Annotated in this window: 38 protein-coding genes, 2 tRNA genes and 1 other RNA gene (1 of these 41 running past the window's edge); 17 read left to right on the top strand and 24 right to left on the bottom strand. The window is 66.2% G+C overall.

Annotation, left to right across the window (positions count from 1 at the left end; genetic code table 11):
* Positions 1-253 precede the first annotated feature (253 nt).
* From Q0082_RS03410 to Q0082_RS03420, 3 genes are all read right to left on the bottom strand, one after another.
* Complete coding sequence (locus Q0082_RS03410; RefSeq protein WP_366522492.1) at positions 254-1375, bottom strand: VacJ family lipoprotein; 1122 nt, start codon at positions 1373-1375, stop codon at positions 254-256.
* Between the two features lie 96 nt (positions 1376-1471).
* Positions 1472-1807, bottom strand: coding sequence for a YbaB/EbfC family nucleoid-associated protein (locus Q0082_RS03415; protein WP_298189909.1), 336 nt, complete (start codon positions 1805-1807; stop codon positions 1472-1474).
* A complete protein-coding gene (locus tag Q0082_RS03420) occupies positions 1804-3639 on the bottom strand; it encodes a DNA polymerase III subunit gamma/tau (protein WP_298189912.1) in 1836 nt (611 codons plus the stop codon). Before Q0082_RS03420 ends, Q0082_RS03415 begins: the two co-directional genes overlap by 4 nt.
* Positions 3640-3759: 120 nt before the next feature.
* Between Q0082_RS03420 and Q0082_RS03425 the strand changes: the two genes are divergently transcribed.
* Positions 3760-4227 carry a DUF4188 domain-containing protein gene (locus tag Q0082_RS03425; protein WP_298189915.1) on the top strand — a complete coding sequence of 156 codons (468 nt, stop codon included), beginning with the start codon at positions 3760-3762 and terminating at the stop codon, positions 4225-4227.
* Here the strand turns inward: Q0082_RS03425 and ffs are convergent.
* The 3 genes from ffs to hrpB form a co-directional block, all read right to left on the bottom strand.
* Positions 4223-4317, bottom strand: an RNA gene (ffs, locus tag Q0082_RS03430) — signal recognition particle sRNA small type. The two genes, Q0082_RS03425 and ffs, sit on opposite strands and share 5 nt — an antisense overlap.
* A 55-nt stretch (positions 4318-4372) precedes the next feature.
* Positions 4373-4651 carry an ETC complex I subunit gene (locus Q0082_RS03435; protein ID WP_298189916.1) on the bottom strand — a complete coding sequence of 93 codons (279 nt, stop codon included), beginning with the start codon at positions 4649-4651 and terminating at the stop codon, positions 4373-4375.
* 182 nt (positions 4652-4833) lie between these two features.
* A complete protein-coding gene (gene hrpB / locus Q0082_RS03440; RefSeq protein ID WP_298189918.1) occupies positions 4834-7290 on the bottom strand; it encodes an ATP-dependent helicase HrpB in 2457 nt (818 codons plus the stop codon).
* A gap of 56 nt (positions 7291-7346) precedes the next feature.
* On the opposite strand from hrpB, the gene Q0082_RS03445 reads away from it, so the two are divergent.
* Both Q0082_RS03445 and Q0082_RS03450 read left to right on the top strand, forming a co-directional pair.
* A complete protein-coding gene (locus Q0082_RS03445; protein ID WP_298189920.1) occupies positions 7347-7487 on the top strand; it encodes a hypothetical protein in 141 nt (46 codons plus the stop codon).
* A 93-nt stretch (positions 7488-7580) separates the two neighbouring features.
* Positions 7581-8597 carry an aldo/keto reductase gene (locus Q0082_RS03450; protein ID WP_298189923.1) on the top strand — a complete coding sequence of 339 codons (1017 nt, stop codon included), beginning with the start codon at positions 7581-7583 and terminating at the stop codon, positions 8595-8597.
* Positions 8598-8648: 51 nt separating this feature from the next.
* Here the strand turns inward: Q0082_RS03450 and Q0082_RS03455 are convergent, their stop codons facing one another.
* Positions 8649-12458, bottom strand: a complete 3810-nt coding sequence (locus Q0082_RS03455; RefSeq protein WP_298189926.1) for a pre-peptidase C-terminal domain-containing protein — start codon at positions 12456-12458, stop codon at positions 8649-8651.
* A gap of 486 nt (positions 12459-12944) precedes the next feature.
* A complete protein-coding gene (locus Q0082_RS03460; protein WP_298189928.1) occupies positions 12945-13958 on the bottom strand; it encodes a polyprenyl synthetase family protein in 1014 nt (337 codons plus the stop codon).
* A 111-nt stretch (positions 13959-14069) separates the two neighbouring features.
* Here Q0082_RS03460 and Q0082_RS03465 point away from each other — a divergent pair, with 111 nt between their 5' ends.
* Both Q0082_RS03465 and Q0082_RS03470 read left to right on the top strand, forming a co-directional pair.
* Positions 14070-14360 (top strand): chorismate mutase, encoded by a 291-nt coding sequence (locus Q0082_RS03465; RefSeq protein WP_298189930.1) that lies wholly within the window; start codon positions 14070-14072, stop codon positions 14358-14360.
* The gene (locus Q0082_RS03470; RefSeq protein ID WP_298189934.1) at positions 14357-15394 is read left to right on the top strand and encodes an aromatic ring-hydroxylating dioxygenase subunit alpha; all 1038 of its coding nucleotides are present in this window, start codon (positions 14357-14359) and stop codon (positions 15392-15394) included. The genes Q0082_RS03465 and Q0082_RS03470 overlap by 4 nt, the downstream gene beginning before the upstream one ends.
* A gap of 12 nt (positions 15395-15406) precedes the next feature.
* Here Q0082_RS03470 and Q0082_RS03475 read toward each other — a convergent pair whose 3' ends face one another.
* The 6 genes from Q0082_RS03475 to Q0082_RS03500 all read right to left on the bottom strand — a co-directional run bounded on the left by Q0082_RS03475 (position 15407) and on the right by Q0082_RS03500 (position 28537).
* Positions 15407-19777 (bottom strand): calcium-binding protein, encoded by a 4371-nt coding sequence (locus Q0082_RS03475; RefSeq protein ID WP_298189936.1) that lies wholly within the window; start codon positions 19775-19777, stop codon positions 15407-15409.
* A gap of 254 nt (positions 19778-20031) precedes the next feature.
* Complete coding sequence (locus tag Q0082_RS03480) at positions 20032-23376, bottom strand: S41 family peptidase (RefSeq protein ID WP_298189937.1); 3345 nt, start codon at positions 23374-23376, stop codon at positions 20032-20034.
* 113 nt (positions 23377-23489) lie between these two features.
* Positions 23490-25133, bottom strand: a complete 1644-nt coding sequence (locus Q0082_RS03485; RefSeq protein WP_298189939.1) for a calcium-binding protein — start codon at positions 25131-25133, stop codon at positions 23490-23492.
* 82 nt (positions 25134-25215) lie between these two features.
* A complete protein-coding gene (locus Q0082_RS03490; protein ID WP_298189941.1) occupies positions 25216-27522 on the bottom strand; it encodes a serine/threonine-protein kinase in 2307 nt (768 codons plus the stop codon).
* The gene (locus Q0082_RS03495) at positions 27519-28037 is read right to left on the bottom strand and encodes an ECF-type sigma factor (protein ID WP_298189943.1); all 519 of its coding nucleotides are present in this window, start codon (positions 28035-28037) and stop codon (positions 27519-27521) included. Before Q0082_RS03495 ends, Q0082_RS03490 begins: the two co-directional genes overlap by 4 nt.
* Before the next feature lie 32 nt (positions 28038-28069).
* Positions 28070-28537: an Lrp/AsnC family transcriptional regulator gene (locus Q0082_RS03500; RefSeq protein ID WP_298189945.1), complete on the bottom strand. Its 468-nt coding sequence runs from the start codon at positions 28535-28537 to the stop codon at positions 28070-28072.
* A gap of 289 nt (positions 28538-28826) precedes the next feature.
* On the opposite strand from Q0082_RS03500, the gene Q0082_RS03505 reads away from it, so the two are divergent.
* The 3 genes from Q0082_RS03505 to Q0082_RS03515 all read left to right on the top strand — a co-directional run bounded on the left by Q0082_RS03505 (position 28827) and on the right by Q0082_RS03515 (position 31774).
* On the top strand, positions 28827-30632 hold the full coding sequence (locus Q0082_RS03505) for a histidine kinase dimerization/phospho-acceptor domain-containing protein (RefSeq protein ID WP_298189947.1): 1806 nt from the start codon (positions 28827-28829) through the stop codon (positions 30630-30632).
* Positions 30633-30648: 16 nt separating this feature from the next.
* Entirely contained in the window at positions 30649-31650 is a 1002-nt protein-coding gene (locus Q0082_RS03510) for a polysaccharide deacetylase family protein (protein WP_298189949.1), read from the top strand.
* 48 nt (positions 31651-31698) lie between these two features.
* Positions 31699-31774: transfer RNA gene (locus Q0082_RS03515), tRNA-Ile, on the top strand.
* A gap of 57 nt (positions 31775-31831) precedes the next feature.
* On the opposite strand, the gene astD is transcribed toward Q0082_RS03515, so the two are convergent.
* A complete protein-coding gene (gene astD, locus Q0082_RS03520; RefSeq protein WP_298189951.1) occupies positions 31832-33235 on the bottom strand; it encodes a succinylglutamate-semialdehyde dehydrogenase in 1404 nt (467 codons plus the stop codon).
* Between the two features lie 428 nt (positions 33236-33663).
* Here astD and Q0082_RS03525 point away from each other — a divergent pair.
* Positions 33664-33740 (top strand) — tRNA-Pro (locus Q0082_RS03525).
* 73 nt (positions 33741-33813) lie between these two features.
* Here Q0082_RS03525 and Q0082_RS03530 read toward each other — a convergent pair.
* Positions 33814-34809, bottom strand: coding sequence for an alpha/beta hydrolase (locus Q0082_RS03530; RefSeq protein ID WP_298189952.1), 996 nt, complete (start codon positions 34807-34809; stop codon positions 33814-33816).
* 292 nt (positions 34810-35101) lie between these two features.
* On the opposite strand from Q0082_RS03530, the gene Q0082_RS03535 reads away from it, so the two are divergent.
* Positions 35102-36280, top strand: a complete 1179-nt coding sequence (locus Q0082_RS03535; RefSeq protein WP_298189953.1) for a glycoside hydrolase family 68 protein — start codon at positions 35102-35104, stop codon at positions 36278-36280.
* Positions 36281-36327: 47 nt separating this feature from the next.
* Here the strand turns inward: Q0082_RS03535 and Q0082_RS03540 are convergent, their stop codons facing one another.
* The 4 genes from Q0082_RS03540 to Q0082_RS03555 all read right to left on the bottom strand — a co-directional run bounded on the left by Q0082_RS03540 (position 36328) and on the right by Q0082_RS03555 (position 42480).
* Positions 36328-37329 (bottom strand): LacI family DNA-binding transcriptional regulator, encoded by a 1002-nt coding sequence (locus Q0082_RS03540; RefSeq protein WP_298189955.1) that lies wholly within the window; start codon positions 37327-37329, stop codon positions 36328-36330.
* Positions 37330-37399: 70 nt separating this feature from the next.
* The gene (locus Q0082_RS03545) at positions 37400-39076 is read right to left on the bottom strand and encodes a carboxylesterase family protein (RefSeq protein ID WP_298189957.1); all 1677 of its coding nucleotides are present in this window, start codon (positions 39074-39076) and stop codon (positions 37400-37402) included.
* A 90-nt stretch (positions 39077-39166) separates the two neighbouring features.
* Positions 39167-41320 (bottom strand): TonB-dependent receptor, encoded by a 2154-nt coding sequence (locus Q0082_RS03550; protein ID WP_298189960.1) that lies wholly within the window; start codon positions 41318-41320, stop codon positions 39167-39169.
* Between the two features lie 92 nt (positions 41321-41412).
* Entirely contained in the window at positions 41413-42480 is a 1068-nt protein-coding gene (locus tag Q0082_RS03555) for an alpha/beta hydrolase (RefSeq protein WP_298189962.1), read from the bottom strand.
* A 176-nt stretch (positions 42481-42656) separates the two neighbouring features.
* Here Q0082_RS03555 and Q0082_RS03560 point away from each other — a divergent pair, with 176 nt between their 5' ends.
* Complete coding sequence (locus Q0082_RS03560; RefSeq protein ID WP_298189964.1) at positions 42657-43775, top strand: alpha/beta hydrolase fold domain-containing protein; 1119 nt, start codon at positions 42657-42659, stop codon at positions 43773-43775.
* Here Q0082_RS03560 and Q0082_RS03565 read toward each other — a convergent pair.
* The gene (locus tag Q0082_RS03565; RefSeq protein ID WP_298189965.1) at positions 43772-44830 is read right to left on the bottom strand and encodes an alpha/beta hydrolase; all 1059 of its coding nucleotides are present in this window, start codon (positions 44828-44830) and stop codon (positions 43772-43774) included. The genes Q0082_RS03560 and Q0082_RS03565 overlap by 4 nt on opposite strands.
* A gap of 201 nt (positions 44831-45031) precedes the next feature.
* On the opposite strand from Q0082_RS03565, the gene Q0082_RS03570 reads away from it, so the two are divergent.
* Entirely contained in the window at positions 45032-46192 is a 1161-nt protein-coding gene (locus Q0082_RS03570; protein WP_298189967.1) for a hypothetical protein, read from the top strand.
* Here the strand turns inward: Q0082_RS03570 and Q0082_RS03575 are convergent.
* A complete protein-coding gene (locus Q0082_RS03575; protein ID WP_298189969.1) occupies positions 46177-47916 on the bottom strand; it encodes an NAD(P)/FAD-dependent oxidoreductase in 1740 nt (579 codons plus the stop codon). The genes Q0082_RS03570 and Q0082_RS03575 overlap by 16 nt on opposite strands.
* Before the next feature lie 36 nt (positions 47917-47952).
* Positions 47953-50226 carry a TonB-dependent receptor gene (locus Q0082_RS03580; RefSeq protein ID WP_298189971.1) on the bottom strand — a complete coding sequence of 758 codons (2274 nt, stop codon included), beginning with the start codon at positions 50224-50226 and terminating at the stop codon, positions 47953-47955.
* Between the two features lie 159 nt (positions 50227-50385).
* Between Q0082_RS03580 and Q0082_RS03585 the strand changes: the two genes are divergently transcribed.
* From Q0082_RS03585 to acs, 4 genes are all read left to right on the top strand, one after another.
* Positions 50386-51048, top strand: a complete 663-nt coding sequence (locus Q0082_RS03585; protein WP_298189973.1) for a TetR/AcrR family transcriptional regulator — start codon at positions 50386-50388, stop codon at positions 51046-51048.
* 20 nt (positions 51049-51068) lie between these two features.
* Positions 51069-52352: an aminotransferase class III-fold pyridoxal phosphate-dependent enzyme gene (locus Q0082_RS03590; RefSeq protein WP_298189998.1), complete on the top strand. Its 1284-nt coding sequence runs from the start codon at positions 51069-51071 to the stop codon at positions 52350-52352.
* 14 nt (positions 52353-52366) lie between these two features.
* On the top strand, positions 52367-52714 hold the full coding sequence (locus Q0082_RS03595) for a hypothetical protein (RefSeq protein ID WP_298190000.1): 348 nt from the start codon (positions 52367-52369) through the stop codon (positions 52712-52714).
* Positions 52715-52797: 83 nt separating this feature from the next.
* On the top strand, positions 52798-54738 hold the full coding sequence (acs, locus tag Q0082_RS03600) for an acetate--CoA ligase (RefSeq protein WP_298190002.1): 1941 nt from the start codon (positions 52798-52800) through the stop codon (positions 54736-54738).
* Positions 54739-54810: 72 nt separating this feature from the next.
* Here the strand turns inward: acs and katG are convergent, their stop codons facing one another.
* Positions 54811-57060, bottom strand: coding sequence for a catalase/peroxidase HPI (gene katG, locus Q0082_RS03605; RefSeq protein WP_298190004.1), 2250 nt, complete (start codon positions 57058-57060; stop codon positions 54811-54813).
* 556 nt (positions 57061-57616) lie between these two features.
* Here katG and Q0082_RS03610 point away from each other — a divergent pair.
* Positions 57617-57671, top strand: the start of a protein-coding gene (locus Q0082_RS03610; protein WP_298190006.1) for a carbohydrate porin. 1079 nt of this gene lie beyond the right edge of the window; the window shows 55 of its 1134 coding nt (coding positions 1-55); its start codon is at positions 57617-57619; its stop codon lies off the right edge, out of view.

A 57671-nucleotide genomic window follows, 5' to 3' on the forward strand; every position in this document is an offset into this window, starting at 1 on the left:
CGAAGAGCGGCACGACCATGCCGGGGAACACGACAATGTCGCGCAGGGGAAGCAAGGGATACTGTGTCATAGCTTCAATTCCATTCGCCCTGCCGCCGGGAGAGAGAACGGCAGGTTCTGTTGAAACTGAATATGGGAGCCCGCCCCCCTGCCCGCAATGGCCCGTTGTACCGGGGTTGTGGATGAGGGGGCGCGCCCAGCCACCATGCCGCCTTTCCGGACAGGCGGCAGGTTAAGCAGGCCGTACCCCGGCTCAGGGGATCGGCTGGACCACCGGCTGCGAGATGAACACTGGTGGCGGAGGCGGAGCCGGCGCGGTCGGCGCAGGCGGTGTCGGCTCTGCCGCTGGCGTTTCCACCATTGGCGCGGGCCCGGCAGCTGCATCTGCTGCCTCGTCCTCTTTCTCGATAACCCGCTTCTCGGCCGCCGAAACCGGGTCAGCCGCAGCGCCGATCGGCCGCGCGAACGGGCCGTAGCGGGTCTGGCCCTTCGCGAGCGGTCCGCGCCCATGCAGCGCCTCGATCTGATCGAAACGCGATTGCAGGTAGACCCGGCGATAGGTCGAATAGGGATCGGCCGCCTTGCGCAAACGCTGGAAGTCCTCGTCCGCCTCGTTGCGATAATCGAGCGAGTCGACGATATTGATCGGGATCGCGTACCAGGCCTTGTTGAACGGCGCGCCCACCGCGAGCGGCAGCGCCAGCCGGTCCACCACCAGGCCAAACAGATCGCGCACGGTCGTCGGCCCCACCAGCGGCAGGAACAGATAGGGCCCCGGCCCCACGCCATAGTAGCCAAGCACATTGGCAAGGCCGTTCTGCCGATAAGGCAGGTTGAAGGGTTTGCTGCGGGCGACGTCGATCGTTCCGGCAAGCCCGATGGTCGAATTGATGCCGAAGCGCCCCACCGTCTCGAACGCCTTGCCGGGCTTGAGTTCGAGCAGGTACGCCACTGCAACGACCGGCTCGCGCAAGTTGCGGATGAAATTGCGCAGCGCCATCCGTGCCGGGCGCGGCACCGCCTTCTGATAGCCAGACGCGATCGGGCCGACGAAGGCGTCGTCCACCGATTGCAGCACGTCGTAGCTCTTCTCGTTCACCTTCGCGAGCGGGTCTTCGACCGGCGCCTTGACCGTGCCGGAGACGACGATCTCGCCAGCAAGCGGCGGCAGCGCGTCCTGCGTCGGTGCAGCAGGCGCCGCAGCCGCGCTCTGGGCAGGCGCCGGGGCAGCAGGCGTGACCGAGGCGGAGGCAACCTCCGGCGCGGCAGGTGCCGTCGCTCCATCGGCAGGCGGGGCACTGGCCAGGGCGGCTGCGGCAAGCAGGACAAATGCGCTCAGGGGGAAACGACCTTCATGGGGCGCGCCAACCGGAATCCGGCGGCTCGTTCAACTTTTGTGACATTTGGATATAGCGCCTGTGTCCCCCCGGCGCCAGCCTGTCACGCGCACCGGGTGCGCCAGACGGACCGATCAGAACGGCAGCTTGAAGCCCGGCGGGATGCCTGCCGCCATCTGCACCTTCTGCATTTCCTCCGCCGCCGCTGCATCGGCGCGCTGGCGGCAATCGTTGAAGGCAGCGGCGATCAGGTCTTCGAGAATGCCCTTCTCGGCCTTGTCCATCAGGCTGTCGTCGATCGAAACACCGATCACGCGGCCCTTGGCCGAAGCCTTGATCCTCACGAGCCCGCCGCCTGCCACGCCTTCGACCTCAATCTGGTCAAGCTTGCCTTGCGCGTCCTCCATCTGCTTCTGGATGGTCTGGGCGGCGGCCTGCGCGGCCTGGATCATCTCTTCCATCGACTTCATGCGCGTTTGCTCCAAGGTTTCCGTTCGGTGGCGGATATAGTGCTTTCGTCGATCATTTCAGCCCCTGGAAACGCGGCAAAGGCCGCGCGCACCAAGGGATCCTCGCGCAAAGCCGCCTCTTCGCGTGCAGCAGCTGCCGCACGCGCCTCCTCAAGGCTGGGCATCGCGCTGGCAAGGTCGGCGCTGCGCTCGACACGCCACGATCCGCCAGTCGCGCCTTCAAGGCCGCGCCGCATGTCCGCCGTGGGATCGCCCGGAATGCCCGGCGCCAGCGCATAGACCAGTTGCCCCGGCGTGAGAGAGATCACCCGCACCGAAAGCCGCATGGCAGAGCCGATCAGCGGCGAAACCTGCTCGACCTGCTCGACAAGCTGCGCCCATTGCGCGGACGCTCGCGCGGCAACCGCCTCCGGGCTCGGCGCCATAGCAGCCACCGGCGCAGCGCCATCTGCAGGCGGCGCAGACTGCATTGTCGGCGGGTTCGCCGCAAAGGCCTCAAGCTGCTTGATCAGCCCGCCCGGGTCCGGCAGGTCCGCCGCGTGCATCACGCGCAGCAGCGCCATCTGCGCCGCCACCAGCGGATCAGGCGCGCCGCGCACCTCTTCATAGCCCTTGAGCAGCAGTTGCCACAGCCGGTGCAGCGCGCCCGCGCCCAGCTTCTTCGCCCAGCCCTCCAGCGCTTCGCGCTCCTCGGCCGAGCGCGCGTCCGCCGTGCCTGAAATCTGCGTGACGGTCACCTTGTGGACGAGATCGAGCTGCGCGCGCATCATCGCGGTCGGTTCGATCCCCAGCGCAAACTGGCTCGCCACTTCCTGCAGCACGCCGTCGCCCTTGCCGCCGATCACCGCGCTGAACAGGCGGCGCTGCATGGTCTTGTCGGCAAGGCCCAGCATCTCGCGGACCTGCTCGGCCGTAACTTCACCCCCGCCCGCCATATCGGCATGGCTGATCGCCTGATCGAGGATCGAGAGACCATCGCGCACCGAGCCCTCGGCCGCCGCCGCGATCATCGCCAGCGCCTCATCCTCGGCATGGACGCTTTCTGCCTCGCACACCTTGCCGAAATGCGCGGCAAGCACCGGCGTCTGGATCCGCCGCAAGTCGAACCGCTGGCAGCGCGAAAGCACCGTCACCGGCAACTTGTCGACTTCCGTTGTCGCGAAGAGGAACTTCACATGCGCCGGCGGCTCTTCCAGCGTTTTCAGCAGCGCGTTGAACGCGTTGCGGGAAAGCATGTGCACTTCGTCGATGATGTAGATCTTGTAGCGCGCCGAAACCGCCGCATAGCGCACCGCCTCGATGATCTCGCGCACGTCGTCGACGCCGGTGTGGCTCGCCGCGTCCATCTCGATCACGTCGATATGCCGCCCTTCGGCAATCGCGACGCAGGGCTCGCACACCCCGCAGGGGTCGATTGTCGGCCCGCCCTGCCCATCCGGTCCGATGCAGTTGAGCGCCTTGGCAATGAGGCGCGCGGTCGAGGTCTTGCCCACCCCGCGCACGCCGGTCATCAGGAAGGCATGCGCCAGCCGCCCGCGCCGGATCGCGTTGCCCAGCGTCTGGACCATCGCGTCCTGCCCGATCAGTTCGCCAAAGGTCTGCGGGCGATACTTGCGCGCCAGCACGCGGTAGGGCTGGCCAGGAGGCGCGGGCATGGGAGCGGCAACCGGTGGCGCCGCCCGCTCTTCCTGCACCACGCTGGCAACCGCAGCAGGCGCGGGATCGCCAAACATCGAGGCTTGCCCCGCGGCCTCAAGCTCCGCCGCCGATGGACCGTCGTCCTCGGGTTCATCAGCGATGGGCGCGCCAAACATGTCGGTGGAATCGACCATGAACCCTGATTAGGCCCTCCCGCGCCAATTGTCGAAGCCCCCTGACCCAACTCGCCGGGGATTGACAGACAGGTTGCAAAGCGCAACCTTCCTGCCATGAGCACGATAACGCCCGGCCGGATGACCGCCGCCCATCAAGGATCCCTCGTGGTGTTCGTGATCGGCATGCGGATCAATCACTTCCACAAGGTGGGCAAGTGGTGGCCAGTGTTTCAGGCGATGGGCCCGATGCTCGGAGAAGTCTCGCGCGATCCGCAAAGCGGCTTTCTCGGCTACGAATTTCTCCTGCGCAGCCTGCGCACGGTCGTCCTGCTGCAATACTGGCGCGATTTTGACAGCCTCGAGGCCTATGCCCGCGCCCGCGAGAAACAGCACTGGCCCGCCTGGACCGCGTTCAACAAGGCCATAGGCAACGACGGCACCGTGGGAATCTTCCATGAGACCTACGTCGTCCCCGAACACGGCAGCGAGACGATCTACGGCAACATGGTTCCCTTCGGCCTCGGCAAGGTTAGCGGCGTCGTCCCGGCTACGGGTTCACGCAACGAGGCGCGTTCCAGAATGCGGGGCATTTCTGAGGGGGATTGAAGGAGCCGGGCGACCCGCCGCACATCGTTGTGGCTGCTTCCTTCCGGACCTGACCAGGTTGGCGACAGCAAACGTCCGCCCGACTCCCGCGGCGCATATGGCGGCGCCTGCCGGAAAATGCAATCCCGTGCGGACGCGGCGGAACCTACCGGAAGTTGTCGGCGTAGCTCTGCAGCTTGAGGCGCTTCGGCGGCACCGGGCTGACATGTGCGGCGATGCCATACTTGTCGGCATAGGCCTTCGCTTCGTCCGCCGAACCGAAGGTCAGCACGACCTGCACTTGCGTATCGCCAGAGCCGGCCCAGCCCATCAGCGGATCGGGCTTGCGCGCCTCTGCCGGAGCGAATTCGAGAACCCACTGATCGGTGCGTGACTTGCCCGATTGCATGGCGTTTTTCGGGCGCTGGTAGATGCGTGCAGTCATACGCGCCCCTTGCCCACGAATCGGCTTTGAAATCAAGTGCGGGTTGGGTCGGAATGCAGTGTTTCCCGCTCTGGATCTCGGCCTGCGCGGGGATGACGAAGGAAGCAGGACTCCATCATCCAAACCAGGCATCATTCCCGCGCAGGCGGAAATTCAGAGCGACACGGCGCAACGCCGGGGATCTAACGTTTCCCCGCCTGAAACGCGTTCTTGGTCCGGAGGCTTGCTTCCTCTTCCCACGGCGCTTCTGGCCACCGGTGCTTGGGATAACGGCCCTTCATGTCCTTCACCACGTCGCGCCATGAACCGCGCCAGAAGCCCGGCAGATCGGCCGTCGTCTGGATCGGCTTCTGCCCCGGCGAAGTGAGCGAGAGCAACAGCGGCCGAGGCGGATCGCCGATCGTCGGATGCCGGTCGAGCCCGAACAGTGCCTGCACGCGCAGCTCCACCATCGGGCCGCCCTCATGCGCATAGTCGATCGCGTGGTTGGTCCCGGCGGGCGACGTAAACTCGGCCGGCGCCAACCGGTCGAGCGTGCTCCGCGCATTCCAGTCAAGCCGCCCCAGCAGCGCCTCATGCAGCTTGCCCGCCCCGATCTCGAATTCGCGCCGACCTGCCAGCAGCGGCCCCAGCCAGTCCTCCGCCTCGGCTAGCAAAGCCTCCGGTGAAAGCGCGGCAAGCCCCGCGTATCGCGCGCGCTCGATCAGCGCCAAGGCCTTCTCACCCAGCGGCAGCAGAGCGAGGCCCTCGGCTCGCAGCCGCTCGATCAGCAAGGCCTCGACCGCCTCTCTTGGCGGTGAAGGATCGGGCACCCGCGCCAGCACAACAGCGCCGAGCCGCCGCTCCAGCCGCGCTTCGACCCGCGCCTCGGCCGCGTTCCAGCTCAGCGCATGCCGCGCCTCGATCCGGTGCGTGAGGTGGCGGGTGACCTCTGCCTCCTCCAGCGCCAGGGCCGCGGTGATCCTAGCGCCCTTGGCCTCACCCTGCGCATCGCCGATCACCAGCCATGGGGCGCGGACCAGCGAACTCGCCGGGTCGAGCCGGTAGCCGCGCCCGCCAGAGGCCAGCCATTCCTCGCCGCTCGCGGCGCGCGCGCGCGCAATCCGGTCTGGAAAGGCCTCCGCGAGTAGCACGCCAAGCGGCACTTGCGGTCCCTGCTGCCCGCCAAAGTCCCGTGCAGCGCGCTCCGCAGCCTTGGCCCAGCGCGCCGCTAGCGCGCGCGAAGCCTCGGCCCGCCCGCCGCGCTCACGCCCCGAGCGTTCCAGCCGCGCGGCAAGGTCCTCGCCGCGCCCGCCAAGGCCGCGCTCCTGCAGCAGCAGCGCCAGGCGCGCCGCCTCCTCCGCCTGCCCCCGCGCCGCCGCATAGAGCAGCATATGCGCCAGCGCCGGCTCCATCGGCAGCGATGCCATCGCGCGCCCATGCGCGGTAATCCGACCCTCATCGTCCAGCGCGCCCAGCGCAGCGAGCGCCCCGCGCGCCGCTGCCATCGCAGCTGCGGGCGGCGGATCGATCCACGCCATCTCAGCCGGATCGCCTGCGCCCCATTGCGCCAAGGTCAGCGCCAGCGGGGTGAGATCACTTGTGAGGATTTCCGGCGGATCGAAGGCCTCACGGCCCGCGTGTGCGGCTTCCTCCCACAATCGGTAGGCCACGCCCGGCCCCTGCCGCGCCGCACGCCCCGCGCGCTGCGCGGCAGAGGCCTGGCTCGCCCGCACCGTCACCAGCCGCGAGACGCCCGCTGCCTTGTCGAACTCCGATCGCCGCGAGAGGCCGGCATCGACCACGATCCGCACGCCGTCCAGCGTCAGCGAGGTTTCGGCAATGCTCGTCGCCAGCACCACGCGCCGCCGCCCATCGGGCGCGCGCCGGATCGCCGCGCGCTGCCCCGCCGGCTCCACTTGCCCGTGCAGCGGCAGCACCAGTGCCTTCGGCAGGCGCTCGGCCAAGAGGTCCGCGCATCGCTCGATCTGCGCAACACCTGGCAGGAACGCCAGAATATCGCCCTCTTCCTCGCCCCACGCCTGGATCACCGCGCTCGCTACCGCCTGTTCGGGCTTCAGATCGGGCCGCGCGCCGAGCCATCGAATGCCAAGCGGATGCGCCTTGCCCTCGCTTTCCACCACCGCGCAATTCCCCAGCAGCCGGGCAAACCGGGCACCATCGAGCGTGGCGGACATGACCACCAGCCGCAGATCACCGCGCAGCACGCCCTGCGCCTCGATCGCCAGCGCCAGCGCCAGATCGCTCCCCAGCCCGCGCTCGTGCGCTTCGTCGAACAGCACCGCCGAGACGCCCGCCAGTTCGGGATCGGCGAGCAGCGCCGAGACAAAGATCGCCTCGGTCATCACCACGATCCGCGTGCGCGGCCCCCGCTTGGCATCAAGCCGGGTCACATAGCCGACCGTCTCGCCAGCTTGCTCCCCCATGAGCTCGGCCATGCGCTCCGCCGCCGCGCGCGCCGCCACGCGCCGGGGCGAAAGCACCACGACCTGGCCTTTGCACCACGCCTCGCCGATTAGCGCGGGCGCCACCGCCGTCGTCTTGCCTGCCCCCGGCGGCGCGATCAGCACCGCCGCAGGGCCAGCACGCAGTGCGGCCAGCAACTGTGGCAAAACGGCATGGATCGGAAGCACGCTCACACCTTTCGCCCTAAGCACCCTCTGCGCCCCCTGCAATCCATGCTAGGGCGGCCCACATGAGGACCAGCATCGAAATTCTCGTCGCGCTCCTCACGAGCATTCTCGCTGGCGGAACGGTGATCGCGGTCTTGATCGCCGCCGCCGCGCTGCTCGCCGTCAGCGCGCTGTGGTGGCTGATCGGCAAGCGTCCCGGCTGACCCATCCGCACTTTCGCTAGCGCGCCCCCGCCTTGACCGGCCCGCGCCGCCGCGCCACCCTATGTCGCAAACTTACCGGGAGAATTCCACGTCATGCAGCACCGCCGCCTCGGCACTTCCGCCATCGTCGTTTCCGATATCTGCATGGGGACGATGACCTTCGGCAGCCAGGCCGATGAAGCAGCCTCGCTGCGCATCCTCGACATGAGCTACGACGCCGGCATCAACTTCTACGACACGGCCGAGGGCTACCCCGTGCCGCCCGATGTAAAGTGGGTCGGCCGCACCGAAGAGATCGTCGGCAAGTGGCTGAAAACCAAGCCGCGCGATGCAATCATCCTTGCCACCAAGGTCTCCGGCCCCAGCCACGTCTGGTTCAAGAGCCCCAAGCGCAATGGCATGACCGCGCTCGATCGGCACAATATCATCAAGGCGGTCGAGGAAAGCCTCCAGAAGCTCGGCACCGACTACATCGACCTCTACCAGACCCACTGGCCCGATCACGACACACCCTATGAAGAGACGATGGAAGTGCTCGACGAGCTCGTCCGCGCCGGCAAGGTGCGCGTGCTCGGCTGCTCGAACGAAACCTCGTGGGGCCTGATGAAGTCGATCGAGGCAGCGAAAGCCGTCGGCGCTGCGCGCTACCAGACGATCCAGAACAACTTCAGCCTCAATAACCGCCGCTTCGAGGACGAACTGGCACAAGTCTGCCGCAAGGAGGGTGTGAGCCTCATCCCCTACTCACCGATTGGTGGCGGCGTGCTCGCCGGCAAGTACAACGGCGGCGCCCGCCCCGAAGGCGCTCGCTTCTCGAAATACCTCGAAATGGGTGGCCGCCAGGCCGGCATGGCCCGCCGCTTTGTCAACGAGAAGTCGACCGCATCGGCCGAACGCTTTGCCGCGATCGCCGCTGAACACGGGCTCGACCCCGTCACCTTCGCGGTCGCCTGGTCGAAGCAGCACGATTTCGTCGCCTCGACCATCGTCGGCGTGACCACCGAGGCTCAATGCGCCCCGATCTTCGCCGCCGCCGATCTGGTCCTGCCGGAAGAGGCGATGAAGGCAGTCAACGCGGTGAGCCGCGAGATCATGTACCCGATGGGGTGAAATCGCGCCCGGTCCGCGCCCAAATGCTGACCGGGCAGCTTCCCTCCAGCCTCACGCCACGATCAGGATGTCCGAGAAGGCCAGATCGGGCCCTCCGGCAAGCGTGGCGACCTTGACCGCCTTGATCGTGCCCGTGCCATCGGCATCGTACCACAGTGCGCCGCTTGCCGAATTGTAGATCAGCCGATCATCGGCATCGTGGGCAAAATTCACGCCGTCGCCCGACCAGAACGCCGCACTGGAGAGCGCCCCGCTTGCTGCGAAACCCGTGAACACGCCCCTCGCGAACACCAGCTTGTCCGTTCCCGAAACAAAGTCCGTGATCAGGTCCGCATTGAGGCGCGTGTTGCCCGGCGTATCGAAGATGAACCGGTCCGCACCGGCCCCACCGGTGAGCACGTCGCGCCCCAGATTGCCGTAGAGGGCATCATTGTCGTTGCCGCCCATGATCCGGTCGGCGCCAAGCCCGCCAATCAGGGTATCGTTCCCCGCGCCGCCGACAAGCCGGTTGTCCCCGTCGTTGCCGGTCATGGTATTATTCAGCGCATTGCCGCTGCCCTTGAGGTTGGCCGTCCCGGCCAGAGTCAGGTTCTCGACAAGACGCAGCCCGGCCGAGACATCGAGGTTGTACGAAACCGAGGTCAGGACCGTGTCGAGCCCGCCCGCATCGACGAGGCCCGATGTTGTGGTCGTCTCATAGACCCGGTCGCTGGTGGCATCGACGATATAGGTATCGTTGCCCGCACCACCGAGCATCTTGTCGCTGCCCGCACCGCCGTTCAACGTATCGTCGCCTGCACCGCCCACAAGCCGGTTGTTAGCCGAATTGCCGGTGATCACGTTGTCCAGGGCGTTCCCGGTCCCGTTGATCCTGGCGCTCCCGGTCAGCGTCAGGTTCTCGACAAAGCGCAGCCCAGCCCTCACCCCGAGATCCAGCGTGATCGCGCTCTCGATCCGATCGGTGCCTCCCGCATCGATCTGGCTCGCCGTGGTGGTGGTTTCAAACACCCGGTCGCCGATCGAATCGACGACATAGGTGTCGTTGCCCGCACCTCCCACCATCCGGTCCTTGCCAACACCGCCATCGAGCACATCGTCGCCGGCCTCGCCGAACAGCTTGTCGTTGCCGACCTCGCCAAACATCGTGTCATTGCCCGCCCCGCCGAGCATGGTGTCGCCGTTCGGATTGGGATCGACCGGCTTGGGAACGTGTAGGGTGTCAAGACTGATCGCGAGCCGCGCCGTCGTGCCGGCCACGAAGCTGGACGATCCGTAGGGGCGCAGCGCGATCGTGTAGGTCCCGTCGGCGAGGAAGGTGAAGGTCAAGTAGGGATCGCGGCTGCTGGTCGAGCCTCCTGCGCCGTCGCTCGTGCTGGAATCGTCATCAGTGGCGACGATTGTACCGGTCGAATCAAAGAGTTCCAGATAACTGTCGACGCTGGAACCCCCATTGCTGACCCCGTCGACATCGAAGACAAAGGTCTGCCCTTTGCGCGCCGTGAACGAGAAGGTCTCGTAGCGTTCTCCGGATGCGGTGATCTCCACCGTGAGGTGGGGATGGGTCGTGGCTTCGGCAATGTTGGGATCATCGGCAAGGCTCCAGGCCGTGTCGAGCACGACCGGCGCATCGAGCTGGTTGACCACGGACTGCGCAATGATCTGCACCCCCGTGCCGCCCGTCGTTATGTCCACCAGCGCGTCGAGCGGGTCGACCGGGCGCGGCACAGTGAAGCCGTCGCCATGCAGGGTGTCGTTGCCCTTCCCGCCCAACAACTGATCGGAGCCGTCGCCGCCATTGAGCGCGTCGCTGCCGTCGCCGCCCGACAGGACGTCCTTGGCCCCGCGCCCCCACAGCTGGTCATCGCCGGCGAGGCCGTTGATCTGGTCGCGCCCCTCGCCGCCGCGGATATCGTTGCCACTGGCATCGCCATTCTGGCGCAGGATCGATTGATCGGTGGCGATGCCGTCATCGGCCAGCACTTCGGTGCTGACAAGGAACACCCAGAGGCCGCCGATCTGGGCCACCCCGATCGATCTGCTATCGATCCCGACCAGTGCGCTTGAAGCGCTGATGTTCCGCGCGAGATCGGCATAGACCTCCTCGGGGGTGTCACCCCCGTTCCAACTGGCGAAGACCATGGTCTTGGAAAGGTCGATCCCGGCACCAGCGGCAAGATCCGCAAACACCGTGCGGAAGTCCTCGCCATTGCTCAGCGTCTCCGCCCAGTTGGCGCCGCCATTGAGGATGACGACAGGCACAGCGTCCCCGCGATTGTGCGTCACGTCTAGTGCGATGCGGTTCGCGATCGCTGAGAGCGCGGCGTTGACCGCAAGCTCGGTCCCGTCGGTGCGGATGGCGTCGTTAATGTACGCGGTCTGCACGATCTCACCATCGTTGAGCAGATCGCCCGCGCGTTCGCCCAGCGCGCGGTTGGCGATGAACGGATCGGGCAGCGCTGCAGGATCGATGATCTTGATGCCCGTCGCGACGTCGGACGGATTCACCACGGTTCCGCCGGCATTGATGGCATGGCCAAGCTTGATGCCCGTGGTGAGATAATAGGCGAAGCCCGACGCGGCCTCTCCGGAGGAGACAGCCGCCGCCGCGTCGGCATAGTGCGAGACGTACCAGGCTTCGTCGAAGATCAGGTTGGCAAAGTTGGGCTCCGGAGCCGCCGCCTGGAGATCAGGGTGCAGCATCGGCCCCGGCGCGCTGCGATAGGCGTCGAAAGCCTCGCCCAGTTCGGAGCGAACGCTCTCGCTGATCCCGAAGGTATAGACGAGCCCGGTCACCAGACCAGCAACGAGCCCGGCAATCGGCGTCCCCACGAAGGTCACGCCTGCCCCGACGCCGGTCGACAGAGCAATGCCGAGGACAAAGTCCCCGAGCTCGATCGCAGTCTGCTTCTGCCAGTTGCTGGCAGAGCGGATATTGTCGAGACGATTGCCGATATCGATCGTGTAGCCGAGGATCGAGAATGCCTTGGCCATCTTGCCCATCAAGGCTACGCCCTTGTCGGCAGTGTCGATATTCTCGATGATGTGCTTGAATATTTCGGACTGAGTCTCCTTGTAATTCATCACCGAACCAAGGATGTCCGCCAGCGTATCGTCAATGAACTGCTTGTCGGGATCGGCGAAATCGGCGACCTCGACGATGATCGAATAGTGCTCAAGATCGCCGTAAGAAGGGTCGGCCTTGATGCGCAGCACGTTCGTGCCCTTCACAAGGTCGAAGGTTACCTCGCGCACATCGTTGGGATTGTCATCAAGATAGATCTGCACCCGCGCCTGCGTCTCGGCAGAAACGGTCAGGGCAATGAAATCCTGCCCGTCGCTATCGCCGACCGCATCAAAGAACGACAGCGTCATGCCGCCGCTCACCGATCCGAAATCGCGATCCACCGGCATCTTGCCTTTGAGCAGATCCACCATGGGTGCCGGCAGGTCCGCGACCGCCGGTCCGAACACGATTGTATCGACCGAGAATCCCGCGTCATCGAAAGCCTGATCAATGATCGCGATGGAGGCAATCCCGCCAGGGTCGTCGCAGGAGAACGTGAGCACCCCGTAACCGCTGTTCGTGGTCGCCTGGATCAGCTGGCCGGCCGCGTCGCGAAATTCGACCCGGGTCGAGCCGAGGTTGTTGAAGTAGCCCACATCGAGTGACGCGCTGGTGACGGCATCATCGAAATAGATGAACACCGGCCCTTTGTAGCTCGCATTGGCCGCGATGACGGGAGAATCCGGCTGTGCGCTATCCGTTGTTATCTCACCGGTGGTCCGCACCACGGTGTCATCGAACGTGAAGACCGGATTGACTGTTCCGGTACGGTATTCCGAGAAAGTAATGGTCGACATGCCAATCCCCCGATTGAATGGATCCGCGCTGCACGCCCTTAGCCATCGGATCCGCCAAGCGGCCTGATCAACGATGACGGGCGCAAGACACCGCGCTCGTATGCAACAACAAAATCAACGCAAATGCAGACGATGTACCGGCACGAAATAGGCCATCCCGCCGGATTGCTCCGCCAGAAAACTGCATCCAGCGCACCGGATTATATCCGGCGCCGCCTGCATCTGTTTACTAATTGTTTCCAAGAATTCCGCCGAATCGCCGGCAGAATTTCTTGCGCCCCACTATATCTTAACCACGCTTTTGCATGGATCAAGCGATCTCGCGCACGCGGCAAGAATCCGTCGATGCCAATACAGTCAGGTGAGCCGCGCCCGCTGTTCATCCAGCATGGCGAAGACCGCGCTGCCGCGAAATTGGTGGCCAGGCTCCTCGCCGGGCTCGCACAAACCGGCCGAGCGTCGCCCCAGTGCCGCCTCAGTACTGAACTAGTACCGCCGCGCCACGGCAAACTCTGCCGCCTCGGTCATGGCTTCCTTGGCCGCACTGGCCGGGAATCTGGCAATCGCGTCGATCGCGCGCTGGGCGTAGTGGCGGGCACGCTCGCGGGTGGCGTTTACGGCCTCATGCTTGCGGATCAGCGAAACGGCATGCGCCAGATCGGCATCGCTGTTGCGGTCCCCCGCAATCGCTTCCTGCCAGAACGTGCGCTCCTCGGCCGAGCCCCGCGCATAGGCGAGGATCACTGGCAAGGTCATCTTGCCCTCGCGGAAGTCGTCGCCCTGATCCTTGCCCATTTCGGACGCGTCCGAATCGTAGTCGATCGCATCGTCGGCCAGCTGGAACGCGATGCCGAGGTTGCGGCCATAGCTGTCGAGCGCCAGCTCGTCCGCCTCGCTGCGTTCTGCCACCACTGCGGCGATGCGGCAGGCGGCGGCGAACAGCGCGGCTGTCTTGGCGTTGATGATCGCGAGGTAACGTTCCTCGCTCGTCTCCACCTGCCGCTGCGCGACAAGCTGGTCCACTTCGCCCTCGGCGATCACGGCCGAGGCGTTCGAGAGGATCTTCAGCACCTTGAGGCTGCCGTCCTCCACCATCAGTTCGAAGCTGCGGCTGAACAGGAAATCACCGACAAGCACCGTCGCCGGATTGCCGTAGATAATGTTGGCGGCCTTCTTGCCGCGCCGCATGTCGGAGCCGTCGACCACGTCATCGTGCAGCAGAGTCGCGGTGTGGATGAACTCCACCGTCGCCGCCAGCTTGTAGTGGCGGCTGCCACCGTATCCCAGCAGCGAGGCGCTCGCGAGGGTCAGCATCGGACGCATGCGCTTGCCGCCACCGGCGATGAGATGGCCAGCGAGTGCCGGTATCAGCGGGATGCGCGATTGCATCCGTCCGAGGATCACTTCGTTGACACTGTTCATGCCATCGGCCACGAGCGCCATGAGCGGCTGCAGCGAAGGCTCGGCGCGGCGGGGGAGAGGGTGGATGGTCGCGGTCATCGCCGTTCGCTTGGCCTGCCCACCGGCGCTTGGCAAGATGCAACTTGTGCCAGTGTGGGCAGCATGACCCGTGCGGCGGGCCAGATGCAGGCGATGGAACGGAGATTTGGGATGAGCGAAGACCCGGTTCTGGCCGGTTACCGCCAGAGCATCGACAACATCGATGCGGCGATGATCCACATTCTGGCCGAGCGATTCCGCATCACCCAGGCGGTCGGCGCTTACAAGGCGGCGCACCAGCTTCCCGCCAGCGACCCCGCGCGTGAGGAGCGCCAGATCGCCCGCCTGCGCGCGCTGGCGGTCGATGCCAAGCTTGATCCCGAATTCAGCGAAAAGTTCCTGCGCTTCATCATCCAGGAAGTGATCCGCCACCACGAACAGGCGGCGGAAGCAAAAGGGTGAGTGCCGGCCTTGGCGCCGAGGGCTGGCTTCGCAGCGCGTGGTATGTCGCAGACTGGGCCGATGCGATCACCGATGCGCTGACCCCGCTCGAAATCCTTGGCCAACGCGTCGTGCTGTTCCGCGCGGCAAATGGCGATCCCGTCGCGCTTGAGGATGCCTGCCCGCACCGCAAGCTCCCGCTGTCGATGGGCCGGCGCGAGGGCGATCACCTCGTTTGTGGCTATCACGGCCTCACGTTCGATACCGCCGGCACCTGCGTGACTGCGCCGACGCAAGCCAGCCTGCCCAAGGCCTGCGTCCGGTCCTATCCGCTTGCCGAGCGTTATGGGCTCGTGTGGATCTGGATGGGCGATCCGGCAGCGGCGGACCCGGCGACAATCGTCGACATCCCGCAATGGGGCTCGCCCGCATGGGGCTATAATCGCGGGCCTATGATGCAAGTCGATTGCCACTACCTCTACGTGGTCGACAACCTGCTTGATCCCACCCACGTCACTTGGGTCCACCCCGGCTCGTTCGGCGATGCCTCCTGCGCCGCCGTGCCGATAGAGACCCTCTCGGCGCCCGATGGCGTCACCGCCGCGCGCTGGCTCATGGATACCGAGCCCGCCCCGTTCTACGCCAAGTTCCTGAAGTTTGCCGGCCGCGCCGATCGTTACCAGCACTACGAGGTGCGCTACCCCTCGAACGCGGTGATCAAGGCAGTGTTCGCTCCCGCCGGCACCGGTGGCCACAACCAGCCCCTCCACGCCGATGCGTTCTGCATGGATAGCTTCAACTTCCTGACACCGGTGAACGCGCGGACCACGCGCTATTTCTGGTTCCAGCTGAGGAACTTCGCGCCCGATGATGTGGGCGTATCAGAAGAATTCACCGCGGACGTGAAACATGCCTTCGAGGAAGACCGTGTCATCCTGAACGCCGTGCAGATCGGCATGGACACCAGCCCCACGCTGACCATCGACCTCAAGAACGACCTCGCCTCGTTCCGCTTCCGTCAGACCCTTGCGCGGATGATCGCGGCGGAGGGCTAAGGTCGCCCTTTCTCAAGCCGCGATAAGGAAATCGCTGAAAGCCAGCGCCGGCGCACCCGTCAGCACCGCCACCTGCACCGCAGCCGTCGCCCCGGTGCCATCCGCGTCATACCACAGCGCCCCGGTCGTGGTGTTGTAGATGAACCGATCGGTCGCATCGTGCGCGGCATTGAAGCCTGCGCCCGACCAGAACGCATCCACGCTCATCGCCCCCGTTCCGGCAAAGCCGGTGAACACCGCACGGCTGAACGAGAGCTTGTCGCTGCCCGAAGTGAAGTCCTGCAGCGTATCGAGGTTGGTCGCCGCATTGGGCGCGCTGTCAAACAGGAAGGTATCGGTGCCAGCGCCGCCGGTCAGCGTGTCATTGCCCGCGCCGCCCGCCAGCCGGTCGTTGCCGATCCCGCCCAGCAGCGTGTCATTGCCCAGCCCGCCGGTCAGCGTGTCGTTGCCGTCGAGCCCAGAAAGCACGTTGTTCCCGGTGTTGCCAAGGATCACGTTGTCGAGCGTATTGCCCGTACCGTCGATCGCCGCGCTGCCGGAAAGCGTCAGGTTTTCGACGTTGAGCGCCAGCGTCCAGCTCAGCGAAGCCGTCACGAGATCGGTCCCGCCGCCGGCCGCTTCGGTCGTCACGTCGAGCGCATTGTCGACCAGGTAGCTGTCATTGCCGCTGCCGCCGACCAGCGTATCCGCGCCCGCGCCGCCATCAAGCACATCGTTGCTGCTGTTGCCGGTGATCACGTTGGCCAGCGCATTGCCGATGCCGGTATGCGAAATGTTGTTGGTGAAGGTCAGCCGTTCGACATTCGCGCCCAGCGTGTAGCTCGCGAGCGTGGTCTGCACCGTGTCGGTGCCTTCGCCAGCGAGTTCGGTGACGACATCGCCCGCCACGTCGACGACGTAGATGTCGTCGCCCAGACCGCCGAGCATCGTATCGCTGCCGCTGCCACCGTTCAGCGTGTCGTTCCCGCCAAGCCCGGTCAGCACGTTGGCGCCGCTGTTGCCGGTCAGGATGTTGGCATCGGTATTGCCGGTGCCGTTGATGGGGGAGGAACCCGAAAGCGTCAGGTTCTCGACGTTCGCCGCCAGCGTCCAGCTGATCGAGGCGGTCACGAGATCGGTGCCCTGCGCGGCCAGCTCGGTTGTCACGTCGCCGGCATTGTCGACCACGTAGCTATCGTTCCCCGCGCCACCGATCAGCGTATCGGCCCCCGCCGCGCCATCGAGCACATCGTTACCACTGTTGCCGGTGATCAGGTTGGCGAGCGCATTGCCGGTTCCGCTGTGCGCCGCGCTGTTGGTGAAGGCCAGCCGCTCGACGTTGGCTGCCAGTGTGTAGCTCGCGATGTTGGTCTGCACCGTATCGGTGCCCTCGCCCGACAGTTCAGTCACCACATCGCCTGCAGCATCGACGACGTAGATGTCATCGCCCAGACCGCCGAGCATCGTATCGTTGCCGGAGCCGCCGTTCAGCGTGTCGTTCCCGCCAAGCCCGGTCAGCACGTTGGCGCCGCTGTTGCCGGTCATCACGTTCGCATCGGTGTTGCCGGTGCCATTGATCGCCGCTGTGCCCGAAAGCGTGAGGTTTTCGACATTGGCGGACAGCACCTGACTGACCGAGGCGGTGACAAGGTCGGTGCCCTGCCCGGCCAGCTCGGTCACCACGTCACCGGCATCGTCCACCACATAGCTGTCGTTGCCCAAGCCGCCGACCAGCGTATCCGCCCCGGCGCCGCCATTCAGCGTGTCGTTGCCGGCATTGCCGGTGATCACGTTGGCCAGCGCATTGCCCGTTCCGCTATGCGCCGAAGAGTTGGTGAACGTGAGGTTCTCGACATTGCTGCCCAGCGTGTAGCTGCTCAGCGTGGTCTGCACGACATCGCTGCCTTCGCCACCAAGCTCGGTCACCACGTCGCCCGTCGCATCGACGACATAGGTGTCGTTGCCCTGCCCGCCGATCAGGGTATCATTGCCCGATCCGCCGTTCAGCGTGTCGTTTCCACCAAGGCCCCGCAGCGTGTTCGCGCCGGAATTGCCGATCAGCACGTTGACATCGGTGTTGCCTGTGCCGCTGAGCGCCGCGCTGCCCGTCAGCGTCAGGTTCTCGAAGTTGGCGCCCAGCGTCCAGCTGATCGAGGCGGTGACAAGGTCGGTGCCCTGCGCGGCAAGTTCGGTCACCACATCGCCGGTATTGTCGACGACATAGCTGTCATCGCCCAGCCCGCCGACCATGGTGTCGGCGCCCGCGCCGCCGTTCAGCGTATCGTTGCCGCCAAGTCCTGTCAGCACGTTGGCCGCGCTGTTGCCGGTCAGCGTGTTGGCATCATTGTTGCCGGTGCCGTTGATTGCAGAGGAACCCGAAAGCGTCAGGTTCTCGACATTCGCCGCCAGTGTCCAGGTGATCGAGGAGGAGACGCTGTCGGTCCCTTCGCCGGCCGCCTCGGTGGTCAAGTCGCCTGTGTTGTCGACGGTGTAACTGTCGTTGCCCTGCCCGCCGATCATCGTGTCGGCGCCGCTGCCACCGTTCAGCGTGTCGTTGCCGCCAAGTCCGATCAGCACGTTGGCCGCGCTGTTGCCGGTCAGCGCGTTGGCGTCGGTGTTGCCGGTGGCGTTGATCGCTGAAGTGCCCGAAAGCCCGAGGTTGTCGACATTGGCCGCCAGCGTCCAGCTGATCGCGGCAAAGACCGTGTCGGTCCCCCCGCCAGCATTCTCGATCGTCGTGTCGCCGGCGTTGTCGACATAGTAGGTATCGTTGCCGAGCCCGCCGACCATGCGGTCTGCGCCAGACCCGCCGTTGAGGATGTCCGCGCCGCCGCCGCCGGTCAGCACGTTGTTCAGCGCATTGCCGTTGCCCGTATGCGCGACATTGTTGGTGAAAGTCAGGTTCTCGATGGTGCTCCCCAGCGTGTAGCTGGCAAGCGTGGTCTGCACCGTATCGGTGCCCTGCCCGGCAAGCTCGGTCACCACATCGCCCGCCGCATCGACGACGTAGATGTCATCGCCCAGCCCGCCGATCATGGTGTCGCTGCCGGTGCCACCATCGAGCAGGTCACTGCCGCCAAGGCCGTTCAGCGTATCGTTGCTGGCAAGGCCCATGATGTGATCGTCAGCCGTGGTGCCGCTCAGCGTATCGACCGCCGGGGTGCCGATGATCAGCTTGTAGGGGCCATAGCTGAACATTTGCGCCTTGATCCCGGTGCCATCGGCATCGCCGCCGAGGCCGCTGCCATCGGACCAGGCAATTACGAAGCCGCCGCCCAGCAGGCTGCTGATGACCGGGCGCTCCTGATAGTCCGCAGTCACCGTGTTGACGAGGACCTCGCCGCCCACCTTGGCCCCCGCGCCATCGTAGAATTGCGCCTTGATCTCGCTGTTCGTGGGGCTGACGAAGTGCTGCCACGTCACCACGAAGCCGCCATCCGGCAGACTTGCGATCGAGGGGAAGTCGCGCTCGCCGGCGCCCGGTTCGCTCACCACCAGCGATGCGCCCAGCGCGGCGCCCGTCGCATCGAACTGCTGTGCGCGGATCAACGTGGCAGGCTCACCGGTCGCCGGGTTCGAATCCTGCCAGGCCACCACGAAACCGCCGGTCGAAAGCCCCGTAACAACCGGTAGCGCCTGATCGCTCTGCGCTTCGACATCGACCGCGATCTCACCGCCAAGCTTGGCGCCCGCCGCATCAAACAGCTGCGCCTTGAGCACCGCGGCTGGCTGGCCCGTCAGCGGATCGGTCGCATTGCCGTCCATCCACGTCACGACATAGCCGCCACTGGCAAGGCTCGTCACCACCGGCTGGGTCTGATCGCCGGTGGTCTGGGTATTGACCCGCACGGCACTGCCCACCGGCACGCCCGCTACGCTGTAGAGCTGCGAGAGGATGCCCGCCCCGCTCGCGTCCCCGGCTGACCCGGCATAGTCCTGCCAGATCACCACGAAGCCGCCGCCCGCAAGCCCGGTGATCGTAGGATTGTGGTTGCCGGGCAGGTTGTTGCCGCCCTGCTGCGTCCAGGTCGTGCTGTTGACGAGGAACGCCGGTGTCACCACCGCACCGCTCGCATTGTAGACCTGCGCCTTGATCTTGTAGTCCGACTGGATGCCCGCTTCGGTCCAGGTCACCACGAACCCGCCGCCGGCCAGGCTGGAGACAGTTGGGAATGACTGGTCGGTGCTCGCACCGCTCGCCACGGCGAACTCGCCGCCCACCTTCGTACCCGCCGCGCTCCAGATCTGTGCCTTGGCTACGCCGAGGCCGCTGGGTGCGGAATAGTCGGTCCAGGTCGCGACAAAACCGCCGCCCGGAAGCCCGGTGATCGAGGGCAACTCCTGAAAGCCCGCGACCTGGGTATTGACCAGGAACTCGCCGCCGAGCTTGACGATATCAACCATTCTGGGTCCCCGCATGTACCGCGCCGTGCCGGGCGCAGCCGCTGGGCGCGCGTAGGCTCGTTCGGTGCCATCAAATCCGTTCCGTGGCGGGTTAACCGAGAAGGGTTAAATTTCTCTGCTGCGCGCGCGCTGCAGCGCTGGCTGATGAAGCCCGCGCAGCTCGCGCAAATGTGCCGTTTCGGCCCTCGCCGGGCGCTGCGCGCGCCCGGCCGAAAGCCTTTCAGGGTAAATCCGGCTATTTACGTAAAGCAGGCCTAGTCGATACCATCCGGCAGCACCGGCTTGCGATCCGGCGCGGCGGGCTGGGCAAACGTCGGCGGCGGCGTCTTCGCCAGTGCCTCAAGCGCAATGCGCACGCCCGCCTCGAGCTGCGGGTCGTGCCCCAGCCGCTGCTGCGCCGGGTCCTGCTCCACTTCCACATCAGGCGGAATGCCGATGTTCTCGACTTCCCACTGCCCGCCCGTGCCATAGATCGCCCAGCGCGGCGCGGTGACCATGCCGCCATCCATCAGCACCGGATAGCCGCCGATGCCAACCAGCCCGCCCCAGGTCCGCTTGCCGACGAGCGTGCCCACGCCCACCTTGCGGAACAGCCACGGAAGGGCATCGCCGCCCGAACCCGACATCTCGTTGATCAGCATGACCTTGGGCCCGAAGATCGCCTGCGCCGGTTCGACCATCGGCTCGCCCTCGCGGGTCGAATTGACCATCTGCGGAGTACGCTTCAACTGGTCGACGATGTAGTCGGCAATGTCGCCGCCGTGGTTGAAGCGTTCGTCGATGATCATGCCCTGCTTGCCGACTTGCGCGAAATAGTAGCGGTTGAAGTTGGCGAAACCGCCACCGGCAGTATCGGGCAGATAGACATAGCCCAGCTTCCCGCCCGAAAGCGTGTCGACCAGCCGCCGGTTGGCTTCCATCCAGCTGTGCAGGCGCAGCGGAATGTCGCGCGCGATCGGCACGACCCTGACGTCGCGCGAACCCTTCCCGTCCGGGCTTGGCCCAACGGTCAGCATGGTCTGCTTGCCCGCCAGGCCCTCGAAGCCCTTGTAGACCTCGTTCGCCGGATCGACCGGGCGGCCGTTGATCGCCAGCAGATACTCACCGGCTTTCACCTCCGCGCCCGGCTGCGCCAGGGGGGCCTGCAGGCCCGGGTTCCAGCTCTCGCCCTTCAGCACCGTGCGGAACCGATAATGGCCGTCGACCTGCTCGAAATCGGCGCCGAGCAGTCCGGTGCTCACCGCATCCTGCTTCGGCCCCTCGCCGCCGTTCACGAACGTATGGCCAAGGCCGATATGCCCGGTCATTTCCTCGAACAGCGCGTTGAGTTCGGCGCGGCTGCCCAGTCCGCCAAGGAACGGTTCATAGAGCTTCTCGGCCCGCGCGAGATCAAGCCCATGCGCCTTGGGATCGTAGAGGAAATCGCGCTCGATCCGCCACACCTCGCGGTACATCTGCCGCCACTCGGCCATCGGATCGACATTGATCGACGCGGCAAACTTCACCGCAGCGGGCGCCGCCTTCTCGCCCTCCGCGGGTGCCGCGGTTGAGGCAAGAAACCGCTCGCCGTGCTTGGCGAAGAGGACTTTCTTGCCATCGGCGGAGACGGAGAGCGACCCTGCATCGGCGCCCTCGATCAGCGTCGCCGGCTTGCGCACCTTGGTATCGTAGCGCACAACCGAGACCGGCTCAGGCGCACCGCTTTCGTCGATCAGATCGTGATCGGTGGCAACCACCGGCGCGGTCACCGCCAGCAAGGTCCCCGCCTCGGCCGGAAACAGCGCGACATAGCGCGCCAAAGGCAGATCAAGCGCAACGATGCGCTGGTCGAGCCCGGCAAAGTCGATCTGCACGGGCTTGGGCGCCGGCGCGTCCTTCCCGTCCTTCGCGCCCTTTTCGGCCTTGTCGTCCTTTGGCTTCGCCGCCTTGTCCGCGCCCTCACCTTCCTCGTCGCTCTGCGGTGCAGTCGGTGCGGCGCCGTCCTTCCTGAGCACGGCGGCATAGACGGCGCCGGTGGTTGCGCGCCCCAGGCTCGACATGTCGAGCCAGCCGGCCCCCAGCCCGCGGCTGGTATTGGCGATGAAATAGAGCACCTCGCCGCCCGCATCGAACCGGGGCGAAACCGCATCGCTCATTCCGTCGGTCAGCGCCTGCGCCGTGCCGGTCGCAAGCGTGTGGATCATCACCGTGTGGAGGTGGTTGGTCCCCTGCAGAGCATAGGCCAGATAGCGGCTGTCGGGCGACCAGGCCGGATCGAAGTTATGCTCAGGGCTGTCATAGCGGTCGGTGGCGATCTTCACCGGCTTCGGCGCGGCCGCCGTCACATCGACCAGCCACAGGTTGAGGCGCTTGTCGCGAAACGCGATGCGCTTCGAATCCGGCGACCACAACGGCGCATAGAAGTAGGATCCCGGCGTTCCGAGATCGATCTTGCGCACCCCGCCGGTGCCGTCTGCCGCGCGGATATGCAGTGCATATTCCCCGCTCTCGTCGCTGAAATAGGCGATCGACTTGCCATCGGGCGATGCCGCCGGATCGCGCTCTGCCACGCCCGGCGTCTGTGTCAGGTTGCGCGTGTCGCCCTTTTCGGCGGGCACCGAAAGGATCTCGCCATGCGCTTCGACCACCATGCGCTTGCCCGAGGGCGTGAGCACCGCCGCCGCGATATCGCCCGCCTCGAGCGCCTTGACATGGGGCCGGAGCGAAGGTGCCTCCGCGCCGATGGTGATCGTTGGCCGCGAAACCGTGCCCGTGGCCAGATCGTAGACCTCGATCCTGCCGAAGTGATCGATCACGATCCCGCCTGGCCCCGCCGACGCGGACGCCATATCAAACCCGCGGTCATTGCGGATCACTTGCGTGACGGTGCCCGCCTTGCCGGCATAGCGATAGAGCGTGCGCGGCCCGTCGCGGTCGGAGAGGAAATAGACATCATCGCCCACGAACATCGGATTGCGGTCATTGGAATTCTCGCGCGGGATCTTCACCACCGCGCTGTCCTTGAGGTCGGCAATCCAGATGCGGTCGGTCTGCCCGCCGCGATACTGTTTCCACGCAGGCTGCCACTGCTCGAAGGGCGTATAGGCAAAATGCGTCCCGTCCGCGCTGAGCGCCCCGTCGTCGCCCGAAGGAAGCGGCACCGGGCGCGGATCGCCGCCGCCCACCGGCATGAGGTAGAACCGTTGAAGATCGCGCACCATCTCGCGCGCGGAGCGCAGCAGCACGCTCTTGCCGTCCGCCGACCAGCCGAGGGCCACATCGGGTCCGGGATGCCAGGTCAGCCGCCGCGGCACACCGCCCGCTGCGGGCACCACATAGACGTCGCGGTTGCCATCGAACCGGCCAGTGAATGCGATCATCGTTCCGTCGGGTGAGAACACCGGCCGGCTGTTGTCGCCCTGCCCGGTCACCAGCACGCGCGCGGTCCCGCCGCCGCGCGGCACCGTCCAGATCGCCCCGGCATAATCGAACGCGATCTCGGTCGCCGAAAGGCTGGGATGCTGCAGCAGGCGTGGCGGCTCGCGCCCCTGCGCTGCGGTTGCAGTCACGGCCGTCAGGGCGGCAAGCAGCGCTGTCGTGGCAAGCAGGGCACGGCGCATAGGCGGGGTTCTCCGGTTACGTTATCACGCGGCCGGAATGCTAACCACACGGTCCCGGTTTGCCTAATCTCCCGCGCACCAAAAGCTGTGCCAATCTTGCGGGCTCCGACTGCTCAGGCCACGATCAGGATATCTGAGAACACCAGCCTCGGATGATCACCGCTTCCCAGCGTGGCGATCAGCTGCGCCGCAGCACCCCCGGTGCCGTCCGCATCATACCACAAGGCCCCGCTGGTGGTGTTGTAGAGGATCCGGTCGTTGGCATCGCTCGCGGCATCCACCCCGGCCCCGGCGTGGAAGGCATCGGCCGCCAGCACGCCCCTTGCCGCAAAGCCGGCATAGACCGCTTTCGAAAGGAGGATCTTGTCGCCCTCGGTGCGGGTAAAGTCGGTAATCGTGTCGCCATCGGGGGCGGTGGTAAACACGAAGAAATCGCGGCTGGCCCCGCCGCTCAGCGTGTCGGTTCCGGTTCCGCCATAGAGCCGGTCCACCCCGCCGCCGCCGCGCAGGATGTCATCGCCCGCTTCCCCATAGAGCTTGTCGTTGGCGCTGTCGTCCTGGACCGTTTCATCGAGCGTATCGTTGCCTGCCCCGCCAAAGAGCGTATCGGCGCCATTGCCGCCCTGCAGGGTATCGGTCCCGATGCCGCCGATCAGCCGGTCGTTGCCCGCCGCACCGAAGATGAAGTCATCTCCGCTCCCGCCGCTGAGCACGTCCACGCCCGCTCCACCGAAGAGGCTGTCATCCCCTGCGTCGCCATTCAACACGTTGTTGCCGTCGCCGCCGTTAAGATTGTCGTTGTCGTCGCCGCCAAGGATGCGATCGTTGCCGCTTCCGGCCGAAATGTAATCCTTGCCCGCGCCGCCGGAGATCCGATTGTTGCCCTCGGCCCCGGCGATGTTGTCATCCCCGGCATCTCCGTAAAGCTGGTCATTGCCGCCGCCGCCATTAATCACGTCATTGCCGTTTCCGCCAAAGATCAGGTCGTTGCCAGCGCCGGGGGTGGAAGGCCCCGCCGAAAGGTTGTCGTCACCGTCGTTGCCGTAGATCCTGTCGCTGCCCGCGCCGCCGTTGATCTGATCGTAGGATGCGCCGCCGGAAATGGTGTCATCTCCGCCATTCCCGTCAATGAGCAGATCATAGGGACGCATGGTCCCCGGATTGGTCGGCGCGTTGTAGTTCCCGACGATGATCGTGTCGTTGCCTTGGCCGCCGCTGATCGAGGTCAGAATCTCGAACCCGCGCACCGTGCCGCCGTCGACCTTGCCGAATCCGCCGGTCCAAAGCCCGCGCAGATCGATGGTCTTGTTGTAGATCAGAAGCTGGCTGGAGCCGTCAGGCAGGGTCTTGAAGCGGTTCTCGAAGCTGATCGCCAAGCTGTCGATCCCCGCGCCGCCGTCAGCCCGGTGCGCCACCGATGCGCCGCCGAGGATGAACTGGACGCTGTCGTTCCCGGCATCTCCGAACACCGTATCGGCGAGCAGGTCATAGTTGGCCAGATCAGTGCTGCTGCCGCCTTCGTTGTAAATCTGGATATAGTCGTCGCCGTTGTCGCCGTGCACGAGGTTCGCACCATAAAGCCCTGACAGTGAGTCATTGCCTTCCCCGCCATTGAGCATGTCGCCCTCGAAGCCGCCGACGATGGTGTCATTGCCGCCACGCGCATTGACCACAAAGGGCCCCGGATCATCCGAAGGATACCGGAACGGATCGATGCCAAGAATATCGTCGCCCTCGGTCAGGTTGTACGTGCCCATGATCGCAGTCCTTTGCGCAGCCTATTTCCCGACAGGGAATGCGTGAGACAGCCCGCGGATCGGCCAAGCTGGGCAAACAAAATCAATCCAATCCGGACTGCGGGCAGTACTTTTCCTGTGATTTCAGGATATTGCCCAGCTGATCGCTGCGATCCTGTGCGGTCAGGCGCCCGGCTTTATCCATCAGCTCAAACACCCGCCGCGCCTCGGCATAACTGGCGCAGGCCTCGCGCAGCCGCCCCGCCTTAGCTTGGAGGTCCGCCAGCGGCTTCACTTCCACCGCGTAGTCGCGCATCCGCCGCGCTTCACCCGGATGCGCCTGCCACAGCGCCTTGCGCTCCGCCGCCGTCGCCGCCAGCAGGGCGAGGCCTTCGTCCACCTTGCCCGCCTGCACCAGTATACCCCCGCGCGCGTTCTCGCTGATGTGGAGGTGCCGGCGCGCGTCGTCGTCTGCCGGGTCGAACGCCACGACCCGCCGCAACTCCGCACTGGATTGTTCGATCTGGCGCAAGCCTTCCGCCACATTGCCACTGTCTGCCAGCGCCGACGCCAATGCCCAGCGCGCGTGCCCCAGCCGCCGCAGCGCGTGGATGCGCGCAGGATAGCGCCGCACGGCATCCTCGAGCACCGCCACGGCCTCGCGGTACGCGGGGACTGCCCCCTTGTTGTCCCCGCCATACCAGATCACATCCCCGCGCGCCTCGGCTGCGCGGGATCGCAGGATGAGCGCGGGCAGGCTGATATCGCGCGCCAGTTGCCGCTCGGCCGACGTAGCGGCTGCAATCGCCGCCGGATAATCGGCATCCCATTGTGCGATGATCGAGAGCAGCAGGTCATGGCTCGCCTGCAGGCGCGGGCCTTCCAGGTCGTCTGGCACAATCCGCCGGATGGCAACTTGCGCCGCCGCCGCATCGGTCCGCGCTCGCGGCGTATCTTCCTCGATCAGTTCGGCTAGCCACGCGCTGGCCATCCGCGCCTGCGCCACCAGCCGCGCATCGGAAGCAAGCTGCAGCGCCCGGTCGATATTGGCGCGTGCCCGCTCCGGCTGGCCCAGATTGGCGCCCAGCGGGCTGCCTTGCACTTCGGCCAGCCGCAAGAGGCCTGCTGCTGCCTGCAACCGCACCGAAGGGTCGGCAAGGTCGCTGCCGGCCAAGCGGTCCAGATAATGCTGCGCCGTCTGCGCCACCTCGCGCCGCAGCGGCAATGCACCGGGCTGGCGCTCCAGCTGGTCATAGAGCGTGAAGAGCAGGTAATTGGACGTGCCGCGCGCGTCGTCGAACCGGGCCGCCGCCTCGATCCGCTGCCGTTCGGCCGCCAGCATGCCTGCCGCCGCCACGCCTGCCAGCGCCACCAGCACCGTACACAGCGCCAGCGTCTTCCAGCGCCGCCGCACGAACAGGCCCGCGCGATAGCGCCAATCCGGCGCGCCGCGCCCGGTTCTGGCGGAGAGCGGAAAGTGCCTCTCGCGCCGCTCCAGATCGGCCAGCAGATCCGGCACCCCGCCATAGCGCGCGCCCTCGTCCTCGGCGCAGGCCTTGGCGATGATCGCGACCAGTTCTTCGTCGGCATCCTCGCCGGCGATCCGCGCCAGGAGCCGCCCCAGCGCAAAAACATCGTCCGCCACCGAAGGCAGGCCGCCCGCCAGCCGCGCCGGGCTGGCAAAGGCGCTCGTCACCGCGCCCGAAAGCAGCAGTGCGTCAGCCTCCCCCTCCAGCAGCCGCGCGATGCCGAAGTCCAGCAGCCGCACCCGGCCCTCGCGGTCGACCAGAATGTTGGAGGGCTTGAGATCGCCGTGCGCCACCAGCCGGCTATGCGCATAGTGGACCGCCTGCGCCGCCGCAGCAAACCGCTGCAGCCGTTCGGCAAGGGACTGCCCGGCCGCCTCGTCGATCGGCACCCCGTCGACAAACTCCATCACCAGGCACGGCCGCCCGTCCGCGGTCATGCCCCCGTCGATCAGTCGCGCGATGCCGGGATGTTCCAGCCGCGCGAGGATGCGCCGCTCGGCCACGAAGGCTTCGGCCGCGCGCACCTGCAGCCGCGGCTGGATCAGCTTGATCGCGACGCGCTGCTCAAACAGCCCGTCATCGCGACGCCCTTCCCAAACCTCGCCCATGCCGCCCGCACCGATCGGTCGCACGAAGGCAAACGGGCCGAAGCGCTCGGGCGGGGGCAGCAGCGCGGCATCGAGCCCGGCGGGCAGCTGGGTCGGCATCGCGTCCTTGGCCGCCCCGGCCCGCTCCAGCGCCGCGATCCTCGCCAGCACCGCCGGGCTTTCGTTCTTCAGCAGCCGGGCGCGGAATCGAACGTTTCCGGGATGCGCGACCAGCCGCTCCATCAGCGCCAGCACGCGCCGCTCGGTGGCAGGATCGCCCCCTTCGCCGCTCACGCTGGCTCCAGCCGTTCCAGGAGCCACAACCGCGCCGCATTCCAGCGCCGCAGCACGGTGCGGTGCGAAAGCCCCATTGCCGCCACCGTCTCTTCCACGCTCATGCCCAGCATGAAGCGCAGTTCCACGATCCGGGCGTGTTCTGCCGAATGGCTGGCCAGCTCGGTCAGCACGCGGTCGAGGTCTTCGATGTTCACCAGCCCTTGCGCCGGATCATCGGGAAAGACGGTCATCATCGCCACCGCCTGCCGCTTTTTCGCGGCCTGCTTGCGCGCTTCGTCGATCAGGACCTGTCGCATCGTTCGCGCGGCATAAGCGAGCATGTGGCCGGCGCCGGTGACCCCCGAAAGATCGGAGCGCAGCAGGCGGATCGCAGCTTCGTTGGCAAGCTCGGTCGGCTGGATCACCTGCCCCGCACCGTCGCCCAGCAGGATGCGCCGCGCCATGCGCCGCATGTCGCCGTAGCAGGCGTTGAGCAGGTCCTGGGAGGGCAGCGTTTCGGGGATCTCGTGCAAACCGTCCGCTCCGCCAGGGTCCCTTTCGCCGCTCAGTCGTCCAGTGGCACGCCGGGAAGCTGCTTGGCGGTGCGGATCGTCAGCGAAGTCTTCACGCTCGCCACATTGGGCGCGGGCGTCAGCTTGCTGGTGAGGAATTCCTGGAAGCTCTGCAGATCGCGGCTGACGATCTTGAGGATAAAATCGATCTCGCCGTTGAGCATGTGGCACTCGCGCACTTCGGGCAGCGTGCGCATGTGGTCCTCGAACTGGCGCAGCGATTCCTCGGCCTGGCTCTTCAGGCTGACGAGCGCGAAAACAGTGATCGCAAAGCCCAGCTTCGAGGGATCGAGCTCGGCATGGTAGCCCCTGATCACGCCCGCTTCCTCGAGCGCGCGCACCCGCCGCAGGCAGGGCGGCGCGGTGAGGCCGACGCGCTGCGCCAGCTCGACATTCGTCACGCGCCCTTCATCCTGCAATTCGGCGAGCAGACGCCGATCGATCCCGTCGAGAGTTGCCATGGTTCGCTTTGTGCCCTGCGTGCGCTCGAGTATTTCAGTCTGGACCGATTGGTTAACACCGCCTCTTGCCATGCCACCCGTTCTGGCGGCATGCAGGGGGCTATCTCGCCAATCTTGGTAACTTTCCACACCTTGTGTGGCAGCCGCCGATAATTTTGTTGTTTAATATCGCAATCGTCCCACAATGCAACGCAATCAACAGACCCCTTCCCGCCCTCCCGCATTTTGTTAGGGTCCCGGTAACCACACCGGCGCACCACGCCGCACGTCGCCTTTGCTCGGAGAATGCATGATTGTCGACGATCGCCTCGATACCGTGCTGCGCACCGTCGCGGCCGGTCCGGGTGCGATTTCGACGCAGATGCGCCAGTTGCTCGACCTCCTTGGCCGCACCCCTGCCGAACGCTGGACCGAGCAGCACATTGCGGCGCTGGCGCGGCTCGATTCGCTGAGCGCCGCACTGGGCGAAAACGCGAGTGCATCCCTTATCGCGGCCTCCACCCTGCGTTCACCAATCCTCGTCGAACATTTTGCCGATGCCGGTCCCAGAGTGGCACTCGCAGCAATCACTTCCGCCCGTCTGCAGCCGCGTGAATGGCTCCAGCTCATTCCCGATCTTCCGGTTCAGGCGCGCGGGTTCCTGCGCCATCGCCGCGATCTCGGGCCGGAGGTCGAACAACTGCTCGCGCGGCTCGGCATCACCGATTTCGCACTGCCGCTGCCGCCGGGCTACGCGCACGAAACGCCCGCCGAAGCGCGGGTCGTCCCCTCGCACCCGATCGCCCCCCCTCTCCAGATCACTACGCCCCAGATCACTACGCAAAGAATCGTTCCAACTCTGCCTGCCGATGAAGCCGCCCAGCCGGCCGGCGAGGGCATCGGCGCGATCATCGCCCGGATTGAGGCGTTCCGCCGCGCGCGTGAGGCGCCGGCCGGCGCGCGCCTGCAGGGCAGTGATCCGTCGGGCACGGTGCAGAGCCACCTGCCCTTCGCCGACGAATTGCACGCCGCGTCGCCGGCCGTCACCACCGTCGATCTCACGCTCGATGCCGATGGCACGGTGATTGCCGCCCCTGCTGCGCTCGCCGCCGCGCTCGTCGGGCTGCGGCCCTTTGCCGCCGATCCCGATGCGCCGGTCACCTGCGATCCCGCCACCTTCAGCGCCGCCCGCGCGCGCCTTCCGGTGATCGCCGGCCGATTGGACCTTGAAGGACCAGCCGCTGTCGAAGGCGCCTGGCGGATCGACGCAGTGCCGAGCTTTGTCCCCGAAAGCGGCCATTTCCTCGGCTGGCACGCCCGCCTGCGCCGCCCGCCGACGCAAGATACCGCCACGCTCCCGGCCGCCAACGACGACGAGGCCGCGCGCAGCACTGATCGTCTGCGCCAGATGCTGCACGAGCTGCGCACGCCGATCAACGCGATCCAGGGCTTCGCCGAGCTGATCCAGCAGCAGTTGCTCGGACCGACGCCGCATCAGTATCGCAGTCTTGCCGCAGGCATTGCCTCCGATGCCGCACGCATGCTGGCCGGGTTCGAGGATGTGGAGCGGTTGGCACTGCTCGAATCCGCGCCTGCACAGGCTGCCGGCGCGAGCAGCGGAGAGACCGATCTCACCGCCCTGCTCGCCCGGCTCATCGCGCAGCTCGATCCGCTGCTCGCCCCGCGCGAGGCGGTGCTGTCGCACGATCTGCCCGATGGTCCACTCCCTGTTGCGGTCCCGGCCGAAGAGCTTGAGCGCACCTTGTGGCGGCTGCTCTCGCTCATCGCCAGCGCCGCCGCGCCCGGCGAACGCATGGGGCTCTCGCTGCGCGTCGGCGCGGGCCCGCACGGCTATGCCGTGCGCCTGGTCCTGCCGCTGCCTGCCCCGCTCGCCGCCCCGGCTGAAGCGGCCCCGCTGCTGGTTGCCGATAGCCTTGCCAGCCCCGGCGGCATGCTTGGAAGCGGCTTCGGCCTCCGTCTCTGTGCGGCGGAGCTGCGCGCAGCTGGCGGCCTGATGGTGCGCGATGGGGCAAGGCTCGACATCACGCTGCCGCTCTTGACCACCGCGCGCCATGCACCTAGCCAAATGGGCATAGGCGGCGGACAAGCCGGCTAAGGGGATATTCTGAGGCGTGGCTCAGCCGAACATTCTTGATGTGCCGGAGGCGAGGCAGCATGTGCGCTTCGCACCGGGCTTCGGGCAGCGCTTCATCGTGACGGTCGATACCGAGGAGGAGTTCGACTGGACCCAGCCGCTCGGCCGCACCGGTCACGGCCTCAGCCACGTGCCGCGCCTCGCCCGATTCCAGCAGTTCTGCGAAGGGATGGGTGTCGCCCCGATCTATCTGATCGACTATCCGATCGCGACCGATCCGGCTGCGGTCGAGGCTTTGGGCGACGCTGTTGCCAAGGGCCGTGCTGAAATCGGTGTGCAGCTCCACCCCTGGGTCAACCCGCCGCATGATGAGGACGTCACCGTCTTCAACAGCTATGCAGGCAACCTGCCACCCGTCCTCGAAGCGGCCAAGTTCAACACCTTGCGCGATGCGATCGAGCGCGCCTTCGGCAAGGCCCCGCTGATCTATCGCGCCGGCCGCTACGGCATCGGACCCGCCAGCGCCGAAATCCTCAAGAGCGCCGGCCTCGCGATCGATACCTCGGTGCGCGCGCGCTTCGATTACAGCGCAAGCGGCGGCCCCAGCTTCAACGATCACCCCGTCGTGCCGTGGTGGGTCGATCAGCCTGGCGGGCTTATGGAGCTTCCGCTCACCACCGTGTTCTGGGGCATGCTGCGCCAGCAGGGACCGATGCTTTATCCCGCAATGTGGCGCATGCCCAAGCTGCGTGGCCTTCTTGCGCGGCTGGCACTGCTCGAACGCATTCCGCTCACCCCCGAAGGCGTGAGCATCGAGGAGGCGATCAAGGGCATCGACATCGCACTCGATGATGGCCTGCCCGTCCTCGTCTTCTCGTTCCACAGCCCCTCGCTGCGGCCCGGCCTCACGCCTTATGTGCGCGACGAGGGCGGCCTCGATCAGCTCTACGACTGGTGGCGCGCTGTCTTCGCCTATCTCCGCAAGCGCGGGATCCGCCCGGCCGGCGTTGCCGATATCATGGCCGGCGTGGAGGTCTGACCCCCGCTTGCCAATCGCCCGGCGCCGCACTAACCGGACAGGCAAGGTGGGCCTGTAGCTCAGCGGTTAGAGCTGGCCGCTCATAACGGCTAGGTCGCGGGTTCGAATCCTGCCGGGCCCACCAATCCGAAGTCCCGTTGAGGATTTCTGGACACCCCTCGCAATCGCGAGTTCACTGAGCTCAGCCTCGCAGCCCTGTCAGCACCGCCGGGGCAATCGCAGGGCTTTCCAGGCTCGCCACCGGCCAGGCGCAGTAATCTGCGGCATAATAGGCGCTCGGACGGTGGTTGCCCGAAATCCCTACTCCGCCGAACGGCGCCGAGGACGCGGCGCCGTTGGTCGGCCGGTTCCAGTTGACCACGCCTGCGCGGCTCGCAGCCCAGAAGCTGCGGTAGAGCGCCTCGTCGCCGCCGATCAGGCTCGCGGCAAGGCCAAAGCGTGTGGCGTTCGCCGCCGCAACGGCGGCCTCGAAATCGGCAACACGGATCACCTGCAGCACGGGTCCGAAGATTTCCTCGTCGGGCACGGCAAGGCCCGTCACATCGATCATCGCGGGCGATAGCAGCGGTGTGCCCTCACGCAGCCGCTTGAGCGGACGGATCACCGTGCCGCCCATCGCCACCAGCGCCTCCCACGCCCGTACGACGCGCGCCGCCGCATTCAGATCGACCACCGGGCCCATGAACGGCGCGGGCTCGTCGAACGGTCCGCCCACGATGATGCGGTCGGCCAGCGCCGCGATCGCCGCGATCAGCGCATCGCCCTGCGGCCCCACGATCAGCCGCCGCGCGCAGGTGCAGCGCTGGCCGGCGGAGAGAAACGCCGATTGCACAACAAGTGAGGCAGCTGCTTCGACATCGCCCTCAGCGATGTCCCAGGCGATAAGGGGGTTGTTGCCGCCAGTCTCGATGGCAAGGATCCGGTCGGGCCGCGCCGCAAAAGCCTGGTGCAGCGCGAGGCCGGTGTTCGAGGAGCCGGTGAACAGCAGTCCATCAAGCTCCGCATGCGCTGCCAGCGCGCGGCCGGTATCGGCGCGGCCCTGCGTCACCACCAGTACGCCTTCGGGCAGGCCAGCCTCGGTCCATAGCCCGGCCATGTAGGCGCCTGAGGCAGGGGTCAGTTCGGAAGGCTTGAACACCACCGCATTGCCCGCCAGCAGCGCAGGCACGATATGGCCGTTGGGCAGGTGCGCCGGGAAATTGTAGGGCCCCAGCACCGCCAGCACACCATGCGGCTTGTGACGCAGCGCCTGCGGCACGCCCGCCGCTTCGCCAAAGCGCTCGCCCGCGCGTTCGGCCTGCGCGGTAATCGAGATCGCCACCTTGGCCGCCACGGTGCCGACTTCGGTGCGTGCTTCCCACAGCGGCTTGCCCGTCTCGCGCGCGATGACCGCGGCAAATTCCTCGGCATGGGCTTTGACCACCTCGGCATAGCGCTCGGCAATCGCAATACGCTCCGCCAGCGGACGCACCGCCCAGGCCCCCTGCGCCGCGCGCGCCGCGCGCACCGCCGCATCGACATCCGCGTCCTCGCCCTGCCACACCACGTCGCCGGTCATAGGGTTGGTGGAAGTCCAGGTCGTCATGGTCGCTCCTCGCATGCGTGCCGCTAGGGATTGTTCGCCGCCCAGTTGGGGGAGCCCCGCGCGAAGGTCAACCGGTCGTCTCAATCCTTGTTAAGCGGCTTTGCGCCGGTACGTATGACCCAGCGCCCGTCGGCGCGCTTTTCCAGCTCGCGCCCACAGACGCGGCACGGTCCGACCTTGAGATGCCCATCATACCGCACATCACGGCGCGAAGGCGCATGCCTCCCGAACAGGCACCCGATGCGACTCAGAAAACTAGCCATAGTAAGGAAAACTCCATCACGTCCGGCCTCGTCGCCATAGCCGGTCGTTAGGGCCGCTTGGCACGTATGGTTGATTCTACCAAGGTGTGTTTCGCCAAACCTGAACCCACGGTCCGAGATTGCGCCTTGCCGCCCCACCCCTGCTTGCTCTAGGGCTCGCCCCGTCGGGGAGTAGCGCAGCCTGGTAGCGCATCTGCTTTGGGAGCAGAGGGTCGCAGGTTCGAATCCTGTCTCCCCGACCACAAACCCCGGAAACACTCGGTCTCGATCGCATCGCAGGCGCAGGATCGGAGAGCTGCACGCTATCGTGTGTGGCTAGGCTGCGGCCACGCGGGGGGCATGGCGGTCAAGGAATGCTGCGAACAATGTCGGCCAGTACCCGGCTGGCGCGTTTGCGGGGCCTATTCCGAAACCATGCCCGCCTTCCTCGAACAGATGCAGCTCTGCAGGGCGGCGTGCCTCGCGCAAGGCATCGAGGAACAACATCGTGTTCTGGTAGGGTACCGCCTCGTCGTCGAACGAATGAACCAGGAATGTCGGCGGAGTCATGGCGTTCACGTGAAGCGCAGGCGAACGGCGGGTGACCAGTTCCGGCGTCGGAGCTGGCCCCAGCAGGTTCTGTGCGGAGAGCGGATGGGTATGCGGCGGCGTGGCGGCAATGACTGGATAGATGAGGCCTGCGCTGTGCGGGCGCGCGTCGAGCGCATCGGCCCTGTCACGAGGGGCATAGACCTGGTCCGCCGCGGCGGTGATCAGCGAAGCCGCGAGGTGCCCGCCAGCGGAGAAACCCAGCACGGCAACAGTCGCAGGGTCGATCCCGAAGCCGGCCGCACCGGCGCGGATCACGCGCATCGCCCGCTGCGCATCCTGCAGCGGCACATCGGCACGGTTCGCCCAGCCCTCTGCGGGCAAGCGATAGACCAGCACGAACACGGTATAGCCGTGCGCAGTCATCACCCGCGCGACATCGGTGCCTTCGTTGCGGATTGAAATGAATGTGTAGGCGCCGCCCGGAATCACAAGAAGGGCACGGCCATTGCTCTGCGCCGGGCGGAACACCCTGAGTTCGGGCCGGACGACACCGGTAATGAAGGCGGGATCGAGCGTCGTGGAGCGGACCGGAGGTTTAGCGGGCGCCCCGGGCGGCGCATCCGGCCACAGGGGGATCGCCTCGGCAGCGGTCCATTCGGGCGGAAGTGGGCCGCCCCCGGCGGGGATTTCAAGTGCGGCGCGGGAAGCCAGGGCTGGTGCCGGCATCAGCAGCGCACCGCTCCCCAGCAGGACCTGCCTGCGGTTGACTGGCACATCCATGGCATTCTCCCGTTCCTGTCTGCGCACCCGCCAGCCTTTGTGCACGTGCCAGCCAGCCACGCGCGCATCATGGCGAGAAGCGGCCCACCGCGCCACCGGATCGTTGCATGATGCGCTGCCTGACGAGATGCTTGGAACACGGCAAACTGATGATTGCGTAATCGATTGCTCTTCCCTACACTTCAGGGTACGGCATGGCCAGCGGTTTTCGGGCCGGCATCCCGGGGAAGTGTCTGTTTGCAAGGATTTGCGGGCACGGCACAGCCAAGGCAGGCAGCATGAGGGACAGGGAATGACGGCAGCGAAGGTCAAGGATCCGGAACCCGCGCCGAACATGCAATCGCGCGTCTCCGCTCGCCGCTGGACCTCGGCGGATCTTGGCTTGCTGCCCGTCGGCGCCGACACCACAATTCCGCCTTTCGCCCGCGACAACAGCGCGCGGATCGACGGTTTCGATCTGTGGGACATGTGGCCGGTGGAGCATCCGGATGGCCAGTTGCCTCGCTTCGACGGCGCCTCGCTATGGATGGTGCTGGCCGCGCCCGCCGGCGCGGACCCTGATGCGCGCCATGCCATCGCGCGCATTCATCTGCTTTCCGGGAAGAACGGTGCGTGGACCGTCCATGGCCCCGTCTTCCCCGATGGCTTCACGCCGGGAAGCCGCGAATGGTCGGGCTCGGCGGTGCTGGAGCTGCAAAGCAACACGCTTACGGTCTTCTTCACGGCTGCCGGCCGGCGCGCCTTTTCGGGGCCGAGCTTCGAGCAACGCCTGTTCCAGGCCCACTGCCAGTTTGCGCATGCAGATGGTGCCTTCATCCTCTCCGGCTGGACCGATCTTGCGGAATCGATTGTTGCCGATGAGCAAGACTATCGCCGCGCCAACCAGACAGAGGGCCGCGCGGGCGAAATCCTCGGCTTTCGCGATCCTGCCTGGTTCCGCGATCCGGCAACCGGTCAGGCCTATCTGTTCTTCACCGGCTCCTCGGCCCGCTCCACCGCGCAGTGGACTGGCGTGATCGGCGTCGCAGCGCTGGACGCGGCAGAGGCATGGCATCTCCTCCCGCCCGTGATCGACGCATCCGGCCTCAACAACGAGCTGGAGAGGCCCCATATGCGCTGGGTCGATGGCCACTATTACCTGTTCTGGTCGACTCAGGCGAAAGTCTTCGCACCCAGCACGTCCCCGGCACCGAGCGGACTTTATGGCGCGGTGGCGCCTTCCCCGCTCGGGCCGTTCACCTTGCTCAATGGATCAGGCCTTGTCGCGGCAACGCCGGCCGAGGCGCCCGCGCAGGAATACAGCTGGTGGGTGATGGACGACCTCAGCGTGATCGGGTTCGCCGATTATCCCGGCCTTGCCGATCCAGCCGTGCTTGCCGACGCAGCCCAGCGCCGCGCCCACTTCGCCGGATACCCCGCGCCGTTCTTCCACATCGCGCTTGATGGCGCCTCGTCGAAGGTCGTCCGCTAGAGCGCTTTCCGACCAATCTGGCTCACCGTGATTGGTCGGAAAGCGCTCTAGGTCGACGCGCGCACGATGAGCTGCGGCTCGATCTGCTGCGAAGTCGTCTCCTCACCAGCAATGCGGCGCAGCAACGTCTGGGTCAGTAGATCGGCACCGTGGCGCAGCTGCTGGTCGATCGTCGAGATCGGCGGGGCCATATGCTCGCCGATCGGCAAGCCGTCATAGCCAACAACCCGCACATCATCGGGCACGCTGCGGCCGAGATCGCGCAGCGCGCGGATCACGCTGATCGCGGTGACGTCAGAACCCGCCACGATCCCGTCGGGCATTTCGGGCAACGCGCCAAGCTTCTGCCGCAGATCGGCATAGGCCGCATCGGGCTCGAAATGCGTTGGGATCGCCGTGAGGCTCGCAAGGCCGGTTTCCTGCACGGCGAGGCGCGCGCCATCCACGCGGTCGCCGAATTCGCTCCCCTCGACCGGCCCGGCATAGGCGATCCGCCGGCAGCCCCGCTCCACCAGATGCAGCGCGGCCATGCGCCCTCCCAGCCGGTTGTTCGACCCGATCGAGCAGTGGTGCTGCCCGGGGGCATGGCCGCCCCAGACCACCATCGGCGCATAGCGGCGCGAGACCGTCTCGATCACGTGGAACTGGTCCGACTGCCCGACGACGATGATTCCATCGACCCGCCCGCTACCGATAAACCGATCAATCCAGCGATCGTTGCGCGGGATCACGCGAGAGAGGAGCAGGTCATACCCGCGCTCGGCAAAGGCATCGGCGAGAAAGCCGGTCATCGTGTTGAAGAACGGATCGGAAAGGTGCTGCAGTGCCTCGTGACCCAGGGGCACCAGCACGCCGATCGTCATCGTGCGCTGCGTGCGCAGATTGCGCGCGGCCACATTGGGCTGGTAGCCAAGCTTCTCTGCCAGCGCCGCAATCCGCTTGCGCGTCTCTTCGCTCACCCGGCCCGATCCCGTCAGCGCGCGCGAAGCGGTGGCGGTGGAGACTCCGGCGAGTTCGGCAAACTCCTTGATGTTCTTGACGCTGGCCATGGGATCCTTTGAACTCGCGCTGCATTAACGGGCAACTCGCCGCACTCGTCAATGGGGGCGCATGCGGTCGCTAGCGCAGGCTTGCCCGTTCTGCGGCATCGATCTCGCCAATCATGTGCGGCTCCCGCTCGATCCGCAACGAAGGGAAGCTGCCGCGACCCACCGGCTGCCACTCCGGCAGCCCGGCGCCGTCCGGCCTGCCTGTCGCGGCAAAGGAAATCAGCGTGCGCGACATGCGCGCGGCAAGGTCCAGTGCCTCGGCCCCGCCACCGGTCATCGAGGCACAGCGCGCCGCGTTGTCGAACCAGAACGGAATGTCGAGGCAATGAAACGCGCGCGGGCGGCCGTCCAGGATCGGGGTCTGCCAGGTGAACCAGAACACGTGCGTGCGCGCGGCGCCGGCGGCAAGGCGGCGGGCGGCCTGATCGATCACTGCCTGCCGGATCGGCGCAGTGGCGATGCACGACCACAAGTCGAACGGCTTGGCGCCGGGCGTTGCTGCGCGGAAGGCCCGGATCACCGCATCGGCGCGGCCGGGCAGGAAGCGTTCGACGCGGGCCAGCAGAGCCGTTTCGTCCATCGCGTCACAGTCCGGCTGGTTGATGCCAGACACGAACTCGTTGAGCGTCGAACCGATGATCAGCGGTACGGCCGGATCGGTGGCGGGAAGTGCCGGGCCGGCGGGATCAGCCAGAATCGTGCGGCCATCGATCACTGGCGCGTAGTCGAGGATCTGCGGGATCCGGCGCACATCGACGAAGCCGTCGAACGGCGGATTGATCCGCGCCGCCACGCGGTCTGCCGCCGCGCGCAAGTCGGCATAGGGCAGCGATTGCAATCTCGCGAAATCGCCCGCGCCCACTCCCAGTTCAGCCAGCAGCAGCGCGGCCAGCCGGGCGCTGCGCTCAGGCGTGCTGAACCCGGCGAACGATCCGCTGAGGATCATTGCCCGATGATAGAGCCCGCGCGCCGCCGGCATCGCCATCAGCGCCGAGACTTTGGCCCCGCCGCCCGATTGGCCGAAGATCGTCACCCGGTCCGGATCGCCGCCGAACGCCGCGATATTGCCCTGCACCCAGCGCAGCGCGGCAACAATATCGAGCATGCCGAGATTGCCGGTTTCGGCGAAGTCCGGCCCCCAGGCCGAAAGATCGAGGAAGCCGAGCAGATTGAGCCGGTGGTTCAGCGTGACAACCACTGCATCCCCGCTCCGGGCCAGGTTCTCGCCATCGAAGGCTGGAATATCGTGGCCTGACCCGGCTGCGAAGCCGCCGCCGTGGAGCCAGACCAGCACCGGCCGTCGCTTCGCGGTGCCGTGCGCGGGAGTCCAGACGTTCAGCCGCAGGCAGTCCTCGTCGGCCACCGCATCGTTCCAGCGGAAGATGAAGGCTTCCTCATCGTGGAAGCGGCCCATCCCCTTGTCTTGCGGGGCAATCGGGCCAAAGTGCAAGGCAGAGCGCACACCCTGCCATGGCGTCGGCGGCTGGGGCGGGCGGAAGCGGTTGGCGCCGCCGGTTGGCGCACCGTAAGGCACGCCCTTGAACATGGTGACCCCGCCTTCACGGTAGCCGCGAACAAGCCCGGCAGTCGTGCGCACGGTGGGATCGGTGGACAAGGCGGCCTCGCGCGGCGGCGCCGGAGCTGAGCTCGCAGCGCCGGGCGCTAAGCCCAGCCCGGCTGCGAAGGCCGCGCCCTTGATCAGATCGCGGCGGTCAAGCCCTCCTGCCCCGGCAGACGTCTCGGCCATGGTTTCAGCGCCTTCGGATGGACTGGCAGGACGGCGCCCGGCTCCGCAAGGGAAACCGGGCGATATCCCGACCAGATCGGTTGGTCCGGATCAGTTGGTGTTCAGCCGGAACGTCACGCCGATGGTTCGCGGACGCGGCCCGGCGAGCAGCGTGGGACCATTGGCCGAGGTCGGCCCGCGCTCGTCGGACAGATTGTCCGCAAAAAGGCGCAGTTCATGGCGATCACGGCGCAGGCCGATGCTCGCCTGGAACAGCTGATAGGGGTTGATCTCGTTCACCGTGGCATCGCCGAGGCGGAACCGGCCGACCGTGGTCGCCGATCCGGTCATGAACAACTCGTACTTGCCGACGTTCGTCTCGTAGGCCGCATCGAGACGGAAGTTGTGCGTCGGCGTGTTGAGCAGGCGCTTGCCGTTGGCAATCCGGGGATCCGCGCCGTTGAAGGCGGGGATCACGTTGGTGAACTTCGAATCGTTGACGTTGCCGATCGCGGTCAGCGTCAGGCCCTTCAGCGGCGTCCGCCAGGTCGCTTCAAGGTCGATGCCCTGCGCCTTGCCGTCACCCAGATTGGCGAAGGCAGCAAGGCCGATCGAGGTGTTGAAGGCGCTCTGGATGTTCGTGTACTTGATATCGTAGAGGCTGACGGCAAGCCGCAGCGCCCCATCGAGCAGCGTGCCCTTGGTGCCGATCTCGAGGTTGCGCAGCTTGTCAGGCGTGAGCGAAAGCCCGCTCGGCACACCGTCCGCGATCACCGCGTCGGCCTGGGCCTGCGATTGCAGGATGCCGCTGCGGAAACCGGTGCCGGCATTGAAGAACACCGTCCAGTTCGTCGTCGGGTACCACGCGAGGTTGGCACGCCAGGTTACCGCGTCGGGCGTGGCCTTGATGAACACGGGAACGCCATTGGAGATCGAGTTCGCCGTGCGCTTGTCCTTGAAATAGCGCAGGCCGACGAGCGGCACGAGTTTGCCGCCGAACAGTTCGTAGCTGGCTTCGGAGAACACGGCCGCGTTCTCCGTCTTGGTGATTGTCTGGCCGCTGAGCGCGAAAGCGGGGAAGTTCAGATTGAACGTGTAGAGGCTCTTGGCGTTCTGGTAGAACACGCCCGCCACGCCCTTGAACGGCCCACCCTTGTTGGTGGCAAGGCGCAGTTCGTTGACAAAGTTGCGCGCGTCCCCGCCGTTGATCAGCGTCCCGATGCCGAGCGGCGCGCCCAGATTGAGGCCGACCTGGAACCCACCGGGCAGCGACTTCTGGTACGAAGTCGCGTTGGTCAGCGTGAGTGCGCCGATATCGCGGGTGATCGTGTTCGAAAGGTACCAGGCGCGGCGGCGATCATACCCCACCACGTCGCCCTGGAACGAAGCGAACGGCGGCTTAACCGAGTTAATGACGTTGAGGTAGTTCTGGTCGGTGCTGAAGTACCAGCCGCGCAGGCGCACGGTGGTCAGCGCATCGGGCTTCCACAGCAGAACCGCCTGGAGGTCCTTCGAGGTGACGTCGTTCGCATCCTTCTCGCGCGGGGTGCCGGTGGGCGCGCCCGAATAGATATCGGCATAACCGGCACGGCGATCGTAGCCGCCGCTGATGCGCAGGCCGAGCTTGCCCTCGATCAGCGGAACCGACACGGCCGCAGCGCCGCGATAGTTGGGGTCACCCGCCTCGCGCGTGGTCGAAAGCTCGGCCTCGCCCGCCACCGTGATCTTTTCGAGGTCGGGGTTCTTGGTGCGGTAGATGATCGTGCCGGCGGACGAGCCGAGACCGTAGAGCGTACCCTGCGGACCACGCAGCACTTCGATCCGGTCGATGTCGAAGTACTGCACCGGCGGTGCGGCCTGGTTGTTGGGCACACCGAAGGGCGTATCATCGAGGTAGTAGCCGATCAGACCATCGCCGATCGGCCCGCCCGCGCCCGAACCGCGGAATGAAAAGATGCGGTAGCCGGCACCGATTTCCTGCGCCTGCGAAGCACCGGGGATAAGCTGGATGAGATCCGAGCCATCGCGCACATTGCGCTGCTTGAGCGTGTCACCGCTGAACGCCTGGATGGCGATCGGCACCTGATCGAGCTTGAGCGAGCCGGACTTGAGCGCGGTGACGACGATCTCGCCCGCATCGGCCGCTTCGGTGGCTTGCGGGGTCGCTTCCTGCGCCTGCGCGGATGCGGCGATGATCAGGGCCATTGTCGCGGCGGCACCGGCGAGGCGCGCGCGCAGATGGTTGCGGTGGTGATTGGGCTTCATGGTATCCTCCCTCATTCTTGAATACTTGCGTAATCGATTGTGCAACTGGTGTCAAATCGTTGCGTGCTCGCCCTTTGGTGCGCTTCAGCTTCTCAGGATCTGGCGGACGCGGGCTGGAAGGCGGCGCTCAGCGCCGATTTCCAGGATGCCGTAAAGTTGCGCGCGGCGCGCGAGGCGGGCGCGATGAAATCGAAGCCGTGATAGGCGCCGGGAATGACCAGCAGCTGTGTCGGCACGCCAGCCGCGATCAGCGCCTGCGCATAGGCAATGTCTTCCTCGGCAAAGAGATCGATTGCGCCGACGCCGATGAAGGTCGGTGGCAGGCCGGCGTAGCTGGTGATCCGCGCTGGAACCGCGCCTGACGGTACAGTCACGCTGCCCGCCGGCTGGCTGAGCAGGCTGGCCCAGCCGACCCGGTTGCCCGCCTCGTTCCAGCCGATCGTGCCGATGAACGGCGGCACACGGCGCGTGCTGCCGGTGCGGTCATCGAGCATCGGATAGATCAGCACCTGATAGCACAGCGGCACACTGCCCCGATCCCGCGCCGCGATGGCGACCATTGCCGCAAGGCCGCCGCCTGCGCTTTCGCCCATGACCGCAATCCGCGCAGCGTCCACGCCCAAAGCCGCAGCATTGGCATGGAGCCAGACGAGCGCAGCGTGGCAATCCTCGAGCGGCCCCGGGAACACGGTTTCGGGCGAAAGCCGGTACTCGACCTCAACCACCACGCAGCCCAGTTCCTCAGCGAGGCGCTGCGAGGCCGGAAACGTATCCTGCATGCGGCCCACAATGAAGCCGCCCCCGTGAATGTGCAGCACGGCAGGGCGCGGTGCTCCGCCGGCGCGCGCACCGATCACCGCGATGGAAACTTCGGGATGCCCGGGGGCTCCGGGAATGCGCCGCAGCTCGATGGCCGGCGCAGCCAGCGGCGGCGCTGGAGGCGGTGCCTTCTCCCGCATCGCGCGGATCGCGGCGGGATCGAGCGGATCGGGCAGCGGCCGCGCCAGGATCATCCTTGCGCCGTCGCGCAGTTCGGGATCGACCATGCGCAGCGCGTCACTCTCGGGCGCGGCGGAGGCCGCCAGTGCGCGCAACGGCAAAGCCGTGAGCGCTGCGGCGCCGGCAGCGGCAAAGCCGAACGATCTGCGTGTGAATGTCACCGTCAATCCCTCTCGCCCTGCCACGGTCTGCGCTGCGGTCTGAGCGCGCGAAGCCTGCGCGCAATCGATTACGTGCTTACACCTTGCAGTCAGAATTGCAATCGATTACGCAAGTCTGAAGATCGGGACGCAAGGCAGCAAGCGTTCGCCGCGGATCACGAGGAGAGACCCCCAACATGGCCAGCGCGACATTTCCCTTGATCGCCCGCACGATGCGCTTCGCCTGCGCGCTGGTTCTGGCGGCCACTCTGCTGCCCTCGGGCCAGCCGGCCAGAGCCGCCGATACGCCGCCGGCCGTCGTCGTCGATGCGGATGGCACGGTTCACGTGCCGGCGATGGCCGTGCCCGTCTCGTCGATGCTCAGCCCCGAGGCCAGGCAATACATGGCTGACCATCTCCACGACATGCAGAACCCTGAGAAGGTCCGGCAAGTGGGCGGCGTCCCGGTGTTCATGGAACCCTACCTCGCCGAAGCCAAGGCCGCCTACGCCTATACCATGCGCGAGCACCGGATCGGCGGCGTGCGGGTGTTCGACTATGCCCCCAAGGCCGGGATCGCACGGCGCAATGCCCGCCGCGTGCTGATCAACCTCCACGGCGGCGGCTTCATGGGCTGCTTCCCCGGCTGCGCCGAACTCGAAGCCATTCCCGTGGCTACGCTCGGCAAGGTGCGGGTTGTCTCAGTCGACTACCGGCAGGGTCCTGAGCACAAGTTTCCCGCCGCGAGTGAGGATGTAGCGCTGGTCTACCGCGCACTGCTGAAGTCCCATCGCCCGGCGCAGATCGGCATCTATGGCTGTTCGGCCGGCGGCATGCTCACGGGCATGGCGCTCGCGTGGTTTCAGCGGCACGACCTGCCCCGCCCGGGCGCGGCGGGCATCTTCTGCGCCGGGCTCACCAGTTCCGCGAACGGCTTTGGCGGCGATGCCGATTACATGACCGCCGCAGTGGGCGAGGCGCGCCCAGCGCCGGCCTGGCCCTCCACCAGCCCGCCGACATGGACCGCCCTGCCCTATTTCAAGGACGCGGACCCGAAGAATCCGCTCGTCTCGCCCGGCTCATCCGATGCGGTGCTGCGCCGCTTTCCGCCCACACTGATCATCACCGCCACGCGCGGCTTCGAGCTGAGTTCTGCGGTCAAGACCCACACCCGCCTCGTCGCGCTGGGCGTGCCCGCCGAACTGCATGTGTGGGAGGGCCTGTTCCACGGCTTCTTCTACAAGCCGGACATGCCCGAATCGCGCGAAGCCTATGACGTCATCCTCAAGTTCTTCGACCGGAACCTCGCGCGCTAAGTCGAAAACGCCGCGCGCAGTTCAGCCTTCCACGCCGCCGTGAACTCGCGCGAGACGCGCGCTTCGGGCACGACAAAATCGAAGGCATGCCACGCGGCGGGCGTGACATGGATGCGCGTCTTCACGCCTGCTGTGATCAGGCGCTGGCCGAATGCAATATCCTCATCGACGAAGAGATCGAGCGCGCCGACGCCGATGAAGGTGGGCGCAAGGCCCGCCAGATTGCTCTCCCGCGCCGGCACGCTGCCCGTCGGCACGCTGTCGGAACCCGCCGGAACGCCCAAGAAGGCGCTCCAGCCGAACCGGTTCGCTTCGGCCGACCAGCCTACCGTGCCGATATGCGGCGGCACGGTGCGGGTCGATCCGGTGCGGTCATCCAGCATGGGATAGATCAGCACGACCTGGCACAGCGGCACCTCACCGCGATCGCGCGCCATCAGCGCTGTCATCGCGGCCAGCCCGCCGCCCGCACTTTCGCCCATCACCGCAATCCGCGCGGGATCGATGCCGAGGCTCTGCGCATTGGCCGCCATCCACGTGAGCGCGGCATAGTTATCGAGAACGGGGCCAGGGAAAGGCGTTTCCGGCGAGAGACGATAATCGACATTGACCACCACCGCGTCGAACTCTGTCGCAAGCGCCTGGCAGAACGACGTCAGATTGCGGGCGCGGCCGGAGATCATCCCGCCGCCGTGGATATGGAGGATCGCCGGCCTTGGCTTGCCCGCAGGCCCCGGCACGATCAACTCGATCGCCACCGGCGGCGCGCCCGCTGGGCCCGGGATCGTCCGCATCAGGACTTCGGGAGCCTTCAGCAAGGGCGGCGGCGCCCAGCCTGCGCGGATGGCAGGCAATGCCTCACGCGACATCGGGGGGAATTTCTGGGCCAGCATCGCACGCGCCGCCGCCCGCAGTTCGGGATCGACGAGCGCAAGCGGGTCGGAACCGGCCGTCTCGGCCCCAAGGGCCAGACTGCTCCGCGCAAGGCCCGGCACAAGCGCCATCGCCCCGGCGCCAAGGATGATGCGGTGCAGATCACGGCGGCTGATGGTCAAGCGAAACTCCTGTCCGGGCGGTGCAGCGATCGTTCGGATCACGAGAAAGGTCTGCGTGGTTGCGTAACCGATTACAAGAGGGTTGCAGCAACGAATGCACCCGTAAATGCACCCGCGATTGCACTGGGCGACTGCGCTCGCTTGACTTGCTCCGCCCCGCGCCCAATAAACCGGATAATTATCGGATCAGCGGGGAATGGCATGGCGGCGCAGCAGGAACCAACCGGCCCCGCGCCCTCCCGCATATCGCTCGGCGCAGCGCTGCTGATCGGCGCGACCGGGCTCCTCGTCCTTGGCGTCCAGCCGCTGCTCTATGGCAGCTATGTCCACGAAGGGCGGATCAGCGAAGCGAGCCTTGGCCTGCTCGCCGCGATCGAGATTGCCGCGATTGCGCTTGGCAGCGCCGGCGGCATCGCGCTGCTGGCCCGTGCCCCCGCACGGGCCGTGGCGCTCACCGGCATCGCCATAACGATCGCCGCAAACCTGCTGCCCGCGCTTGTCCCGCTGCTCCTTGCCCGCGCGATCTCGGGCGCGGGGGGCGGGCTGCTTGTCGGCGTGGCGGCCGGGGCGATTGCGCGCGCGAAGGGTCTCAACGCCGCAGCCGCGGCCTTCCTGTTCCTCCAGGCCGCCAGCCAGTATGCCATCCTCCAATGGTTCGCGAGCGCCGCCGCACCCGGCTCCGCGGCAGACGTCCAGCATGCGCTCGCGGTGATCGCTGCGCTCACCGCGCTGGCGCTGCCGCTCGTGCCCGCGCGGCTCGCACCCGTCGCCCATGCCGACGCGGCCGCCAGCAAGGGCGCCATTCCGCTGTCTGGCTGGATCGGCCTCGGCGCTTCGGCGCTGCTCGTGGGTGCGGTGGTCGGGATCTGGGCCTACATGGGCCTCTGGCTCGAATCGCGCGGCATTGCGCCCGAACGCATCGCGCCGATGCTCACCGCCTCGATGGTCGGCCAGATGGCGGGCGCGCTCGTGGCCATTGCGGTGGGAGAACGCGGCCATGCCGGGGCGAAGGCGGTCGTCACCGGCCTTGGCCTCATCGCCATCGTCGCGCTCCTGTTCCTGCGCGGCGCGGATGGCACGCTGGGCTGGAGCCTTGTCGTCGGTTACGGCTTCGTATGGATGGTGCTCACCCCGGCGCTCACCGGCTTCCTGCTCGAAGCGGATCCGAGCCGCCGCAGCCTGCCCTTCGCCGCCTCGGCACAGCTGTTGGGCGCGGCGATCCTGCCCACGGCGGCGGGCATGATGATCGAGGCACAAGGCATCGATACGGTGCTGATCGCCTGCTCGGCCGCAGTCATCCTCGGCCTTGCGCTGATCGGCGCCGCGCTGGGCCTCAGGCCCCGGCTTTACGCCGCGACGTAAGGCTCGGCCGGAAGCCCCTCGTACCGGGCCTTCAGTTGCAGGCCGAGGTAGCGTGAGTAACTGCGCGCCATCGCGAGATTTCCGGCCATGAACCACAGACCCGGCTCGGGCGTCGGCTTCCACAGGTTCTTCATCTCGCCTTCCCACGGGCCGGGATCGCCCGGAAAGCCCGAGCCATAGCCCCAGGTCTTGCCGATGCGCTCTGCCACTTCGGGATTGATCAGACGCGCCACCCACTGCTTCATGTCGCAGAAGCCAGTTGCATAGATGATGCGGTTGGCGCGCTCGTGGCTGCCGTCCGAAAGCATAAGCCCGTCCTCGACAATGCGCTCGATGCTCACGCCTGAGCGCACCTTGATCCGCCCGTCCGCGACCATCTCCGAAGCACCGACATCGACGTAGTAGCCCGATGATGTGCGCTGGAACTTCATCGCGATGCCCGTGCCGTCCGGCCCGAAATCGATCTGGAATCCGGCGTCGGTCAGCCGCTGGTAGAACGGCGCCTCGTCGATCCGGATCTGGTCCCACGCCGCCTTGTTGACCTTCTCGGCGAGGCGGAAAGGCACCGAAGCGCCGAGGAGGTCCGCCTTGTCGGTCGTCAGGCCCGCGTCATAGACTTCCTGCGAATACGCACCGGCGAGGATCTTCTCCATTGTCGTTTGCCGCACGATCAGCGTCGAGGAACGCTGGATCATCACAGGCTCAGCCCCGTGGCTGACGAGATCAGCGCAGATGTCATGCGCAGAGTTGTTTGCGCCCACCACGATCACGCGCTGGCCAGCCAGCCCTTCGCCGCCTGGATGCGCGCTCGAATGGCACTGGTGGCCCTTGAAGGTCTCCTGCCCCGGAAACTCCGGCGTGATCGCAAAGCCCGCATTGCCCACCGCCATCACCAGATGTTCGGGGACGAGCGTCACCGGCTTGCCGTCACGCTCCAGCTCCACCCGCCACTTGCCTGTGGCGGGATCGCGCGCAATCCCCTTGCATTCGGTGCTGGTCCAGATGCCCAGCTCCATGATCCCGGCGTAATACTCCAGCCAGTCGCCCATCTTCTGCTTGGGCGTGTAGACCGGCCAGTGATCGGGAAACGGCACGTAGGGCATGTGGTCGTACCACACCGGATCGTGCAGCAGCAGCGACTTGTAGCGCGAGCGCCACTGGTCACCTACGCGCGGGTACTTGTCGACGAGCAGGCACGGCACACCCAGCATCTTGAGCCGCGCGCCGAGCGCAAGGCCGCCCTGCCCGGCGCCAATGATCAGCACATAGGGCGGATTGCTCTCGCTCCACTGCTCGACATCGTCATGGCGCGCATCTTCCCAGGTGCGCTGCCCGGTCTCGTCGACCACGCCCGAAGCGCGCCGTCCGCGCAGTGGCTCTTCAAAGCCCTTCAGTTCCTTGAGCGCGGTGAGCAGCGTGAATCCCTTCTCGCCCATCAGCCGCAGATAGCCCTCGCCGCGCCCCTGCGCCGTCTCGAACGTGATGAAGCCCTCGCTCGCCCCCGCCGGCGCATCGCTGGCAAAATGGCCGATCTCCGAAGAGGCCCCGCGCGCATTGGCGAACGCGGCGATCGCCTCGCTGCCTTCATGTGTCGCAAGCGTCCAGCCCAGCGCCAGATAGTCGCGCCAGAGGCCTTCGGGCAGGAACAGCCCTGCCACTGCCGCGCCGTCCCCGGCATTCAGCGCCGCGCCGAACTTCTCAAGCCAGCCATGTACGTCAAGCATCAGAAACTGCCGCCTTTTCTTGTCTCGCCGCGCCGCTCAGAAATGCGCGACCAATTGGACCCCGAAGGTACGCGGATCGTTGTAGTTGATCTGGTCCTGCGTGATCACTGGCGCAATTGAGGAGATGTAGCGCGAGGAATTGAGGTTCTTCACCCACAGCGCGGCTTCCCAGACCTTCGAGGGCGTCTGATAGGCCAGCCGCGCATTGATCCGCCCGTTGCCCTTCACTTCGGTGCTTGGCGCATTGTCCGGGAACAACGCGATCGAGGACACGTAGGTCCCGTCTACCCGCGCCTTGATCGCTGCCCCGCTCACCAGCGGGATCGTCCAGTTCACGCCGCCCGAAAACGCGAACTTCGGCGCATTGACCAGCCGGTTGCCGTTGTAGCTCACCCCGCCCAATGCCGCGAACTTCTTGTATTTGCTGTGCATGATGGTCGCCGCACCGAACAGATCGAGGTTCCGCGTCGGCCGCACTGTCAGTTCCGCCTCGAGGCCATAGATTTCGGCATTGCCCGCATTCAATTTGCGCTGCACCGGGATCGGCCCCGTCAGGTCGAACACGAAAACCTGCAGGTCGCGGTAGTCGTAATAGAACGCCGAAGTGTTGAACCGCACCTTGCGGTCAAGCAGCTCGGTCTTCAGCCCCACTTCGTAGGCGTATAGCTTCTCCGAATTGAACGGCACCAGCTGCAGCGGATCGGTCGAAGCGCCGCCCGCAAACCCGCCGCTGTTGTAGCCCTTCGAGAACGAGGCATAGACCAGCGTATCGCCCGACTTGTAGTTGAGCGCCGCCCGCCAGGAGAGGTCCTTGAAGGTCTTGGTGCCCTTGAAATCGAGCAGCGGCAGCGTCACGTCGGAATAGGCCTTCACCGGCACCACGCCGCCCACCGCATCGAACAGGCTGCGGTAATCCATGCTGATCCGGTCGCGCGACCAGCGCAGACCCACCGTCGCAGTCAGCTTGTCGGTGAGCTTGTAATCCGCCTGCCCGAACACCGCGAGGCTGCGCGTGCGCTGCGTATAGGGATAGCGCAGCAGGCCCAGCGAATTGACCGGGTCGAATGTGCCGAGGAGGTCATTGGGATCGCGCAGAGACCGGAGCAGATCAAAGCTGCTGTCGGTCGCCAGCGTATCGTGGAAATAGTAGCCGCCGATGATCCAGTTGAGCTTCCGGTCACCCGTCGATTGCAGGCGCAGTTCCTCGCTCCACTGGCGCGGGCGGTCCTCGTAATAGGCGACCACGAAATCCGCCGGGCTCGCGTCGGTATCTTCGAGCGTCGCGCGGTTGACCTTCTCGTAGGCGGTGATCGAGGTCAGCTGCACCCCGCCGAAGTCCACCTGGCCCAGCAGCGAGGCGCCGAACACGCCGATGCGCTCCTTGCCCTCGACGTTGTAATCCCCGGCATAGACATTGTTGTCGGTATCGGCATAGCCGAAGGCGTCGGTCGGCGTGCCGTCAGGCAGCTGCGCCGGGTTGCCGAAGAAGTCGACGCCCGACCCCCTGTGCTGGAACTGCCGCGCGCCGCCGGTGTTGTTGCCGCCATGCACCGAAAGCCGCAGCAGCACATTGGGCGCCGGTGTGAAGTCGGCAATCCCTCGCAGCGCCCAGAGGTTGATGTTGTTCACCTTGTTCCCCGTCACGCGGTTGAGGGTCGTCCCGTCGCGCCGGTTGTAGAAGCCTGCCACGCGCACCTTGAGGAGGTCCTTGGCGATCGGCCCGCCAATCCCGCCTTCCAGTTGCACTTCATTGAACCGGCCATAAAGCGCGGAGAAATCGCCGCTCAGCTCGTCGGTCGGCTTGCGGCTCGAAAAGCGGATCGCGCCCGCCGTCGTGTTTCGGCCATAGAGCGTTCCTTGCGGCCCCTTCAGCACTTCGATCCCGCCCGAATCGAACACGTTGAACAGCTTGCCCGCGTTCGCGCCGATGAACACGTCGTCGACATAGACACCCACCGCACCCGTCGTGTTCGAATTGAAGTCGCCAATACCGACACCGCGGATGAACAGCGAGGTGGTCGAAGCGGCCGTGCCCGCCTGCATCGAAAGGCTCGGCACCAGCAGCGTGAGATCGCGCGGATCGCGGATGCCGGTCTCGGTCAGCGCATCGCCGCTGATCGCCGCGATTGCGATGGGCACGTCCTGCACGTTCTGCGCGCGGCGCTGCGCGGTAACGACGATCTCTGCAATGCCGTCGTTCTTGGCCGGCGGGGCCGCCTCCTCTGCCAGCGCGGGCATGGCGCCAGCGAGCCCGCTCCCCGCCAGAATGATCCCGAGGCACCGCTTCGCATTCGCACGACGCATAGTCATTCCCCCCGCTTCGGCCCTGCCCCGCAAAGGCGCGGGCTCTGGTCCCCACCCTGCAAAGCTTCCCGCAATCGCCCGCAGGGTCAAGCCAAATCTGATATTAATTCGGATTTTTATCCGAAACCGGGTTGAACCGCGAGGAATGCGTGCTAGCCTGCAAGGATGGTGACCATCCTGCCACGGCCTGCCGATACGATCCGCCGCCCGCGCCAGAAGCGCAGCCAGCAGCGGTTCGAGGCGATTCTCGATTCCGCAGACCGGCTGCTCGAAACGCTCGAGCCGGCTCAGATCAGCATCTACACGCTCGCCGAAGAGGCAGGCCTCTCCGCCCCCTCGATCTACCATTTCTTCCCCGATGCGGGGCAGGTCTTCGTCGCCCTCGCGGAGCGCTACGTCCGTCAGTTCGTTGATCTGCTCGACAAACCACTGCCGCCGGGCGTGACCACCTGGCAGGCCTTCTTCGCCGCGCGCTACGGCCACGGCCGCGATCACTACAACGCGCACGGCGCCGCGCGCCGTCTCCTGCTCGGCTCGGGCCTCTCCGCCTCGATCCGCGCGCGCGATCTGGAGAATGACAGCGTGCTTGCCGAGCGCAGCATGACCGAATTCTGCCAGCTGTTCGCTATCGCCCCCAGCGCCGATCTGGTCGAACGCTTCACCGAACTGCTGGTGATCAACGATGCGATCTGGACCCTCTCGGTCCATCGCCACGGCACCATCACCGACGCTTACGACGAGCAGGCCCGTCTGGCGCGCGAAGCCTATTGCAGCACCTTCCTGCCCGAACACCTGCCGCTGCGCGCCGCCGCAGACCAAGCCGCCTGAACCACCTGAGGGAGAGCCAGATGACAACAAATGCCGCCGACCAGTCGCTCCGCCAGCGCGCCCTCAAAGTCGTGCCGGGCGGCATGTACGGCCACGAGGCGACGACGCTCATGCCCGCCTCCTACCCGCAGTTCTTCGAACGCGGCGAAGGCGCCTATATCTGGGACGTCGATGGCAACCGGTACCTCGATTTCATGTGCGCTTATGGCCCCAACCTCTTGGGCTATAACGACCGGCGCGTGAACGATGTCGCCGTCGCGCAGCTCGCCAAGGGTGACACGATGACCGGCCCCAGCGCCCACTTCGTCGACCTTGCCGAAGCCCTCGTCGGCATGGTCAGCCATGCGGATTGGGCGATGTTCTGCAAGAACGGCACCGATGCCACCACCATGGCGATGACCACCGCCCGCGCGCAGACCGGCAAGCGCCGCATTCTCGTGGCGGACGGCGCCTATCACGGCGCCGCCCCGTGGTGCACGCCGATGCCCGCCGGGATCGTGCCGGAAGAGCGCGCGTTCATTTCCAAGTACCAGTACAACGATGTCGCCAGCCTCGAAGCCGCCGTTGCTGAAGCGGGTGACGATCTCGCCGCGATCTTCGCCTCGCCCTTCAAGCACGATGCGTTCATCGATCAGGCCCTGCCCGATCCGGCTTACGCGAAGCGCGCCCGCGAACTGTGTGACGAAACCGGCGCCATGCTCATCGTCGATGACGTGCGCGCCGGCTTCCGCCTGATCCGTGATTGCAGCTGGGAACTCGTCGGCGTGCGGCCCGACATGAGCTGCTGGGGCAAGTCCTTCGCCAATGGCCACCCGATCTCGGCCCTCCTCGGCAACGACCGCTGCCGCGAGGGCGCGAGCCACATCTACGTCACCGGCTCGTTCTGGTTCGCCGCCGTCCCGATGGCCGCCGGGGTCGAGACGCTCAGGATACTGCGCGAGACCGACTACCTCGAAAACTCGATCCGCCTCGGCACCTTGTGGCGCGAAGGCCTGGGTGCCCTCGCCGCGAAACACGGCTTTGCCCTGCGCCAGACCGGCCCCGTCCAGATGCCGCAGATCCTCTTCGACAATGATCCCGATTACCGCATCGGCTTCGCCTGGGGCGAGGCGATGCTGAAGCGCGGCGTCTACGTCCACCCCTGGCACAACATGTTCTTCTGCGCTGCGATGACCGAGGCCGATATCCAGTTCGCGCTCGAAGCCGCCGACGATGCCTTCGCGTCGGTCAAGACGCAGCTCGCCACGATCGAACCGCACCCAGTCGTCCTGATGTTTCTCACCGCCATGGCCGGCGCGCACTGAGCGGGAGCGGACACATGCCAACCTGGATCCCCAGGTTCTATCGTGCAGCCGCCATCTATGGCGCGGTGGTCCTCCTCCCCGCCTATCTCGCGCCTTGGCCGGCTGAGCAGCCGCATATCTACCTCGGCTTCGTCGGCCTTGCGCTGGTCTTCCAGGCGGTGTTCTGGATCATCGCGTCGCATCCGGTGCGCTATCGCCCGCTGATGGCCGCGTCGGTGTTCGAGAAACTGGTCTTCGGCGTCCCCACGCTGCTGCTGTTTTCCCAGCACCGTGTAAGCCCGCTCGACGCCGGTTTCGCTACGATCGACCTGCTGCTTGGCCTCGGTTTCTTCCTCGCATGGAAAGCCACGCCAAAAGCCTGATCCTGCGCATTCAAGGCTTGGCAAACACCGCCCATTGCGTCTTATAGCGGCCAAAATCCAACGCTTGCCGAGAGGACGCCGCCATGAGCCAGACCACCTACCCGGTCCCCGAAAGCTGGGCGAAGGGCGCCCTGATCGACGACGCGCGCTATCAGGCGATGTATGCGCAATCGCTTGCTGATCCCGAGACGTTCTGGCGCGAGGAAGCCAGGCGGATCGACTGGATCAAGCCCTTCACCAAGGTCAGCACCACCAGCTTCCATGAGGCGGACTTCTGTATCCGCTGGTTCGAGGACGGCACGCTCAACCTCGCCGCCAACTGCCTCGACCGCCATCTCGCGGAGCGCGGCGAACAGATCGCCATCCTGTGGGAGCCGGATTCGCCGGGCACGCCCGACCGCCGCATCACCTACCGCGAGCTGCACGAGATGGTGTGCCGCTTCGCCAATCTGCTCAAATCGCGCGGCGTACAGCGCGGCTCGCGCGTCACGATCTACCTGCCGATGGTGCCCGAAGCCGCCGTCGCCATGCTCGCCTGCGCACGCATCGGGGCGATTCACTCGATCGTCTTCGCCGGCTTCTCGCCCGACGCCCTCGCGGGGCGCATCATCGATTGCGATAGCCGCCTCGTCATCACTGCCGACGAAGGCCTGCGCGGCGGCAAGAAGGTACCGCTGAAGGCCAACGTCGATGAAGCGCTCAAGCAGTGCCCCGGTGTCGATACCGTGATCGTCCTTGCGCACACCGGCGCCGATGTGCCGGTGGTCGACGGCCGTGACGTCGACTGGGCCAGCGCCGCTGCGCAGCACTCCGCCGATTGCCCACCGGAGGAAATGAACGCCGAAGACCCGCTGTTCATCCTCTACACCTCGGGCTCCACCGGCAAGCCCAAGGGTGTGCTCCACACCACCGGCGGCTACTCGCTCTGGGCCTCGATGACACACGAGTACGTCTTCGATTACCGTCCCGGCCAGATCTACTGGTGCGCGGCGGATGTGGGCTGGGTGACCGGGCACAGCTACGTCGTCTACGGCCCCCTCCTCAACGGCGCGACGACCGTGATGTTCGAGGGCGTGCCGAACTTCCCCGATCCATCGCGCTTCTGGCAGGTCGTCGACAAGTTCCAGGTCGAGATCTTCTACGGTGCCCCGACTGCTCTTCGCGCGCTGATGCGCGAGGGCGACGAGTGGGTGAAGAAGACTTCACGCCAGTCGCTGCGACTGCTCGGCTCTGTCGGTGAGCCGATTAATCCCGAGGCGTGGGAATGGTACCACAAGATCGTCGGCGAAGGCCGCTGCCCGATCGTTGACACCTGGTGGCAGACCGAAACCGGCGGCGCGATGATCACCCCGCTTCCCGGCGCCACTGCCTTGAAGCCGGGCTCCGCCACCCGCCCCATGTTCGGCGTCAAGCCCGCGCTGCTCACCGGCGAGGGCCAATTGCTCGAAGGCGCGGCAGACGGCTGCCTCGTCATCGAACAGAGCTGGCCCGGCCAGATGCGTACCGTCTGGGGCGATCATGAACGCTTCTTCCAGACCTATTTCAGCACCTTCCCCGGCCACTACTTCACCGGCGATGGTTGCCGCCGCGACGAGGATGGCTACTACTGGATCACTGGTCGCATCGATGACGTGATCAACGTCTCCGGCCACCGCATGGGCACAGCTGAAATCGAAAGCGCGCTGGTTGCTCACGCGAAGGTCGCCGAAGCGGCAGTCGTCGGCATGCCGCACGAGATCAAGGGTCAGGGCATCTACGCCTTCGTGACGACCAATGCCGACGTCGAGCCGGATGAGGCCCTGCGCAAGGAGCTCATCCAGTGGGTCCGCCACGAAATCGGCCCCATCGCCACGCCCGACGTGATCCAGTTCGCGCCCGGTCTGCCCAAGACCCGCTCGGGCAAGATCATGCGCCGCATCCTGCGCAAGATCGGCGAGAACGATGTGAGCAATCTTGGCGATACGTCGACGCTGGCCGACCCTTCGGTGGTCGACAACCTGCTGGCGAACCGCCCGAACGCCTGATCTGCGCCGACTGCCACAAGAAAGGGCCGGGGCGCTGCAAGCGTCCCGGCCCTTTTCCGTTATTGCACTACCTTACGAGCGGTCGGCGTTCATCACCTTGGTCCAGGCCTTGGCGAAATCGCGCACGAACTGTTCGCGCGCGTCGTCACTGGCGTAGGCTTCGGCAACCGCGCGCAGCTCCGAGTTCGAGCCGAAGATCAGGTCCGCCGGTGTCGCGGTCCACTTCACCGCGCCGCTCGCCCGGTCGCGCCCTTCATAGGCTGCGCCCGCCTTGCTCCATACCGTGTCCATGCTGAGCAGGTTCACGAAGAAGTCGTTCGACAGCGTGCCCAGCCGGCTGGTCAACTCGCCCGCGTTCGAACCCGCCGCATTGGCATCGAGGACGCGCAAGCCCCCGACCAGCACGGTCATTTCGGGCACGGTCAGGCCCAGCAGGCTCGCCTTGTCGACCAGCGCCTCGGCCGGCCCCTGCCACGCATCTGCCGCATGCCAGTTGCGGAACCCGTCGGACTTGGGCTCCATCGGCGCGAAGGCCGCGGGATCGGTCTGCTCGGCGCTCGCATCGACGCGGCCCGGGGTGAACGGCAGCTCGAGCGAAACGCCCGCCTTGCCCGCCGACTTCTCGACCGCGGCATTGCCCGCCAGCACGATCAGGTCCGCCATGCTCACCGTGCGGCCACCCGGCGCGGTGCGGTTATACTCGGCGCGCACCTTTTCCAGCCCAGCCAGCACCTTGGCGAGCTCCGCCGGATCATTCACCGCCCAGTCCTTCTGCGGCGCCAGCCGGATGCGCGCGCCATTGGCCCCGCCGCGCAGGTCCGAATTGCGGTAGGTCGAGGCCGAAGCCCAGGCCGTGCGCACCAGCTGCGCCGGGGTGAGGCCTGAGGTCAGCACCTTGCCCTTGAGCGTTGCGATCTCCGCCGCGCCGATCAGCGGGTGGTTGTCGACCGGCAGCGGGTCCTGCCAGGTGAAGGTCTGCGCCGGCACATCCGTACCGATGTAGTGCGCCTTGGGCCCCATATCGCGGTGCGTCAGCTTGAACCATGCGCGGGCAAAAGCATCGGCATAGAGCTCGGGCTTGTCCTTGAAGCGCAGCGCGATCGCGCGGAACGCCGGGTCCTGCTTGATCGCCATATCGGTGGTGAACATGATCGGCGCGTGGGTCTTGCCCGCCTCGTGTGCGTCCGGCACGATCTGCACGTCCGCCGCATTGGCTGGCTGCCACTGCGTCGCCCCTGCCGGGCTCTTCACCTTGACCCAGTCGAACGCGAAGAGGTTGTCGAGGTACTGGCTCGTCCACTGGATCGGATTGGCCGACCATGCGCCTTCGAGGCCGCTCGTCACCGCGTCCTTGCCGACGCCCGTGCCGCAGCTGTTCTTCCAGCCGGTGCCCTGTGCCTCGATGCCCGCACCCGCCGGTGCCGCGCCGACGCAGGTCGCCGCTTGCGCGCCATGCGCCTTGCCGAACGTGTGCCCGCCCGCGATCAGCGCGACGATTTCCTCATCGTTCATCGCCATGCGGCCGAACGACTGGCGGATATCATGCGCGGCGGAAATCGGATCGCCGTTCGCATTGGGGCCTTCGGGGTTCACATAGATCAGCCCCATCTGCACCGCCGCGAGCGGGCCCTTCAGCTGCCGCTTCTCGTTCCAGCGGTCGCCATTGGCTTCCAGCCACTTCTTCTCGGTGCCCCAGTAGACCGCATCAGGCTGCCACGTATCCGCTCGGCCGCCACCGAAGCCCAGCGTCTTGAAACCCATCTGTTCCAGCGAGACATTGCCCGTCAGCACCATCAAGTCGCCCCATGAAAGCTTGCGGCCATACTTCTGCTTGATCGGCCAGAGCAGCCGGCGCGCCTTGTCGAGGTTGGCGTTATCCGGCCACGAATTGAGCGGCTCGAAGCGCTGTTCGCCGCCCGCACCGCCGCCGCGCCCGTCCATCGTCCGATAGGTGCCGGTGCTGTGCCACGCCATGCGGATAAAGAACGGCCCATAGTTGCCATAGTCCGCCGGCCACCAGGGCTGCGAGGTCGTCAGCACCTTGGCGATATCCGCCTTCACGGCCTTCAGATCGAGGCTGAGGAACGCCTTGGCGTAGTCGAAATCCGCACCATAGGGGCTCGCCGCCGTGTTCTCGTTCTGGCGCAGCGGCGTGAGATCGAGCTGATCGGGCCACCAGTCCTTGTTGGTGGTCGGCTTCTCGGCGGCAGCTGCGGTGGGCGGTGCCATCGCCGCATCAGCCGCGTGCCCCGCAACGGGCAAGGCGGCAAGAAGCGCGATGGCCAAAGTCGAAATGGCGGGGGTGGAAAGCGAAGCGCGCATATCGGTACCTCTCTGCTCGCGGAATCCGCGCAGCGCGCCTCGCCGCCGCACAGGCAGCGAGCACGGTGCGGCTGGACACCGCTCGGTTTGTTGATCTTGGCGCCCGGCCTTCCATGCAGCGGCGCCGGGCAAGCGTGTTGTGGCGCAGCGCCTGCCGATGAGGCCAGTTGATTTGTCTGCTCACTATGATCGATCAATTCGATCATTCAGCCGTGCGCGCAAGGCTATGCCTTTGCAGCAGCAGCGCGGCATATCATCATGGCGATGTGGGCTGGAAAACCCAATCTGGACACCCGGCGCGGTGCAATTTTACGCATCCTCTCCCAAGGCCGCGCCGGGTGAACGACTTGGTTTTGTGCTGCCGCAATTACCGCATTGGTTGGAAGGAGTCATCATGAAATTGCGTCCGCGCCATTCTCCGCGAACGAAATGATGCAAGCGCTGCCGCACCGCGCCGAAAAGGCAAACCCTTAGAGAATGCTGCGGTGATGCTGCGCTCTTTCCCTGATCGCTCCAAAGCGCCATTTTATCCGTATCGGTCTAATCCGGACGCACGATGCGCCGCTGCTTCCGCCTTGCCATTGCCGCCTGCGCGCTTGCCGCGACAGGCC

It is taken from the genome of Novosphingobium sp. (assembly GCF_027489515.1).
GTDB lineage: Bacteria > Pseudomonadota > Alphaproteobacteria > Sphingomonadales > Sphingomonadaceae > Novosphingobium.

What these genes read in the sequence shown, in the direction of transcription:
- Q0082_RS03585 (WP_298189973.1), top strand. Translation starts at nt 50,386, where the DNA reads ATGGTGACCATCCTGCCACGGCCTGCCGATACGATCCGCCGCCCGCGC.
- Q0082_RS03445 (WP_298189920.1), top strand. Translation starts at nt 7,347, where the DNA reads ATGAGGACCAGCATCGAAATTCTCGTCGCGCTCCTCACGAGCATTCTC.
- Q0082_RS03595 (WP_298190000.1), top strand. Translation starts at nt 52,367, where the DNA reads ATGCCAACCTGGATCCCCAGGTTCTATCGTGCAGCCGCCATCTATGGC.
- Q0082_RS03455 (WP_298189926.1), bottom strand. Translation starts at nt 12,458, where the DNA reads ATGTCGACCATTACTTTCTCGGAATACCGTACCGGAACAGTCAATCCG.
- Q0082_RS03570 (WP_298189967.1), top strand. Translation starts at nt 45,032, where the DNA reads ATGGCGGCGCAGCAGGAACCAACCGGCCCCGCGCCCTCCCGCATATCG.
- Q0082_RS03545 (WP_298189957.1), bottom strand. Translation starts at nt 39,076, where the DNA reads ATGGCCGAGACGTCTGCCGGGGCAGGAGGGCTTGACCGCCGCGATCTG.
- Q0082_RS03550 (WP_298189960.1), bottom strand. Translation starts at nt 41,320, where the DNA reads ATGAAGCCCAATCACCACCGCAACCATCTGCGCGCGCGCCTCGCCGGT.
- Q0082_RS03580 (WP_298189971.1), bottom strand. Translation starts at nt 50,226, where the DNA reads ATGACTATGCGTCGTGCGAATGCGAAGCGGTGCCTCGGGATCATTCTG.
- Q0082_RS03590 (WP_298189998.1), top strand. Translation starts at nt 51,069, where the DNA reads ATGACAACAAATGCCGCCGACCAGTCGCTCCGCCAGCGCGCCCTCAAA.
- astD (WP_298189951.1), bottom strand. Translation starts at nt 33,235, where the DNA reads ATGACGACCTGGACTTCCACCAACCCTATGACCGGCGACGTGGTGTGG.
- Q0082_RS03435 (WP_298189916.1), bottom strand. Translation starts at nt 4,651, where the DNA reads ATGACTGCACGCATCTACCAGCGCCCGAAAAACGCCATGCAATCGGGC.
- Q0082_RS03530 (WP_298189952.1), bottom strand. Translation starts at nt 34,809, where the DNA reads ATGGATGTGCCAGTCAACCGCAGGCAGGTCCTGCTGGGGAGCGGTGCG.
- Q0082_RS03415 (WP_298189909.1), bottom strand. Translation starts at nt 1,807, where the DNA reads ATGAAGTCGATGGAAGAGATGATCCAGGCCGCGCAGGCCGCCGCCCAG.
- Q0082_RS03500 (WP_298189945.1), bottom strand. Translation starts at nt 28,537, where the DNA reads ATGGCAACTCTCGACGGGATCGATCGGCGTCTGCTCGCCGAATTGCAG.
- Q0082_RS03475 (WP_298189936.1), bottom strand. Translation starts at nt 19,777, where the DNA reads ATGGTTGATATCGTCAAGCTCGGCGGCGAGTTCCTGGTCAATACCCAG.
- Q0082_RS03535 (WP_298189953.1), top strand. Translation starts at nt 35,102, where the DNA reads ATGACGGCAGCGAAGGTCAAGGATCCGGAACCCGCGCCGAACATGCAA.
- Q0082_RS03505 (WP_298189947.1), top strand. Translation starts at nt 28,827, where the DNA reads ATGATTGTCGACGATCGCCTCGATACCGTGCTGCGCACCGTCGCGGCC.
- Q0082_RS03560 (WP_298189964.1), top strand. Translation starts at nt 42,657, where the DNA reads ATGGCCAGCGCGACATTTCCCTTGATCGCCCGCACGATGCGCTTCGCC.
- Q0082_RS03575 (WP_298189969.1), bottom strand. Translation starts at nt 47,916, where the DNA reads ATGCTTGACGTACATGGCTGGCTTGAGAAGTTCGGCGCGGCGCTGAAT.
- acs (WP_298190002.1), top strand. Translation starts at nt 52,798, where the DNA reads ATGAGCCAGACCACCTACCCGGTCCCCGAAAGCTGGGCGAAGGGCGCC.
- Q0082_RS03420 (WP_298189912.1), bottom strand. Translation starts at nt 3,639, where the DNA reads ATGGTCGATTCCACCGACATGTTTGGCGCGCCCATCGCTGATGAACCC.
- Q0082_RS03460 (WP_298189928.1), bottom strand. Translation starts at nt 13,958, where the DNA reads ATGACCGCGACCATCCACCCTCTCCCCCGCCGCGCCGAGCCTTCGCTG.
- Q0082_RS03450 (WP_298189923.1), top strand. Translation starts at nt 7,581, where the DNA reads ATGCAGCACCGCCGCCTCGGCACTTCCGCCATCGTCGTTTCCGATATC.
- katG (WP_298190004.1), bottom strand. Translation starts at nt 57,060, where the DNA reads ATGCGCGCTTCGCTTTCCACCCCCGCCATTTCGACTTTGGCCATCGCG.
- Q0082_RS03540 (WP_298189955.1), bottom strand. Translation starts at nt 37,329, where the DNA reads ATGGCCAGCGTCAAGAACATCAAGGAGTTTGCCGAACTCGCCGGAGTC.
- Q0082_RS03465 (WP_298189930.1), top strand. Translation starts at nt 14,070, where the DNA reads ATGAGCGAAGACCCGGTTCTGGCCGGTTACCGCCAGAGCATCGACAAC.
- Q0082_RS03485 (WP_298189939.1), bottom strand. Translation starts at nt 25,133, where the DNA reads ATGGGCACGTACAACCTGACCGAGGGCGACGATATTCTTGGCATCGAT.
- Q0082_RS03425 (WP_298189915.1), top strand. Translation starts at nt 3,760, where the DNA reads ATGACCGCCGCCCATCAAGGATCCCTCGTGGTGTTCGTGATCGGCATG.
- Q0082_RS03480 (WP_298189937.1), bottom strand. Translation starts at nt 23,376, where the DNA reads ATGCGCCGTGCCCTGCTTGCCACGACAGCGCTGCTTGCCGCCCTGACG.